Source organism: Pseudoruegeria sp. HB172150 (assembly GCF_013184805.1).
In the GTDB taxonomy this organism is placed as follows: domain Bacteria; phylum Pseudomonadota; class Alphaproteobacteria; order Rhodobacterales; family Rhodobacteraceae; genus Psychromarinibacter.
On sequence record NZ_JAATNG010000008.1, the window covers coordinates 55288 to 111262 of the forward strand.

The following is a 55975-nucleotide window of genomic DNA, read 5'->3' on the forward strand; positions in this document are numbered from 1 at the left end:
CAAATCTTCCGCTTCGCCGACCGCCTGCGCGAGGGCGCGGCAGAGGCGGTCGCCGCGCTTAAGGCGCAAGGCATGGACATGGTCCTGCTCTCCGGAGATGCCGAGGCGCCGGTGGCGGACCTGGCCGGTCGGCTGGGCATAGGCCGGTATGAGTCGGGCATCTTGCCGCATGAAAAAGCCGCACGAGTCGAGGCGCTGGCCGCCGAGGGCCGGCGTGTGCTGATGGTTGGCGACGGGCTGAACGACACCGGTGCAATGGCGGCGGCACATGCCTCGATCTCCCCGGCCTCGGCGCTGGAGGCGACGCGCGTGGTATCGGATATCGTGCTGCTTGGCGGCTCGCTGGCGCCACTTGGCGAGACACTGGAAACCGCACGCTCCGCCACACGCCGCATCCGCGAGAATTTCGGCATCGCCGCGGCCTACAACGCCGTGGCAATCCCGGTCGCCCTGCTCGGCTTTGCCACGCCGCTGGCGGCGGCGCTGGCAATGTCGGCATCATCAATATGCGTGTCGCTGAATGCGCTTAGGCTGCGCTGATGGACGTTCTCGTCTACCTTATCCCGATCTCTCTGATCCTCGGCGGACTGGGCCTTGGCGCTTTCGTCTGGACGCTGAAATCGCGGCAATACGAGGACCCTGAAGGCGACAGCCGCCGCATCCTGTCGGACGAGTACGACGACCATCCCAAGACCGATTGACGACTCGGGCAGGCAAGGTGTCTGATCCGCGCCATGCGGAGCTTTGCCGAGATCTACGATATCGCCGCCGAGCGGAAGGGCGGTCCGGAGGCGCTGGAAAAGCTGCTGGGCAAACCCACGCCAGCGGCCGAACTGGCGCAGATACCCGACGACCGCTGGCTGTCACGCTTCACTGAGATGATCTTCAAGTCCGGCTTCAACTGGAAAGTCGTAGAGGCGAAGTGGCCCGGTTTCGAAGAGGCGTTCCACGGGTTCGACGTGGGCCCCTGCGCGATGATGGACGACGAATGGCTCGACGCGCTGCTGCAGGACACGCGGATTGTGCGGAACGGTGCCAAGATCCAGTCCGTGCGCGACAACGCCGTCATGCTGCAGGATCTCGCGGCGAAATACGGCACTGCGGCGAAGTGCTTCGCCGAGTGGCCACGCGGGGATTTCATCGGGCTGGTGGAACTCCTGAAGACTCGTGGCAGCCGGCTGGGCGGCAATACCGGCGCCTATGCGCTGCGATTCATGGGTGTGGACAGCTTCATCCCGTCCCGCGACGTGACGGCGCGGCTCGTGGCCGAAGGCGTGGTCGACAAGGCGCCAACTTCGAAAGGCGCGATGAAGAAGGTGCAAGCGGCGTTCAACGAATGGTCCGCGGAATCCGGGCGTAGCCTGACGGAGATCAGCCGGGTTTTGGCCATGAGCATCGGGTAGTCAGGACGCCGGGATAACCTCTCGCAATTGAGGGAACTGTCCCAACACGCTCAGGCGGCGAAAACCTCCGTTCCGCCAACCCAGGTCCTTAGCACCTTGCCCTGCATCCGCGCTCCGTCGAATGGTGTGTTCTTCGACTTCGAGCGCAAGGTGAACCGGTCCAGAACAATCGGTGCGTCAGGGTCGAACAGGACAAGGTCCGCCGGCGCACCCTCGGCCAGCCGGCCCGTGGGCAGGCCAAGCCTTTCCGCCGGGTTCAGCGCCATCGCACGGAACAGCTGCGGTAGGCTTAGCTGCCCGGCGTGATACAGCCGCAGCGCTGCGGGCAGGAAGGTCTCTAGCGCGACCGCACCAGAAGCGGCCTCCTCAAAGGGCAGGCGCTTCGATTCTTCGTCCTGCGGCGTGTGCATGGAAGAGATGATGTCGATCAGGCCGGCCCCCACTGCCTCGACCATCGCCAGGCGGTCGTCCTCGTCCCGCAGAGGCGGCTTGATTTTGAAGAAGGTCCGGTAGTCGCCGATGTCGAGCACGTTCAGCGTCAGGTGGTGGATGTTGACCCCAGCGGTAACGTCGAGCCCCGCCTTCTTAGCACGCTCCAGAACCGGCAGCGCAACGGCGGTCGACAGGCTGTCTGCGTGGTACCGTGCGCCTGTCATCTCGACCAAAGTCATATCCCGTTCCAGCCCCAACCGCTCAGCCATCGGTGATACGGCGGGCAGGCCCTTAAGCGAGGCGAATTTGCCCGAAGTGGTTGCGGCGCCGGCGGACAGGATGGGTTCCTGTGGATGTGCCACGACCAGCGCGCCCAGTGATCGGGCATAGGTCAGGCAGCGAGTATAGACCTTGGTATCGGCCACCACGGCGTCGGCATCTGAAAAGGCGACCGCGCCCGCGTCCAGAAGGAACCCGATCTCCACCATCTCGCGCCCCTGCCGGCCCTTGGTCAGGGCCGCCATCGGGTGGATGCGGACCGGCGCAGCCTCGGCGGCGCGGCGGGACACGAATTCAAGCTGTTCCGGGCTGTCGATGGCGGGCAACGTGTCGGGCCGGGTGATCATCGTGGTGACACCGCCCGCTGCGGCGGCCCGTCCGGCAGAGCGGAAACTTTCCTTGTGTCGTTCGCCGGGCTCGCAGACCTTGACGCCCAGATCGACGATACCGGGCGCCAGGCACTTGCCGCTGCAATCGATCACCTGCAATCCGGTGGCCGGTGCCGCCTCCACACCAGTCAGGACCGCCGCGATCCTGCCGCCGGATATCTGCACCGCGCCCGCGACTTCGGTTCCGGCCTCGGGATCGATCAGCCGCGCGTTGGTCAGAAGCATATCGTTCATGTCGCGTCTTTCTTGATCTGCCCGATCTGCGGATCGTCTTTCGCCGCAACCTCGTAGGTCAGGTATTCGCTGCCGATGTCAACGCGGTCTTCACCTACCTGCGGTGTGAACCGTCCACCAGAGATCAAAAACCCCATCCTATACTGCCGTCACCCGAGCCCGCCAAAGGCGTAGGCCAGGACCAACAGCAGGACCGCCGCCGCCAACAGTCCGACCAGCGCCAGCGAGCGCGGCACGCGTGAAGGTGCCAACGGTTCCGGCTCCTGTGGTGACGCGACCGACGGTTCGTCGATGGAGTTGGGAAACGTGATTTCCGGCGGTTCGGCCTGGGCCAGTCGGTACGTGCCGAGGTGTCGCACAGGCCGTTCTGGCGTCAGCCTGGTTTCCTCGCCCCCGAACGCGGCGGAGTGAACCACGATCACGTATCCGTCCTCGTCGTCCAGCATGTTGGCGTCGGGCGCGATGTCGTCGGCAGAAATACCGATCCCCTCGACCAGGTAGCCCGACAGACCGATCCCCTTCAGATCTGAGGCGGGAAAGACCTCGACGTGATCGGTATCGACATGCAGGGTGCCGAGCGCCTGGGCCAGCCGTGTTTGCTGGCCATTCGCGGGCCGGTCGTCGATGAACGCCTCGGCCTTGGCAGCCGGAAGGTCGAGCGCGAAGACCCGGACCTTCTCGAATTCGTTGGCAGGAACATAAAGCGGATTTGTCATGCCGGGTTCCCTCCTGCGGCCCGCACTGCATTCCGGATCTGCCCGGCGGTTGCGTCTCGGTCGGCCTGGTATTTGATCAGGTACTTGTCGCCGGCTGCGGTGATGACCTGCACCGCGCTGGCCATGCGATTGATCTTCACGATCTCCGCCAGCCACGCCACGCGCCCGCCGGGTCCAAGCAGCCTCCGTTCGGACAGATCCCAGCGCACAGCAAGCTCCTCCGATCCTAGGTACCAGCCGCGCAGGGCGATGGCCGCCAGCCCGCCGACCGCACCGGTCCAGACATGCGGGTTGCCGATCAGCCACAGGATCGCCATGCCGGCGGCCATGGCTCCGGCAGAAAGCCAAGCCATGTCGCGCAGGTATGTGCGACGATCGGGACGAAAGGACTGCAGGATCTCCTCGCCGTCCTGAAGCGGCGCTGAAGGCGTGGGGTGTGCCCCGTCAGGCATCTTCCGGCACCTTTCGGGCAGCCTCCAGGTTCTTTGCCAGCAGTTCCATTGCTGCCATACGCACGGCAACGCCCATCTCCACCTGGTCCTGGATCACCGAGCGGTTGATGTCGTCGGCCAGCGTGCCATCGATCTCCACACCGCGGTTCATTGGGCCGGGATGCATGATGATGGCATCGGGTTTGGCATGTGCCAGTTTCTCGGCATCGAGGCCGTAGCGATGGTAATACTCCCGCTCCGACGGAATGAACCCGCCGTCCATCCGTTCCTTCTGAAGTCGCAGCATCATCACCACGTCGACGTCTTTCAGGCCCTCTTCCATGTCTTCGAACACCTCGACGCCGAACGCGCCGATCTCCGCGGGCATTAGCGTCGGCGGCCCGATAAGGCGCACGCGGTTCTCCATCTTGCCAAGCAGCAGGATATTCGAGCGCGCCACGCGGGAATGGGCGATGTCGCCGCAGATCGCGACCGACAACCTGTGCAGCCGGCCCTTGGCATAACGGATGGTCAAGGCATCCAGCAGCGCCTGCGTCGGGTGCTCATGCTTTCCGTCGCCTGCGTTCAGGACGGCACAGTTCACCTTTTCCGCCAGCAGGTTCACCGCGCCGGAATGCGGGTGCCGCACGACCAGCAGATCTGGATGCATCGCATTCAGGGTCAGTGCCGTGTCGATCAGGGTCTCGCCCTTTTTGATCGACGAGGCCTGCATCGCCATATTCATTACATCGGCGCCCAGGCGCTTGCCTGCGATCTCGAAACTCGATTGCGTCCGCGTCGAGTTTTCGAAGAACATGTTGATCTGGGTAAGGCCCTTCAGAACGTCGCCGTGCTTGTTGGCAGACCGGTTCAGGTCGACGTATTTTTCGGAAAGGTCGAGAACGGTGCGGATCTCGTCCGGATGCAGCCCTTCGATCCCGAGTAGATGTTTCTGCCGAAAGGTCATCTCCGCCCCGTCTGCGCCGTTAACCGCTTATAGAAACCAAGGCGCGGCGCAGCAAGCGTTGGCCGTTCAGGCCGCTGTTGGCTGGAAGATCTCCACCGGGTTGCCGGCAGGATCCTCGACCACGGCCTGACGGCCAGCCATACTCTCGGTTATCTCGCCGCAAATGCAGGCGCCAGACAAAATCAGCCTGGATACCAGACCGTCCAAATCATTTGTGCGAAGCTGCAACCTGTTCCATCCGCCGGGCTGAGCAGCCCGCCCCGCCCGGCCGGACGTCCCGAACCCGGGGACGCTCAGCATCAGTCGTATGCCGCCCCGCTTGAGCGAGGCGAAGCCATTGCTCAACTCAAGCTCCTCCTCGAAGTCGAGAAGGTCACGGTAGAAGTCGCAAGCGGCGGTCAGATCATCCACTATGTAGCGGATCGCTTTCACTTTGTTGCTCCGGTCTTTATGTCCGATGGGAACGAAACGGGCCGCCTACACCCAACGTTCCAAGGAAGAAAGTGCCTCGGCAGTATCTTGCGCAGCAGGCGTTTACCTTGCGCGGGACCACGCCTAGCATCGGCGCATGCAGGTGGAATCGCTGGATAGCAACGCGCTTCGCGCGCTTCTGGAGTGGCAGGTGGAACTCGGCGCTACCGAGGCCATCGGCGAGACGCCCGTGAACCGCTACGAGGTCCCCAGGGAAGCGCCCAAACCGAAACCGGCGCAGGTCGCGGAGCCCGTGCCGCATGTCACGGCGGAAGACCCGGTGGCCGCCGCCCGGGCCGCAGCCGTTGCAGCAGGCGACCTCGAGGCGCTGAATGAAGCGATCGCCGCCTACGAGTTCTGCGAGCTGAAACGTGGCGCCCGCACAACTGTCTTCTCCGACGGCAACCCGGCCGCCCGCCTGATGCTAATCGGCGAAGCTCCGGGCCGTGACGAGGATATTCAGGGCAAGCCCTTCGTCGGACGCGCCGGGCAACTGCTGGACCGGATGCTCGACGCGATAGGTCTGTCGCGCACCAGTCCCGACGCCGAAGCCGCCGTCTACATAACCAATATCCTGCCCTGGCGCCCGCCGCAGAACCGCGACCCCACGCCCGAGGAGATCGGGATGATGATGCCCTTCGTGGCCCGCCACGTGGAACTTGTGGACCCGGACGTGCTGGTGCTGATGGGCAACATCTCCTGCCTCGCGATGCTGGGCCGCAAGGGTATCACCCGCCTGCGTGGCAACTGGACAGAGGCGCTGGGCAAGCCGGTTCTGCCGATGTTTCACCCGGCCTACCTGCTGCGGAACCCGCACGCGAAACGCGAAGCGTGGCACGATCTGCTGATGCTGCAGGCGCGGCTGAGACGCAGCGCATGAGGCTGCTCGCCTTCTCCGATGTCCATTGCGACCTCGATGCTTGCGCCGCGCTGGTCGCTGCGGGGGCGGGGGCCGATCTCGTCATCGGCGCCGGCGATTTCGCGCAGCGGCACGAGGGCCTGGAGGAAACGATGGCCGCCCTTTCGCCCCTGGAGGACAAGGCCGTCTACATCCCTGGCAACAATGAGACGGCGGACGCCCTGCGCGCCGCCACATCGGCGATGGTTCTGCACGGCACAGCGGCCGAGGTCGTGGGGCTCCGGATCTTTGGCCTTGGCTGCGCGGTGCCACCGCTGCCGCCCCTGCCTTGGGGGTCCTTCGACATGGAAGAGGCCGAAGCGGCGACCCTTTTGCAGAAGGCCGAGGGTGCGGACATCCTTGTCTCACATTCGCCGCCAAAGGGCATCGCCGACGAAATGCAGGGACGCGGTTCCATCGGGTCCGAAGCTGTGCGCGCGGCGGCGATGGCCTTTCAGCCTCGGCTTCTCGTGTGCGGACACGTGCATGACTGCTGGGGCCAGACCGGCGAAATCGGGCTGACCCACGTCCGCAACCTCGGGCCGACGGTCAACTGGTTCGAGCTTTGATGCGCATTCTCGCCTTCTCGGACCTGCATCTCGGTCGCAGCCGCGCAGCGGCGCTGGTCGAGGCGAGTGCGGAGGCCGATCTGGTGATCGGCGCGGGCGATTTCTGCAACATGCGGCGCGGGCTGGAGGAGGCGATGGCGCTGCTGGGCAGGATCGCGGCGCCGATGGTGGTCGTTCCGGGGAATGCCGAAAGCGCGGAGGAACTTCGCACTGCCGCCCATGAAGGCACACGCGTCCTGCACGGCGACGGTTGCGAGATCGACGGGCTCAAACTCTTCGGCCTCGGCTACGGAGTGCCTGTGACGCCCTTCGGCGACTGGTCTTGCGACCTGAGCGAATTCGACGCGGCGACACTGCTGTCGCGATGTGACGCCGCCGACATTCTGATCACGCATTCGCCGCCCAAGGGCATTGCCGACCAGACTTCGGGCGGGCAATCTGTCGGCTCCACGGCGATCCGGGACGCGATAGAGCGGATGCAGCCGCAGCTTGCCGTCTGCGGCCATATCCATGACAGCTGGGGGCACGAGGGGGCGATCGGAAAGACCCGCGTCGTCAACCTCGGCCCCAGCCCGAACTGGTTCGAGGTGGAAACGTGATCGATCCAATCGTCCTTCTGGCCTTCATCCCAGCCGCACTGGCGCTGAATTTCACACCCGGGGCGGATATGATGTTCTGCCTCGGGCAGGGTCTGCGCCACGGCCCGCGCGCCGCCTGGGCGGCGAGCGCGGGGATCTCAACCGGCTCGATGATCCACGTCACGCTCGCCGGTCTCGGGCTCGGCGCGGTGGTGGCGCATTCACCCTGGCTGTTCGACGTGATCCGCTGGGCCGGTGTCGCCTACCTGTTGTGGCTGGCAGTGCAGGCGCTGCGCGCCGGGCCGATGAAGGCAAAGCCGCAGGGCTCCACCCATGCCTACCGCGAGGGGCTGATGGTCAACCTGACCAATCCCAAGGTGATCCTCTTCGTGCTGGCCTTCATCCCGCAATTCGTCGACCCGGCGCGCGCGGTGCTGCCGCAGTTCCTCGCCTACGGCGCCGTGCTGGCCACCGGCGGCTTTTTCATCAACGGTCTCGTCGGCCTGTTCGCCGGTGGTATCGGCAAGCGCCTCGCCTCCTCCCCCGGCTTCTCGAAGGGGCTTGGCTGGGTCAGCGCCGGCATCTTCTCAGCCCTCGCGGTGCGACTCGCGGTGATGGAGCGTGCGTCATGAGCCGGATCGACGAAAGCAAGGATTTCGTCCCGGTTCGCATCGCCGTGCTGACCGTGTCCGACACACGCTCGCTGGAAGAGGACCGCTCCGGGCAGGTGCTGGTCGACCGCATCGCCGATGCTGGTCACTTGCTCGCTTCCCGTGCCATCCTCCCCGACGAACGCACCCAGATCGCCGATCAGCTGCGCGCATGGTGCGCAGACCCCGACATTGATGCGGTTATCTCAACCGGTGGAACCGGCCTTACCGGGCGCGACGTGACAGTGGAGGCGCATCGCGACGTCTACGAAAAGGAAATCGACGCCTTCGGCACCGTCTTCACCATTGTTTCTATGCAGAAAATCGGTACCAGCGCGGTGCAAAGCCGCGCCACCGGCGGCGTTGCCAACGGGACCTACCTGTTCGCGCTGCCCGGCAGCCCCGGCGCCTGCAAGGACGCATGGGACGAGATCCTCAAAGCACAGTTCGACTATCGCCACCGGCCCTGCAATTTCGTGGAAATCATGCCGCGGCTCGACGAACATTTGCGCCGGAAATAGCGGCGCGGGCCACACTGCCCCGAAACCGTCTCAAAAAATGTGCATAATGTCGCAACGGAAACGGCGCGGGCATTCGTAACACGTATGTGGCTTGGCGCGTTTTCTGCGGCAGGCTATTCAAATGCCTGAAACTTTGAAGGCGATACCACTGCTCATGCGATTTCTGCGCCGATCCCTTGTAGGCCTTTTCCTGATGGCGGTGACGCTCGGCCTTCTGGCCTATGCCGGGCAGACCGTCTGGGGGGCACTGGAATCCGTCTGGAACCAGGAAAGCAACCCGCGCCCCGCGCGCGAACGGGTCTTCGCCGTCAATGTCGTGACGTATGAACCGGTTTCGGTAACGCCAGTCATGACTTCATTCGGAGAGGTGCGCAGCCGTCGAACGCTGGAAGTGCGGGCAACTGCCTCCGGCACCGTCGTCGAACTGGCCGAGGATTTCGAGGATGGCGGCTCTGTCCGGGCGGGCGACCTTCTGCTGCGGGTCGATCCCACCGATGCCGAAGAGGCGCTGGAAGTGGCCCGGACCGACCTTGCCGAGGCAGAGGCCGAACTGCGCGATGCGCGCCGTGCGCTCGAGATAGCGCAGGACGATGTCGCCCAGGCCGAAGCGCAGTCGGAACTGCGCAGCCAGGCGCTGGCCCGCGCCCGCAGCCTCGCCGAACGCGGCGTCGGCACAGAGGCTGCGGTGGAAGAGGCGGCGCTTGCCGAAGCCTCCGCCAAGCAGTCGGTCCTGTCAAAGCGGCAGGCGCTCGCCAATGCCGAGGCACGCGTTGATCAGGCGCAGAACGGAATGGCTCGGCAGAGGATCGCGCTGGCCGAGGCCCAGCGCGCGGTCGAGGATACCGCGATCCGCGCCGCCTTCTCTGGCACGCTCAGCGATGTCACGGTGGTGCAAGGCCGGCTGGTGCAAAACAACGAGCAGGTCGCCAATCTCGTGGACTCCGAATTGCTTGAGGTCGCGTTCCGCGTCTCCACCTCGGAATATGCCCGTCTGCTCGACGAGAACGGCGACCTGATCAAGGCAGAGGTCTTGGTCGCGCTAGACGTGCTGGGCACCGATCTGGAAACCAGTGGCATCATCAGCCGCGAGAGCGCCTCTGTCGGTGACGGCCAGTCCGGCCGCCAGATCTTTGCCCGCATCGAACAGCCGCGCGGCTTCCGTCCCGGCGATTTCGTCAGCGTCCATATCAACGAGCCGGAACTGCGCGGCGTGGCGTTGCTGCCCGCCTCGACGCTGGATGCTGCCGGCAATGTGTTGGTAGTGACCGAAGATGAACGGCTCAAGGCCGTACCGGTGGAATTGCTGCGGCGACAGGGCGACGACGTGATCGTTCGCGCTGCCGGGTTGTCCGGACAGCAGGTGGTTGCCGAACGCTCGCCGCTGCTGGGCGAGGGGATCAAGGTGCGCGCCATCGGTCCCGGCGCCGCCCCGGCGGAGGAACCGGAAGAACCTGCAATGGTCGAACTGACTGAGGAACGCCGCGCGCGCCTCGTCGCCTTTGTCGAGGCGAATACCTTCATGCCGCAGGACGCCAAGGAGCGTGTGCTGGCGCAGCTCGCCCAGCCGATGGTGCCCGTCCAGACCGTCGAGCGCATTGAAGCGCGGATGGGTGGCTGACACGATGCGCGGTGCCTCCGCCTCCGCGTTGAATGTACGCCGCCACGACGGCGCCGGAGGAACCCGGCATGGATGAACGCTTCCCCCGCGTCGGCGGCATCCTGTCCTATTTCACGCGTCACGCCACGGCGGCGAACCTGCTGCTGGTGCTGATGATCGCCGCCGGGCTGTTCGCCTTCCCCCGTATGCGGGCACAGTTCTTCCCCGATATCGTCGTCGACGAGATCGACGTTTCTGTCAGCTGGGACGGCGCCGGGGCCGAAGATGTGGACCGCGCCATCGTACAACTGCTCGAACCGGTCCTGCTGGCCGTCGAGGGTGTGGTGGCGTCCGAATCCGTCAGCCGCGAGGGGCGAGCCTCGATCGAACTGGAGTTCGAGCCGGGCTGGAACATGTCCCGCGCAGCCGATGACGTGGAATCCGCCGTCGACACGGTAAGCAACCTGCCCGAGGATGCCGACGAACCCACGATCCGGTGGGGCGGCTGGCGCGACCGCGTGACAGACGTGGTCATCACCGGTCCCGTGGGCGTCGATCAGCTTGGCCGCTTTGCAGACGAATTCGTCACCAGGCTTTTCGCCGAGGGTGTGACCCGAACCACCATCCGCGGCTTGGCCGATCCCGAGACCGTGGTCGAGGTGCCTTCGATCTCGCTGATCGAACATGATATCACCATGCAGGAGATCGCCGACGCCATCGCGGGCGAGGCAGAGGCCGACCCGGCAGGCGATGTCGACGGCGCCAATGCGCGCGTCCGTACCGGTGTGGCCAAAACCGGCGCCGACCAGATCGCCGCCATTTCGCTGCGCTCAAATTCCGACGGTTCGAAACTGACGATCGGCGATGTTGCCGATGTCATCGTCGGCGGCATCGACCGCGACCGCGCCTATTTCGTCGGCGAACACCCGGCGATCTCGGTCCGTGTCGACCGCTCCGACCGCGGTGACGCGATCAAGATCCAGCGGCAGGTCGAGGATGTCGCCGCCGAGATGGAACTCACCCTGCCCGAGGGCGTTCAGATCGACCTGATCCGCACCCGGGCAGAGGCGATCACCAACCGCCTGAACATATTGCTCGACAACGGCCTGATGGGGCTTGGCCTCGTCCTTGCGCTGCTGTTCCTGTTCCTGAACGCGCGCACCGCCTTCTGGGTCGCCGCAGGAATTCCCGTCGCGATGACCTCTGCCATCGCGCTGATGTATGTCGGGGGGTTCACGCTCAACATGATCTCGCTCTTTGCGCTGATCATCACGCTGGGCATCGTTGTGGACGACGCAATTGTTGTCGCGGAACACGCCGACCATCGTGCCCGCCGCCTGCCCGAAACGCCGGTGCAGGCCGCCGAGAACGCCGCGCGCAAGATGTTCCCCCCGGTCTTCTCCTCGACCGTGACTACTGTGATCGCCTTTTTTGGCCTGACCGTGATCAGCGGCCGCTTCGGAGAGATGATCGCCGACATCCCGTTCACTGTGATCGTGGTGCTTCTGGCGTCGCTGATTGAATGCTTCCTGATCCTGCCGAACCACATGTCGCACTCCATCGGCAACGCGGTGAAGGTTCGCTGGTACGACATGCCGTCGCGTTACGTGAATATCGGATTCCGCTGGTTCCGCGAGACCATATTCCGCAGGCTGATGAAGCTGGTGGTCTGGGCGCGTTACCCTGTGTTGGCCATGGCGCTCCTGCTTCTGGCGCTGCAGATCGGCGCCTTCATCCGCGGCGACCTGCAATGGCGGTTCTTCAACTCGCCGGAACAGGGATCGGTCTCGGGCAATATCGCGATGGCGCCGGGGGCCACACGCTCCGACACGATGGAAATGATGCGCGAACTGCAGCGCGCGACCGATGCCGTCGCCGAACGGCTGGAGGATGAACACGGGCTGAACCCGCTCGACTATGTCATCGCCGAGATCGGCGGCAACACCGGCCGTGCCCTGTCGGGCGTGGAAAACAAGGAGGACTACCAGCTCGGCTCCATCGCCATCGAATTGATCGACGCCGATCTGCGTCCCTATTCCAGCTTCCGCTTCGTCGAACTGCTGCAGGAAGAGGTCCGCCAGCACCCGATGGCAGAGATCGTCAGCTTCCGCGGCTGGCGCGGCGGCCCCGGAGGCGACGCGCTGGACGTGCAGCTTTTCGGCGCGTCCGGCGACATCCTGAAGGAAGCGGCGGAATCGCTGAAGGCGCAGGTCTCGCAGTTCCCCGAGGTCTCTGCGCTGGAGGACTCGCTGTCCTACGACAAAGAGGAACTGGTGCTGCAGCTGACACCGCAGGGCCAGGCGCTGGGCTTTACGATCAGCGACCTCGGCCGCGTACTGCGCCACCGGCTGAACGGGATCGAGGCTGCGACTTATCCCGACGGCCCCCGGACTGGCGCGATCCGGGTCGAGCTTCCGGCCGGCGAACTGACCGCCGACTTCCTCGATCGAACCCGCATGCGCACCTCTTCCGGCGACTATGTCGCGCTGGCCGATATCGTGACCGTCGAACGTGCCGCCGGGTTCTCCACCGTCCGGCGCGAGAACGGGTTGCGGCTGGTCTCGGTCACCGGCGACATTTCCGAAGACGACCCGGCGCGCGCCAACGAGATCATTGATGCGCTCGAGGAGACGATCCTGCCGGGACTGGAATCGACCTTTGGCGTCACCTGGCAGATGTCCGGCCTCGCCGAGCAGGAGAACGAATTCCTGAGCGACGCCAGGAACGGCTTCATCATGTGCCTTCTGGGCATTTACCTCGTGCTGGCCTGGATCTTCGGCTCCTGGACTCGGCCCATCGTGGTAATGGCAATCATTCCCTTCGGCCTCGTCGGCGCCTTCTGGGGTCACATCCACTGGGGTGTGCCGCTGTCGATGTTCTCGGTCGTCGGTCTGATCGGCATGACCGGCATCATCATCAACGACTCCATCGTGCTGGTGACAACGGTCGATGAGTATGCCGAGACGCGCGGCCTGATCCCGGCGATCATCGACGGCGCTGCAGACCGCCTGCGCGCGGTGATGCTGACGACCGCGACCACCGTCCTGGGCCTTGCGCCCCTGCTTTACGAGGGATCGCAGGACGCGCAGTTCCTGAAACCGACGGTGATCACACTGGTCTATGGGCTGGGCTTCGGCATGGTGCTGGTCCTGCTGGTGGTGCCGGCGTTGATGGCGATGCAGCAGGACGTGTCAAAGCAGGTCCGTGCGTTCAAGCGCGCGCTGCGCCCGTCTGGGCAGGGCAGCGGAGTGACCGCCGCCGTCGCCGTCACCGGCCTCGCGCTGCTGGCGCTCTTCGCCGCCACACTTGGCGCGGTCATTGTGACGGGCGCGCTGCCCTCACCGCTGCTGGCGCTATTGCCCGGCGCCTGGGCTACGTCGACCGGAGCGCCGATGCTCACGATCGCGCTGGTGCTGTTCCTGATCGGCACGGCCATCCTTGTTCTTGCTGCCTACCTGATCGCGGCGCTGGCGCTGACTCTCTTCGGCCGCCGCGGCACCGCCGCCTGACCGGCAGGCGCTGGCAGAAATAGCGCCCGCGCAAGTCTCAGTACTGGTCCCGCCGGCGCAGCCAGCCCATGCCCCGGCCCGGCGGCTCGTCCCGCCCCAGCGCGGTCATGTCCAGCAGCCGGTAGGCGCCGTTGATCTCCTCGATCCCGCGGCCGTAGGTGGAATAGGTGTGATACACCGCCTCCCCCTCCTTCGCGAAGAAAGACAGCCCCGGCATCTCGATCTGCGGCGGCGGTGTCATCGAGCCGTAATTGTATTCCGACTCCACCCGCTCCGCTTCCGGAAAGCTGACGCCGAAGTCCCGGCCGAAATCGATTCCATTCGAAGAGACCCAGCGCAGGGTCCAGCCCATCCGGCCCCGGTAAGCGTCGAGCTTTTCGAACGGCGCCGAGGACACCAGCACCAGGGTCGTATCCCGATGCGCCAGGTGGACGTCGATGCCGTTCATGTTGTCCGCCCAGAAGGAGCAGGACTTGCAGCCTTCCTCCCAGTCCGGCGCGAACATGAAGTGGTAGACGGCAAGCTGTGCCCGCCCGTCGAAGAGTTCGCCGAGCGTCTCGCCGCCCCTCTCCGAGGTGAACCTGTACGAAGCATCGATCAGAACCCGCGGCAGCGCGCGCCGCGCCGCCGCCAGTTCGTCATGCGCCCGCATATGGGCCTTCTCGTGGGCGAGAAGGCCGATACGCGCCCGGGTCCAGTCGTCCCGTGACACGGCAGCGGTCATGCCGTCGTCCCCAGCACGTCCGCGAGCGTGCCAAGGATCCCGGTCCACCCTTTTTCGTGCCCGTCGCGCGAGCCCTCCGAGGGGAATTTCTCGTGAAAGAGCGTCACCAGCGTCCCTGCGCCTTCCGGCTCGAAGGTCAGCGTCACCAGGCTGTCCGGCGCCGCATGCGGCGAGTTCCAGGTAAAGATTAGCCGGTTCGGGCGGTCGATTTCGCGATATTCGCCCCAATGCGGGATCTCTCCCATGTCGTTGGTCATCACGATGTCATAGCGGCCGCCGACGCGCGGGTCGTTGGTTGCCGATTTCACGCCGGTTCCCGGACCGGTCAGCATGAAACGCCGGATCATCTCCGGGTCCAGCCAGGCGTCGAACACACGCTCGGGCTTGGCGGGAACGGATTGGGTCACGCGCAGCGAAAGGTCAGTCGTCATCGTCGTTCTCCTCGGAAAAGATCGCGGCCAGGTGTTCCAGCCGCATGTCCCAGCTGCTCCTCAACTCGGCGAACCATGCGTCGATCAGGCGGAGCGGTTCCATTTCCGGCGCGATCAGATGTTCGCGCCATTCGGTCTTGCGGCTGACGAGGCCCGCCTTCTCCAGCGCCTTGATATGCTTGGAGACGGAATTGAGGCTCATGTCGAAACGCCCGGCGAGGTCGGTCACCCGCAGCGGGCCCTCCTGCACCAGGATCGTCAGGATCCTGCGGCGGTTCGGGTCCGATGCTGCTTTCAGCACCTCGGTCAGCCGGTCGCTGTCTTCTCGTTCAACCATATGGATGAATTAAAGCGAGTTGCTCGATCAGTCAACCCGAAAGGTGAATGACTGCTACTTGCCCCCGCCCCGGCGGCCCGGTAGGTCTTGGTCAAAACGGGAGAGACCGCATGTCCAGCCAACCCGAGTTGAATTCCGTAAACGGTGACCCGATCTCGAAATTCTGCTTCGGCACGATGCAGTTCGGCGGCCGTGCCGACGAGGCACAGTCAAAGGAGATGTTCGACGCCTGCCGCAGCGCCGGGATCAATTTCTTCGATACCGCTTACGGTTACACCGACGGGCAGTCGGAAACGCTGCTTGGCAAATTCGCCGCGCCGGAACGGGAGAAGCTGTTCCTGGCGACCAAATGCGCGCATCCTGCCCCCAGCACCGCGGCGAACATCACGGCGCAGTTCGAGGAAAGCCTGAAACGGCTCGACATGGGATATGTCGACCTTCTTTACCTGCATCGCTGGGACGACGACACGCCGGTCGAAGAAACCTTCGAGACGCTGGCCAAACTGGTCGAGGCCGGGCAGGTCCGGCATATCGGGATCTCCAACTTCTCGGCCTGGCAGACGATGAAGGCAGTGCGGGTCGCGCATGATTTCGCGCTGACAATCGATGTGCTGCAGCCGATGTACAACCTCGTGAAGCGGCAGGTGGAGGTGGAGATCCTGCCGATGGCCCTGTCCGAAGGCTTCGCGGTTTGCCCCTATTCGCCGTTGGGCGGCGGGCTGTTGACCGGGAAGTATGCCAAAGGCGGCGAGGGGCGGCTGGTCGACAACGAAATGTACAAGAAACGTTACGCGCAGGACTGGATGCACGAAGCCGCCGTGGAGCTGAGCGAGGTGGCCGAAGATCTGGAAGTGTCGCCGATCACACTGGCCGTCGCCTGGGTGGCACACAATCCGGCGATCACCGCCCCGATCATCAGCGCCCGGACGCTGGAACAACTACAGCCATCGCTGGCAGCGATAACGCACACGCTCGACCAGCGCACCTATGACATGCTGACCTCGCTCACGCCGACCCCGGCACCCGCCACGGACCGGCTGGAGGAGGCATGAACGACTTTCTGATCGTCGGCGGCGGGATCGCCGGCGTCTCTGTCGCGGCGCGGCTGTCGCATCTCGGCACGGTTTGCGTGCTCGAGGCAGAGGAAGGACTGGGCTACCACGCCTCCGGCCGCTCGGCGGCGCTCTACGAGGCGACATACGGCAAGGATTCGGTGGTCGCTCTGAACCTCGCCAGCCGTGACTATCTGACAGATGCGAATGGCGGCGTGCTGTCGCCGCGCGGGATCATGCTGCTCTGTACCAAGGGCGACGAAGCCGCTTTCGCCGCCGACATGAAGACGCTGAAACTGAATCCATTGAACTTCGCCGAAGCGCAGTCGCACATCCCGATCCTGAACCCGGAGACGGTGACGGCGGCAGGTCTCCGCTGGGACACGTGGGACATCGACACCGACCGGCTGATCCAGAACTTCGCGCGGGAGGCGCGCGCCAATGGCAGCGTGAACCTTAAGGCGCGGGTCACGGGGATCTCGCGCCAGGAAGGCGGCTGGGTGGTCGAAACGGCGCAAGGCAGCTTCGAGGGCCGCATTCTGGTGAACGCAGCCGGCGCCTGGGTCGACGAAGTCGCGAGAATGGCAGGCGTCGCGCCGCTGGGCTTCCAGCCCTACCGCCGCTCCATCGCCCGCATCCCGGCGCCGGGCGGTCACGACGTCTCCAAATGGCCGATGATGTTCGGCCCGGGAGAGACATGGTACGCCAAACCGGACGCCGGCAAGCTGCTCGTCTCCCCGGCCGAGGAACATCCGATGGACCCGCACGACGCCTGGGCCGACGACATGGTGCTGGCCGAGGGTCTGGCGCGCTACGAGAACGCGGTTACCGAACCGGTGACCCGGATGGACAGCAACTGGGCCGGCCTGCGCACCTTCGCGCCGGACCGGACATTGGTCATCGGTTTCGCCAGCGACGCGCCGGACTTCTTCTGGCATGCCGGGCAGGGCGGCTACGGTTTCCAGACCTCGCCCGCGGCATCGCGGCTGGCCGCCGACGTGATCGGCGGCACACCCCCGGAATTGGAACCGGCTATCGTCGCGGCGCTCTCCCCATTCCGGTTTGCCGCATGAATGTGCAGTCTGATCGTGCACTGGTTGTGTACGATTGCTGTACGCCCGGCGTACAGTTGCGCCGGAACCACCACGCATAATTCAGCATATCCAGTGGGTTGCCGCATGGCGGCGAATCCGGCAATCCTTGCGCGGATTATTGCCGACCCGGCGCCTGCCAGCCGACCGGGCCAGAACTGGAGAATTTGATGCGCGCGACTGCTGCCACAGCGCTCGCCTTTGCCGCCATGGTATCCGGGATTTCCCCGGGGCATGCCGGCACCGGCGCTTCCACAACTTACCTTAACGTCCGCGCCGCTGCCGGAGGCGGCAATGCAGTTGTTGGCGGACTGGCCCCTGGGGATGTCGTGGAAATCCTGCGCTGCGACGCGGATGGCTGGTGCCTTGTCGCCGGCGCCGGGCAGGAAGGCTGGGTCGCTTCGCGTTACCTGACCGCTGGCCCGGAATATCCGCAGGCCAACCCGGCCTGCAGTTGGAATTTGAACGTCGCGCTGCCCGAGCCGCGCTTCGAGGCGACCTGTCCCCCCGGCGTCGAACCCCCGCCGCCTCCGCCACCGCCCGGCGACATTGCTTGTTTCTTCACCGAGCCGAGCTTTGGCGGTGACCGCACCTGCCTCGATGTCGGCGACTACGCTCGGCTCGACGCTTCCGAACAGGACGTTTTCAGCTCCGTCCAGCTCTCCGGCGAGGCTCGCGTGCGGCTCTGCACAGAGCCCGATCTCGGCGGCATCTGCATGGACTGGCTGGCCAGCGCCACTGAACTGGACCGCCGCCTCGACGACGCGGCGTCCTCGGTAAAGGTCTATGTCGGTTACCTCCCGCCGCCGCCGCCGCCGCCGCCCGTGATCCATTCCGAAGGTACCCTCTCCGTCACCCGGAACGGCCGCGTCAACCTCGACGCCGGAACGGCCAGTGCCGCGGGCGCCGACCTGTGGTGGCGCGCGGTCGATGGCGGCGCGCAGGTTCTGCAAGTGGTCAACGGCGCGCAGCTGTCGCTCGGCGACGGCTCGGACCGAAGCCTGCAGGCCTGCAGCAGCGAATCCTACGATGAAACGCCGTTGCGCTTGTCGGATCTGGAAGGCGGCTCGGTGGTTTGCATAAAAACCAACCTCGGCCGCGTCGGTCGCGTACAGGTAACCGAGACCGGCGGCGGGATCGAGATCGCCTATGTCACATGGGGCGAGGAATAGGGCAGGTGCGCAAGCGGTATTAGGCTTGGGATCGCGTTGCCAGAAGCAACAGCGCGCCCAGCGTGGGCCATGGTATCAGGCCGACTTGTCCAGCGCTTGTCTGAGACCTGCGAGCACAGACTCAGCGGCGGCAATGTCGAGGTGACGCAGGGGGTCGGCAAGACCTTCCGTCCACGGCGCGCGGCGCGCTTCGGCCTGCTGCAGAATGTCCTTTCCGCTTTCGGTCACCACGACCAGCTTCGCGCGTTTGTGGGCGGGGTTATCCTCCAGCCTCACAAAGCCATCGGCGGCAAGTTCGTTGACCAGGCGCTGTACGGACTGACGGGCGAGCCCGAGGCGCCGTGCGATGTCGGACACCGTAGGTGAACGTTTCGCGAAATCCGCCGTGGCGAGGACCTGCCAGCGAGCGCTGGTGAGGCCGATATCGCCAACCAGCGCGTCGCCGGCAGCAGCTAGGCGGCCCGACAGGCGGAGGATCTCGAAAATGACGCGGCCGGTGGCGGCGCCCTTGTGGCTGAGTTGCGTGGTCATGCGGGAAGTCTGCACATTGACAGCAAACTGTCAAACACGATATGACAACACCCTGTCATAATGGAGAGTCGTATGGCTTCGCACTCATTTCGCATCGACAAGTTCACCGTGCCGGAGGCGGCACGCGCGGAATTCCTGGCACGGGTGGCCGAAACCCACGAGGTCCTGCGCGGCTGCCAGGGCTTCGTGCGCGACGTGGTCTACGAGCAATATGCCGGACCCGGAGCGTTCAACCTGATCACCCTGGTGGAATGGGCGGATCAGGCGGCAATCGACGGCGCGGTGAAGCGGGTGAAGGCAGCGCAGGACGCAAGCGGCTTCGATCCGCGCGAGACGATGGCCCGGCTGGGCATAACCGGGGACATCGCGTTCTACAGGGAACTGACCGTCTGAGCAGCCCGTTCAGTCCTGCGGCAGCGCCCGCAGGTAGCCGAGGAGAAGGCGTACGACATTCTCTTCGAACATGGTCTCGGGCATCTCCTTAAGCTCGCCTACCAGGCGGGCTCGCGCCGGCGCCATCAGCGCGATGTGAAAGAAGCTGACCGCAGTATCTATGTCCGCGATCCGAACATCACGCGCCGAAGCAAGCATCGCGGCGAGGCAGCCGCGGATGCGCAGCCGCGCCTGCTCCATCTGTTGATTGCCGCCATAGGTCTCCGCTACCGCGTAAAGGCTGCGGGATTCCTCGGCATTCTCGAACTTGGCGGCGAGGAAAGCGTGAACCAGACCGGTGACCATCTCTTCAAGCGTCTTACCGTGCCAGGTGGCGCAGGCCTCCTCGACCGCGCCCGATATCCGCTTCATGTGCCGCTCCAGCGCCGCCGCCAGCATCGCCTCGCGCTGGGCGTAGTACTGGTACAGCGTTCCCACCGACACACCGGCGCGCTCGGCCACCCGTGTCGTCGTGCAACGGGCGATCCCTTCGCGCGCCAGAACCTGAATCGTGGCGACGTGAATCGCGTCGACGGTCAGGCGTGACCGGTCCTGGACCGGTTGTTTTCTTGGGCGAAGCGGGGATGCGGCGGTGCTCATGGAATGCGAATTCAGAACCTGAAGGTTTCTTCATATATCATCTCCAGACGCAGTCAAGGAGAGTGTCATGACAGAGAACGGACAGATCGCGCTGGTCACCGGCGGCACGCGCGGAATCGGGCGGCAGGTGGTCGCGGACCTTGCGGCAAAGGGTTACACGGTGTTCCTCGGGTGCCGGTCATTGGAGGCCGGAATATCCGCAGCGGCGGAGCTGGCGGACCAGCCGGGCGAGGTCGTGCCCATAGTGATCGACGTGACCGATGACGCGGGCATCGCCGCCGCGGCGGAGACAGTGCGCGAAAAGGCCGGGCGGCTGGACGTGCTGGTGAACAACGCCGGCATCTCCGGCGACTGGCAGAAGCCGGCGGAGGCAACGCGAGACACGATGCGGCAGGTCTACGAGACCAACGTCTACGGGCCCATCGCGGTGACGCGGGCGATGATGCCGCTGCTGCGCGAAAGCGCGTCGAAGACGGTGGTGAACGTGACCAGCGAATTGGGATCGCTGGGCGAGCACTCGAACCCGGACTTCGCCTATGGCTGGGTGGATTCGCTGCCCTATTGCTCGTCCAAGGCAGCGCTGAATGCCTTTACCGTCCTGCTGGCAAAGCAGCTTCGGCAGGAAGGGTTCCGTGTGAACTCGGTCAACCCCGGCTTCACCGCGACGGAGTTCAACGACTATCGCGGCACCCGCAAGGTGGAACAGGCCTCCGCCGTGGTGGTGCATTATGCGACGCTGGGCGAGAGCGGACCGACCGGCGGGTTCTTCACCGATGGCGGCATGCTGCCCTGGTAGCGTGCAGGTACGAAAAAGGGCCCGGCACTGCCGGGCCCTTCCAATTGTCAGTCCGGTGCCGGATCAGCTCGGGATATCGCCCTTCAGCCCTTCGACGTAGAAGTTGAGACCGGCCAGCGTGCCGTCGTCGGCCACTTCGCCTTCGGCGAGCCATGCAGAACCGTCCTGCTTGTTCAGCGGGCCGGTGAATGGGTGATACTCGCCCGACGCGATGGAATCACGCAGCGCCTCGGCCTCGGTCTTGATGTCATCCGGCACAGCCGAAGAGATCTCGCCGATGCCAACCATCCCGGCGCCGATGCCGTCCCAGGTGTTGTCGCTTTCCCAGGTGCCGTCCAGAACCGCCTGCACACGTTCGATGTAATACGGCGCCCAGACGTCGATGATCGACGAGATCCGCGGCATCGGCGCGTATTCCGCCATGTCCGCGGCCTGGCCAAAGGTGTAGACATCGCCCGCCTTCTGCGCGGCGGCCTGCGGCGCGGTAGAGTCGGTGTGCTGCAGCACCACGTCGCAGCCCTGCTCGATCAGCGCCTGAGCTGCGTCGGATTCCTTGGCCGGATCAAACCAGGTGAAGGCCCAGATAACCGCGAATTCCACGTCCGGGTTCACCTGCTTGGCGTGGATGTAGGCAGAGTTGATGCCACGGATGACCTCGGGGATCGGGAAAGAGGCAATGTAGCCGATCTTGTTGGTCTTGGTCATCTTGCCGGCCAGGAAACCCTGCACCGCGCGTCCTTCGTAGAAACGGGCTGAGTAGACGCCGACATTGTCGGCTGTCTTGTAACCGGTGCAATGCTCGAACTTCACATCCGGAAACTTCGCGGCGACGTTGATCGTCGGGTCCATGAAGCCGAAGGATGTGGTAAAGATGATGTCGGCACCGCCCAGCGCCATTTGGGTCATCGCACGTTCGGAGTCGGCGCCTTCCGGCACGCTTTCCTGGATCACCAGTTCGACCTTGTCGCCGAAATGTTCGGCCATCTCCAGCGCCGCCTCGTGATGGTGCTGCGACCAGCCGCCGTCGTTCTTGGGCCCGACATAGATGAAGCCGGCCTTGACGGTTTCCTGTTGCGCCCAGGCAGCGCGGGTCATGCCCAGCGCCGCGGCGGCGGCACCGCCGGCAAGGACTGTTCTGCGTTTCATGGTGTTACTCCCCTGACTTGTGCGGGCCTTTGGCAGCCCGCCGGAAATGCGCCTCTAGCTCGAGGCATGGAAACTGCGCCCCAGCGAGGCCGGCGCGTTCAGTGCCGCGCGGCCTCGTCCCGAGGACATGATGACAAGCACCAGAATGGTTATCAGATACGGTGACATCGACAAGTATTCGACCGGCACCGCCAGCCCGGCAGCCTGCAGGTTCAGTTGCAGAACCGTAACCCCGCCGAAAAGATAGGCGCCGATCAGCACGCGCCACGGTTTCCAGCTGCCGAAGACCACGATTGCCAGCGCGATCCATCCTGCGCCGGCCGTCATACCCTCGGTCCATTGCGGCACACGGACAAGGCTGAGATAGGCGCCGCCCAGCCCGGCACAGGCGCCGCCAAATGCGATGGCCATCAGGCGGACCCAGACAACCTTGTAGCCCAGCGCATGCGCGGCGTCGTGGCTCTCGCCGACCGCGCGAAGGATCAGCCCGGCGCGGGTGTATTTCAGGAAGGCCCAGACGGCAGCGACCAGCAGAAGCGAAAAGTAGACCATCGCATCATGCTGGAACAGAACGCGGCCGATGAAGGGAAGGTCGGCCAGAGGACCAAGGTTGATATCGCCAACCGGCGGTGGCTTGATCCCGACATAGCCCTGGCCCAGCAGGGCCGACAGACCGAGGCCGAACAGCGTCAGCGCAAGGCCGGTCGCCACCTGGTTCGACAGGAAGAACTGAGTCAGAACACCGAACGTCATTGACAGCAGCGCACCACCTGCCGCCGCGCCAACGAAGCCCAATGCAGGAGACCCGGTCTGCACCGCGATGGCAAAGCCACAGATCGCGCCGGTGATCATCATCCCCTCGACGCCGAGGTTCAGCACGCCGGATTTCTCGACGATCAGTTCGCCTATCGCGGCAAGCAGGATCGGCGTCGAGGCGACCATCAGCGAGGCCAGCAGGACAGCGGGATTGATTGCGGAAAGATCCATCAGGCGGCCTCCGTCCGGCGCAGGCGAATGCGATAGTTGGTCAGCACGTCCACCGCCAGCAGGAAGAACAGCAGCATCCCCTGGAACGCCTGGATCGCCGCGGCGGGCAGGCCGAGGTTGGCCTGCGCCGCCTCGCCGCCGATATAGGTGAGCGCCAGCAGCAGGCCGGCAAGCAGGATGCCCACCGGATGCAGCCGCCCGAGGAAGGCGACGATGATCGCGGTGAAGCCGTAGCCCGAGTTGAAGTCGATGGAGATCTGGCCAGCCGGACCGGCGACCTCGAACAGCCCGGCGAGGCCCGCCAGTGCTCCGGAAATACCCATGCAGAAGATGATCAGCAGGTTCGGCCGGACGCCCGCAAAGCGCGCCGCGCGCGGGCTCTCGCCGGTCAGCCGGATCTGGTAGCCCAGCATGTGCCGTTTCAGCAGGACATAGGCGGCAATCACTGCGATGAAGGCGGCGACCACGCCCCAGTGCATCCCCGTTCCTGCGATCAGTTCCGTGTTCGCCGCCGCCGGGTATTGCTGCAAGTTGCGACTTCCAGGAAAGCCGGACCCTTCCGGGTTGCGCAGCGCGCCCAGCGCCATCGACGCCAGGAACTGTTCCGCGACATAGACCAGCAGCAGAGAAACCAGGATCTCGTTGGTGTTGAACCGCGTCTTCAGGATCGCCGGGATCATCGCCCAAAGGAACCCACCCAGCGCCCCGGCAATCACCATCAGCGGAAAGATCAGCCAGCGCGCCTCCATCGGGTAAAAGGCAAGGCCCACCGCGGCGCCAAAGATCGCGCCCATGATGTACTGTCCCTCGGCGCCGATGTTCCAGATCCCGGCGCGAAAGCCGAGCGACAGGCCGATGGCAATCAAGATCAGCGGCCCCGCCTTCACCAGCAGCTGACCGCGATAGTACCAGGCGAACTCGCCGAGCAGCGGATCGTAGAAGATTGTCTTGATCGCAAGGAACGGGTCCTTGCCGAGGAAAGCGAACAGGATGCCGCCCGCGATCATGGTGATCACCACCGCCAGCACCGGGGTCGCATAGCTCCACGCCCGCGACGGCTGCGGCCTTTTCTCCAACCGTATCACCCGCGTCCCCTTCCCCTGTTCTCCCCACCGACCACTAATGGTGCGGCCATCGGATCCACCCGAAACGGCGACCGAGCTGTTGCTCCGGCTTCCGGAATCGACTCAATGAGCCGGGCCCGGTCATGCATCGACATGGGCCACCTCCATGTCATGCGCGCCGCCCATCATCAGGCCGATCTCGTCCACCGTCAGTCCCTTCGCCGGCCGGGTCGGCGACAGCCGCCCCTCGTTCAGCGCGGCGAACCGGTCCGAGATCTCCATCAGCTCGTCGAGATCCTGCGAGATCACGACCAAGGCCGCGCCTTCAGCCGCAAGGTCCAGCAGAGCCTGACGGATCGCCGCCGCCGCGCTGGCGTCGACGCCCCAGGTCGGCTGGTTGACGACAAGACAGATCGGCCGCTGCAGGATCTCCCGGCCGACAACGAACTTCTGCAGGTTGCCGCCCGACAGCGAGCGCGCGGCGTTGGCCGGCCCCGGCGTGCGGACGTCGAAACGCTCGATGATCTTTTCGGCAAAGCTCTTCGCCGCCGGCCATTTCAGGAACCCGTTTGACACCAGCTCCTCTCGGATCGCGCCCGTCAGCAGTGCGTTCTCGGTCAGCGACATGTCCGGAGCGGCAGCGTGGCCAAGCCGTTCCTCCGGTGCCGCCAGCAGCCCCAGACGCCGCCGTGCGTTGGGGCCAAGCTGGCCCACCGGCTGCCCGTTGAGCTTAACCGCTTCCGCCGGTGACAGGGCCTCGCCCGACAGCGCGGCCAGCAATTCGTCCTGCCCGTTCCCCGCGACGCCGCCGATGCCCAGCACTTCGCCGGCATGCACCTGCAGGTCGATCTCCTTCAGCGAGGTCCCGAAAGGGTTCGCCGAGCGGAGCGACAGCGCAGTCAGGTCCAGGACAACGTCGCCCAGGGGCTTCTCCTCGCGCGACGGCGTGTGCAATGTCTGGCCCACCATCATCTCTGCCATCTCGCGGGCCGAGCTTTCCTTTGGATCGCAGGTCCCCACGACCTTGCCCAGCCGCAGGATCGTCGCCCCGTCGCACAGCGTGCGGATCTCTTCCAGCTTGTGCGAGATATAGAGGATAGAGGTGCCTTCGGCCTGCAGCTTCCTCAGCGTCTCGAACAGGATGTCGACCTCCTGCGGCGTCAGGACAGAGGTCGGCTCGTCCATGATCAGAAGCTTCGGGTCCTGCAGCAGGCAGCGGATGATCTCCACCCGCTGGCGTTCGCCCGCCGACAGGTCGCCGACCAGCCGGCCAGGATCGAGCGGCAGTCCATAGGTCTCGCTGACCTCCCGGATCCGCGCCGCCAATTCGCGCTGCTTTGGCGGATCCTCCATGCCCAGCGCGACGTTCTCCGCCACGTTCAGCGCCTCGAAAAGCGAGAAATGCTGGAACACCATCGCCACGCCCGCGGCCCGCGCCGCATGCGGTGTCGCGGGCTCGTAGGGCTGTCCCTTCATCAGCATCCGTCCGGAATCCGGCCGCACCAGCCCATAGATCATCTTCACCAGCGTAGACTTTCCGGCGCCGTTCTCGCCCAGCAGCGCATGCACCTCACCCGGCGCGATGGAGAAGGACACGTCGTCATTCGCCACCACGCCCGGATAGGCCTTGCGCAGCCCCTCTATGCTCAGAAGCGTCTCCGCCATTCTCAGCCCCCCTGTCCCTGCACCGCCGCCTGTTCCCCCGGCTTCGCCAGCATCTCCGCCGCGACACCCAGCGCGATGGCCTGCGGATGCTTGCCCAGCGCCGGGTCGCCAATCGGACAACGGATGCGCGCGATCTGCGCCTCGCTGTGGCCCAGCGCCTTCAGCCGCGACCGGAACCGCGCCCACTTCGTTTTCGACCCGATCAGCCCCGCCTGCCGGAAACCGTGCCCAAGCAGCCGGTGGCACAGCTCAAGGTCCAGCGTGTGGGAATACGTCAGAACCAGATGCTCCGCCTCCACTGGCGCATAACGCACCACGTCCGCCGGGTTCGCCGCGACAAGCTGCGTGATGCCGTCGGGAAGCGTTTCGGGGAACCGGTCGGCGCCGGTATCCACCCAGGTAATCGCGAAGTCCGGAAGTGGCGCCGTGACCGAGACGATGGCGCGCCCCACATGTCCCGCCCCGAAGACCCAGAGCGGGCGCGTCGCCTTCGCGACCGGCTCCAGCAGCCAGCCCGCCTGGAACAGCGTTTCCACCGGCGCCCCCGCGTTCCGCGCCTGTGCCGCCGCGCGCTTCAGCGCCAGCGCCATCTCCGACGCACCCTCAACCCTGCGCAGCACCACCGGCCCGTCCAGCGCCCCGACCCGCGCGGCATCGTAGCATTCGCAGACCAGCACCACCGCCCCGCCGCAGCATTGCGCCAGCGCCGGGCCGAGCGGCTTGCGCATCACCCGGTCACGGCCCTCCAACAGCGCCGCCCGTGCCTCCGCCGCAGCCTCGTACTCCAGCGCGCCGCCGCCGATCGTGCCCGACTGCCCGCCATCCCAGACCAGCATCGCCGTACCCGGCTCACGCGGGGCCGAGCCCTCGACGCCCGCCACCACGACACGCGCCACCGCCCCGTGCGCCGCCACGGCTGACTTGAGAGAGGCGATATCGAAGCTCACGCCGACCGCACCCGCTCGACCGCCGCCAGGATGCGTTCCGGCGTCGCGGGTGCATCCAGTGCCGGGTAAACATCCCCGCAGGCCGCCACAGCGTCCGACAGCGCCATGAACGCCGCGACACCCAGCATGAATGGCGGCTCGCCCACCGCCTTCGACCGATAGATCGTGTCCTCCCGGTTCCGCCCGGCGCTCCACAGATCGACGTTGAACACCGCGGGCCGGTCGGAACAGGCGGGGATCTTGTAGGTCGACGGCGCGTGGGTCGTCAGCCGCCCCTTCGCGTCCCAGACCAGCTCCTCCATCGTAAGCCAGCCCGCGCCCTGCACGTAACCGCCCTCGATCTGGCCGATATCCAGCGCCGGGTTCAGCGACGTGCCCACGTCATGCAGGATATCGCAGCGCAGGATTCGGTTCTCCCCGGTCAGGGTATCGATGACCACCTCCGTCACCGCCGCGCCATGGGCGAAATAGAAGAACGGCCGCCCGGTGCCCTTCACCCGGTCCCAGTTCAGCTTCGGCGTCTTGTAGAACCCCGTGGCCGACAGGCTGACGCGCCCGGCATAGCATTTCGCCGCCGCTTCCCCGAACGAGTACTCTGCGCCAGCCACAGCGACGCGGCCATCGGCGAAACTCACAGCCTCCGGCTCGGACTGATGCTCCGCCGCCAGGAACTCCGCCATCCGACCGCGGATCTCGTCGCAGGCCGCCTTCACTGCCATGCCGTTCAGGTCCGATCCGCTCGACGCGGCCGTCGCCGAGGTATTCGGCACCTTGCCGGTATCTGTCGCGGTGATCTTCACCATCTCCAGCGGCACGCCGAACCGCGCCGCCGCCACCTGCGCCACCTTCTGGAATAGCCCCTGTCCCATCTCGGTGCCGCCGTGGTTCATGTGGATCGAACCGTCCTGGTAGACATGCACCAGCGCGCCGGCCTGGTTCAGGTGGGTCAGCGTAAAGGAAATGCCGAACTTCACCGGGGTCAGCGCGATGCCCTTCTTCAGCACCGGGTTGGCGGCATTCCAAGCCGCCACCTCGGCCCGCCGCGCCGCGTAGCCCGAGCTATCCAGCAACTCTTCCAGCATCTCGTGCAGCACGAAATCCTCGACCGCCATGTGATAGGGCGTCGTCTGAACGCCGGGCGCATCCTCGGCTACCGCGCCACCCGGCGCCTCGTCCACCGCGCCAACCGAGCCGCGCGAGGCCAGATCGCGATGCGACCCGTCGACAGGCTCCGCCAGCTTCTTCTGGTCGGAAATATCCCGGGGGGTCTGGGGGGCTGGCCCCCCAGCGTCTTCCATCCCGCGATAGAAATTGATCCTCCGCACCTCCAGAGAATCCTTGCCCAGCGCGTGGGCGACGTGATCGACCACCCGCTCGATCCCCACCACGCCCTGCGGCCCGCCGAACCCGCGATAGGCGGTGGCGGACTGGGTATGGGTCTTCAGCCGATGCGACTCGATCCGGGCCGCCGGCAGGAAATATGCGTTGTCGGCATGCAGCATCGCGCGGTCGGCCACCGGCAGCGACAGGTCCATCGACCAGCCGCAGCGGCAGTACTGCACGAAATCAACGCCCGACAGACGGCCATCATCGTCGAACCCGACCCTGTAGGTGATCCGGAAGTCATGCCGCTTGCCGGTGATCGTCATGTCGTCGTCGCGATCATAGCGCATCTTGCAGGGCCGCCCGGTCAGCCGCGCCGCGACGGCGCAGGAACAGGCCAGTGCATTGCCCTGGCTTTCCTTGCCGCCGAAACCGCCGCCCATCCGCCGGGTCTCGACCCGCACCGAATGCATCGGCACGCCCAGCGCCTCGGCCACCTTGTGCTGGATTTCGGTCGGATGCTGGGTGGAGGAATGCACCACCATGTCGCCGCCTTCCTGCGGCAGGGCCAGCGCGGCCTGGCCTTCGAGGTAGAAATGCTCCTGCCCGCCCATCTCGATAGCGCCCTCGATCACGTGCGGCGCGGCGGCCAGCGCCGCGGCCACGTCGCCCTTGGACCAGATCACCGGGCCGTTCTCGAACCGGCTGTTGGCGGCCAGCGCATCGTCGATGGTCAACAGAGCAGGCAGTTCCTCGTACTCCACCTTCCCCAGCCGCGCCGCCTTGCGCGCGGCAAGGTGGGTTTCGGCGATGACGAGGAACAGCGGCTGGCCGAGGTAAAAAACCTCGCCCTCCGCCAGCATCGGCTCATCATGGGCCGAGGGTGAAACGTCGTTGGAGGCCGGCAGATCCCCGGCGGTCAGGACCGCGACGACACCCGGCGCGGCGCGCACCGCCGACAGGTCCATCGACACGATATTCCCGCGCGCGATGGTGCTGAGACCGAAAGCCAGCGAGAGCGTCCCGGCGGGAACCGGGATATCGTCGATATACCGGGCGCGGCCGGTGACGTGCAGCGCGGCGGCATCGTGCGGCAGGGCGGTGGCGACGCTCATGGCTGCACCTCCAGCACCCGGGGCAACGCGCCGGTATCCTCAAGGAAATAGCGCATCAGCATGTTGCGCGCGGCCTTCAGCCGGTACTCGGCAGAGGCACGCATGTCCGACAGCGGCGAGAAATCCTGCGCCCAGGCCTCGGCGGCGGCCTCGACCGTGTCCTGCAGCCAGGGCTTGCCGGTGATCGCCGCCTCGACATGGCCCGCGCGCTTCGGCACGCCGGCCATGCCGCCAAAGGCGATCCGCGCATCGGCGACCTTGCCGTCCTCGACGATGATGTTGAAACAGCCGCAGACGGCCGAAATATCCTGGTCGAACCGTTTCGACAGCTTGTAACAGCGCAGGCGGTCGGGCTGGCGCGGGAAGCTGACAGCTTCCACGAATTCGCCTTTCGCGCGGTCCTGCTTGCCGTAGTCGATAAAGAACTCTTCCAAAGGCAGCTCTCGCCGCGCGTCGCCCTTCCGCAGATGCAACGTCGCGCCCAGCGCGATCAGCGCCGGGGGGCTGTCACCGATGGGCGAACCGTTCGCGATATTGCCGCCGATGGTCGCCGCGTTGCGCACCTGGACCGAGCCATAGCGGCGGATCATCTCGGCGAAGCTCGGGTGCAGCCCGGCCATCGCCGTGCCGACATCGGTGACCGGCGTGACCGCACCAATGGTCACGCGGTCGTCGCCGGTACGGATGTATTTCAGGTCCTCGACCCCGCCAAGGAACGCGACCTCCGGCAGGTCCCGCAGCGCCTTGGTCACCCAGAGCCCCACATCGGTCGCACCGCCGACAAGCACCGCGTCGGGATGCTCCGCGTACCACGCCGCCAGCTCGTCCGACGATTTCGGCAGGGCAAAATCGTTCTTCTCACCACCGAGACCGTCGAGCTTCGACAGATCCTCGGTCATCCAGCCCGGCACCGGCTCCGCCGCGGCCGCCTCCGCCGCGCGCACGATCGGCGCGTAGCCGGTGCAGCGGCACAGGTTCCCCGCCAGCACGTCGTCAAAATCGGTGCGCCCGTTCAGGTGCCCGCAGGCCATCGACACGACGAATCCCGGCGTGCAGAAGCCGCATTGCGATCCGTGGTGGTCCACCATCGCCTGCTGCACCGGGTGCAGCTGTCCCTCAGGTCCCGACACACCCTCGACCGTGCGCACCGCCTTGCCGTGAAGCTGCGGCAGGAAGAGGATGCAGGCGTTCACCGATCTCGCGCCCTTCGCGTCGGTCACCATCACCGTGCAGGTGCCGCAGTCGCCCTCGTTGCAGCCTTCCTTGGTGCCGGTCAGCCCGCGACTCTCGCGCAGCCAGTCCAGCAGGGTCGTGGTGGGGGAAATATCGCTCAGAACGATCGGGTCGCCGTTTAGCAGAAACGCGATTTGGCCCATTCAAATTCCGGTGCCGCTGTCTGTTCATGCGGTTGTCCGCTTGCGCCCGGCCCGATGCGGCGGAAAGCCGGGCGCCCCCTGTCGAGAGCCAAGCAAAGCCGGTGTCTGCTCAATTGGCAAGCATTTCGGTCAGTGAAATCCGGCGCATCAACGCGGAAACTGGCAAAAAATGATGCAAGTGGCGCGGAATTGCGCAGGGTTGGGAGCCTGCGGAAAGTGACTGGAACCTGAACCCGGTCTGCGTGATAAGGTGCAGAAGCGGCATGCGCCTCTACCGATAGGTGCATAGCAAATGGGCGGAGTATGCAGATGCGGAGAGCACCGGGAACTTGGGACCTGCCCTGATCGTGATCGCCTGCCTGGCCGGCGTTCCGCTCGTTCTCATGGTGATACGGACCGCCGGCTTCGCTGCGCTGGTGCGCGGGCTGGAAGCGCGCCTAGAGGGTGCTACGCCGCAGGATGTCAGTGCGCGCCTGCCGCAGGAGGTCCGCGATTTCGCCCTGCGCAGCGATGCCACGCCGTCCGACATCGCATCCCGCGTGGAACTGACCCAGGTCGCCGAGCTGCAGCAATCGGCGGACGATCCCTGGCGGCTGCTCGAGGCCCGGCAGACCATCGTGACCGGCACGCCCGGTTTCGTCTGGGAAGCCTGGCGCGACATGGGGCCGCTGCCCAAGCTGCGGGTGGTCGACAGCTTCGTCGGCGGCAAGGGTCGCCTGCGGATCCAGCTTTTCGGCCTGTTCGTGCCCGTCGACGCGACCGGCCCGGATTTCGACCGTGGCGAGGCGCTTCGATACCTCGCCGAACTGCCCTGGACGCCCGACGCGATTCTCGGCAATGCGCAGCTTCGCTGGCGGATGACCGATACCGGATGGGCCGAGGTCTCGCTGGCCGTCTCCGGCAGGCCAGCCACCCTGCAATTCCGCTTCAAGGGCGGCGACATCGTCGAGTTCCGGGCCGAGAACCGGCCCGCGCTGAATGCCGAGGGCAAACTGGAACTGCGCGAATGGCGCGGCTACTTCCGCAACTACCGCATGATCGGCACACGCCGCGTGCCGTCCGAGGGCGAGGTCGGCTATGTCCGCAAAGGCAGTTACCGGCCGTATTTCCAAGGGCGGATCACCGGCTACGACACTGTGCACTAGCTGACACCTTGTTCAGCGGAGCGCCTGCGGCGCATTCTTTCTGGCACTTCGTGCGAATTGGGGGCTCTGCCCCCGTCGCTGCGCGACTCCCCCGGGATATTTTCGACCAGAAGAAGCATCAGGCGATTTTCCGGATTCCGTTCCGCGGGGCAGGCGGCTAGGCTGGCGCCATGACCACCCCCTCCTTCGTTCACCTGCGCCTTCACACTGAGTATTCCCTGCTGGAAGGCGCGGTTCCGGTGAAGAAACTGCCCGGCATGTGCGCCGCCGCCGGAATGCCCGCTGTCGCCGTGACCGACACCAACAACATGTTCTGCGCGCTGGAATTCTCGGTGATGGCCAGTGGGGCGGGGATCCAGCCGATCATCGGCTGCCAGATGGACGTGGATTACGATCCCGCCCAGCCCGGCGACAAGCCGCGGCCACCGGCGCCGGTGGTCCTGCTGGCGCAGAACGAGGCGGGCTACATGAACCTCATGAAGCTCAATTCCTGCGCCTATCTCGATGCGGGCGGCGCGCTGCCGGTGATCACGGTGGAGGAACTGTGCAGTCATGCCGAGGGCGTCATCTGCCTGACCGGCGGGCCGGACGGTCCGCTGGGCCGCCTGATCCGCGACGGGCAGCAGCCGAAACTGGAGATGCTGGCGGACCGGCTGGCGCGGGCGTTTCCCGGACGGCTCTATGTCGAACTGCAGCGGCATCCGGGACCGAACGGAGAGATCGGCGCGCAGGCCCGCACCGTCGAGCGCGGACATGTGGAACTGGCCTATGCCAAAGGCCTGCCGCTGGTCGCGACCAACGACGTCTATTTCCCGAAATCGGCCATGTATGAGGCGCATGACGCGCTGATCTGCATTGCCGACGGCGCCTATGTCGACCAGCAGGAGCCGCGCAGGCGGCTGACGGCGCAGCATTACTTCAAGACGCCGCAGGAGATGGCGGCGCTGTTCGCCGACCTGCCGGAGGCGCTGGAAAACACCGTGGAGATCGCGCGGCGCTGCGCCTTCAAGGCGGAAAAGCGCGACCCGATCCTGCCGCGTTTCGCCGATGACGAGGTGGAGGAACTGCGCCGGCAGGCGAACGAGGGTCTGAAGGAACGCCTCGCGGTGATCCCGCATGCGGCGACGCCGGAGGAATACCAGGCCCGGCTCGATTTCGAGCTTGGTATCATCGAGGGCATGGGTTTTCCCGGCTACTTCCTAATCGTGGCCGACTTCATCAAATGGGGGAAGGAGCACGATATCCCGGTGGGACCGGGCCGGGGCTCGGGCGCGGGCTCTCTCGTGGCCTACGCGCTGACCATCACCGACCTCGATCCCCTGCGCTATTCGCTGCTGTTCGAGCGGTTCCTGAACCCGGAACGCGTGTCGATGCCGGACTTCGACATCGACTTCTGCATGGACCGGCGCGAGGAGGTGATCGAATACGTCCAGCGCAAGTACGGGCGCGAGAAGGTGGCGCAGATCATCACCTTCGGCGCGCTCCTGTCCAAGGCCGCGGTGCGCGACGTCGGCCGGGTGCTGCAGATGCCCTACGGCCAGGTCGACAGGCTGTCCAAGATGATCCCCGTCGAGGGCGTGAAACCGGTCTCCATCGACAAGGCGCTGGCCGACGAGCCGCGCCTGCAGGACGAGATCCGCGAGACGGAACAGGACCGGCGCGACGGCAAGGTGAACCCGGCGCGGAGGCTGTTCGACTACGCGCAGAAGATCGAGGGGCTGCTCCGGAACGCCTCGACCCACGCGGCGGGCGTGGTGATCGGCGACCGTCCGCTGGATGAACTGGTGCCGCTCTATCAGGATCCGCGCTCGGACATGCCCGCGACCCAGTTCAACATGAAATGGGTGGAACCGGCGGGTCTGGTGAAGTTCGACTTCCTCGGGCTGAAGACGCTGACCGTGATCCAGAACGCGATGCAGCAGATCCACGGCCAGGGCCGCGATCTGCACATCGCGCCGGACGGCTCGCAGCTATACGAACCGGCTGCGGGCGCCGAGAACCAGATCAACGCGATCCCTCTGGACGACCAGAAGACCTACGACCTTTACGCCAGTGCCAAGACTGTGGCGGTGTTCCAGGTGGAAAGCTCGGGCATGATGGATGCGCTCCGCCGCATGAAGCCCACCTGCATCGAGGATATCGTGGCGCTGGTCGCGCTCTATCGTCCCGGCCCGATGGAGAACATTCCGAAATACTGCGAGGTCAAGAACGGGCTGTCCGAACGCGACCGGCTGCACCCCTCGATCGACCATATCCTGGACGAGACCCAGGGCATCATCGTCTACCAGGAACAGGTGATGCAGATCGCGCAGGAGATGGCGGGCTACACGCTGGGCGGCGCCGACCTGCTGCGCCGCGCGATGGGCAAGAAGATCCAGGAGGCGATGGACGCCGAGCGGCCGAAATTCATCGCCGGCGCCAAGGAGAACGGCGTCGACGACAAGAAGGCGCTCGAAGTCTGGAACCTGCTCGACAAGTTCGCGAACTACGGCTTCAACAAGTCCCACGCCGCCGCCTATGCCGTGGTCAGCTACCAGACCGCCTGGCTGAAGGCGAACCATCCGGTGGAGTTCATGTCGGGCGTCATGAACTGCGACATCCACCTGACCGACAAGCTGGCCGTCTATGCCGAGGAGATCCGCCGCAACCTGAAGATCGGAATCGTGCCGCCCTGCGTGAACCGGTCGCTGGCGACGTTCAGCGTGAAGGACGGCAAGGTCGTCTACGCGCTCGGCGCGCTGAAGAACGTGGGCGTCGAGGCGATGAACCTGATCGTCGAGGCGCGCGGTGAGAAAGCCTTCGTCAACCTCTACGACGTCGCCCGCCGGGTCGACCTGAAGCGGATCGGCAAGCGACCGATGGAAATGCTGGCGCGCGCCGGGGCCTTCGATCAGCTCGACCCGAACCGCCGCCGCGTCTTCGAGTCGCTCGACGCGCTGGTCGCTTATTCCGCAGCGATCCACGAGCAGAAGAACTCGAACCAGGTGTCGCTCTTCGGCGATGCGGGCGAGGACCTGCCCGAACCGCGCCTGTCGCCGGTCGAGGACTGGCTTCCGAACGAGCGGCTGCGCGAGGAGCATACCGCGATCGGCTTCTACCTGTCCGGGCATCCGCTGGACGATTACATGGGGCCTCTGAAGCGGCAGGACGTGAAGACGCTGGCCGAGGTCACGCAGCTGGCCGAACGCGGCGCGCTGGTGGCGAAGATGGCCGGCGCCGTGTCGGGCCGGCAGGAGCGGAAATCGGCGAAGGGCAACCGCTTCGCCTTCGCGCAGCTCTCCGATCCGTCGGGGCTGTACGAGGTGACGATCTTCTCCGACGTGCTGGAGGCATCGCGCGATTACCTCGAGACCGGCCAGAACGTGGTGCTGACGGTCGAGGCGACGATGGAATCGGATCAGCTGAAGCTGTTGGCGCGGGGGATCCAGCCGATCGACGCGGTGGCGGTGGATGCGGCGGGCATGGGCCTGAAGGTGTTCGTCGACCAGCTGGACGCGGTGCAGTCGGTGGCGGCCCTGCTGGAACGCGCCACCGCAGAGGCGAAAAGCCGGGCACGCGGGCCGGTGCAGTTCTGCCTGATGGCGCCGGACCTGCCGGGCGAGGTGGAGATCGACCTCGGCAAGGAGTTCCACATCAACCCGCAGATCAAGGGCGCGCTGAAGTCGCTGGGCGGGGTGGTGACGGTGGAGGACGCCTAGGGCGTTTCGGTTTTTTTGGAGAGCGCCGGGGGCTCTGCCCGTCGTCCATCGTGCTTGCACCGATGGCGCACAACGGACGACCCCCGGGATACTTATAGCCAGAAGAAGCAGGCGGGCCGTTAGTCTTACCAGTGCGGCGGTTTCTGATCGGCCAGCGGGATGGTGTTGGACGCTTCAGCCTCGCGCTCGGCCTCTTTTTCCATCAGCATGCCGAGGCGGCGTTTCAGCAGGGTGATCTCGCGCGCCTGCGACGCGACCTCGTCGGACAGGTCGTCCGCGACCCGCTGCAGATGCGCGAGCTTTTCTTCCAGGGCGGCGACTCGATCCTCGTCCATGGCGCTTCCCTACAACCCGGCGGCACCGCCGTCGAGCCGGGCATTCTTGCCCCCATCCCGGCCTTCGGATAGACCGCGCCGCGAAACGCACACCCAACGGAACCCGACCCATGGCCAAGCAGAAGAAACAGCCGCGCCCCAAGGCAGAGACGCCCAAAGGATTTCGCGACTATTTCGGCCATGAAGTGGCCGAGCGGCAGGAGATGCTGTCGAAGATCGCCGAGGTGTATCAGCGCTACGGCTACGACGCGCTGGAATCCTCCGCCGTCGAGACGGTCGAGGCGCTGGGCAAATTCCTTCCCGATGTCGACCGCCCGAACGAGGGCGTCTTTGCCTGGCAGGAGGACGACGACCAGACCTGGCTGGCGCTGCGCTACGATCTGACTGCACCGCTGGCTCGGGTCTACGCGCAGCACCGGAACGATCTGCCCACGCCTTACCGCCGCTACGCGATGGGGCCGGTCTGGCGCAACGAAAAGCCGGGGCCGGGCCGGTTCCGGCAGTTCTATCAGTGCGATGCCGATACGGTGGGCACCGCCTCTATGGCCGCCGATGCCGAAATCTGCGCGATGCTGGCCGACACGCTGGAAACCGTCGGCATTCCGCGCGGGGACTACATTGTGCGGGTGAACAACCGGAAGGTCCTGAACGGGGTGCTGGAGTCGATGAAGATCGACGAAGCCGGAACCCGCGATGCCGTCCTTCGCACCATCGACAAGTTCGACAAGGTCGGCGAGGCCGGGGTGCGCGAACTGCTGGGCAAGGGGCGGCTTGACGCTTCGGGCGCCTATATCGACGGTGTCGGCCTGTCCGATGCGCAGGCGGAGCCGGTGCTGAAGTTCCTGACCTCGCGTGCAGGGACGGTCGAGGAAACGCTCGCCAATCTGCGCGAGGCGGTGGGAGACAGCAACATGGGCGCAGAGGGCATTGCCGAACTGGTCGAGATCGCCGCGCTTCTCGACGCCCAAGGCTACGGCGAGGACCGCATCACCATCGACCCCTCCGTCGTCCGCGGCCTCGGCTACTATACCGGCCCCGTCTTCGAGGCGGAGCTGACCTTCGAGATCACCGACGAAAAAGGCCGTCCGCGCCAGTTCGGCTCAGTCGCCGGTGGCGGGCGCTATGACGACCTCGTCAAGCGCTTCACCGGGCAGGAGGTTCCGGCCACCGGCATCTCCATCGGTGTCGACCGCCTGCTCGCCGCGCTGCGCGCCAAGGGCCGGATCGGTGGCACGGCGCGGGGGCCGGTTCTTGTCACAGTAATGGACCGCGACCGCATGGCCGACTACCAGACCATGGCGGCGGAACTGCGCAATGCTGGCATCCGGGCAGAGGTCTATCTCGGCAACCCGAAGAATTTCGGCAACCAGCTGAAATACGCGGACCGGCGCGACAGCCCGCTTGCGATCATCGAAGGCGGCGACGAAAAGGACCGCGGCGTCGTCACGGTGAAGGACCTTGTGCTGGGCAAGGCGCTGGCCGAGAACATCCAGTCCAACGAGGAATGGAAGGAACAGCCCGCGCAGGAGGAAATCCAGCGCGGCGATCTGGTCTCCTACGTCGCCAAGAAGCTGGGGCAATGAGCGGCAATCAGGCGCTCGACGCCGAGATCGCGCGCCTGACGGCGGCGTTCCAGGCCGCCGGGGCGCAGCTTGTCGACCTGCCGGTTCTGCAGCCGGCCGAAACCCTGCTGGACCTCTACGGCGAGGATATCCGCGCGCGCGCCTACACAACCCGCGACCCGCTCGCGGGCGAGTTGATGCTGCGCCCGGACTTCACCGTCCCGGTGGTGCAGATGCACATGGCGGGCGGCGCGGACCCGGCGCGCTATGCCTATGCCGGCAAGGTCTTCCGCACCCAGGAACTCGACAGCGACCGTCCGCCGGAACATGACCAGGTGGGCTACGAGCTGTTCGACGGCGCCAACCCGATCTGGGCCGATGCCGAGGTTTTCGCGCTGTTCTCCGACACGCTGTCGGGCCTGCACCTCCGCGCCGCAACCGGCGATATCGGCGTGCTCGTCGCCGCGGTGAAAGGGCTTTCGGCACCCGACAGCCGCAAGGCCGCGCTCCTGCGCCACATCTGGCGGCCCCGCCGGTTCCGCTCGCTGCTCGACCGCTATTCGGGCCGCAGTCAGGTGCCGCAGGCGCGCGCCGCCCTGCTGGCCCGGCAGGCGCTGGGCGAGGATGTGGTGGCTGCTGCCGGCCCGCTGATCGGCCTGCGCAGCGCCGAGGAAATCGCGGAGCGTGTCGCGCTGCTGGCGGCGGACGCAAAGGAACCACCCCTTTCAGCCGCAGAGACCGACCTGCTCGACCAGATCGTCACCCTGCGAGAGACGGCTCCGATGGCGCTGGAACACCTGCGCGACATCGCGGTGGACCTGCCCGCGATCAGCCCCGCCGTCACCCGGCTGGAAAAGCGGCTGAACGCGCTGGCGAAACGTGGGATCGACGTCGCCGCGCTGGATTTCGAGGGCGGCTATGGCCGGACCTCGATGGAATATTACGACGGCTTCGTCTTCGGCTTCTACGCGGCCGGCCGGCCCGACCTGCCCCCTGTTGCCACCGGCGGCCGATACGACGCGCTGACCCGTGCGCTCGGCGGCGGCAAGGCAATCCCCGCGGTCGGCGGCGTGATCCGCCCGTCGCTGGTACTGCAGCTCAGGGGGGCGGTCTGATGGCGCTGAAGCTGGGGCTGCCGTCCAAGGGCCGCCTGATGGAAAAGACTTTCGACTGGTTCGGCGCGCATGGCGTGACGCTGACAAAGACCGGCTCGGACCGCGAGTATTCCGCGCGGGTCGACGGGGTGAAGGGCCTCGAACTGGTACTGCTCTCGGCAGGAGAGATCCCGCGAGAGCTGGAGACCGGGCGCATCCACCTCGGCGTCACCGGCACCGATCTCGTGCGCGAGAAACTGGCCCACTGGGACCAGAGCGTCGAAGAGCTGACGCCGCTGGGGTTCGGCCATGCCGACCTCGTGCTGGCGGTGCCGAAGGCCTGGGTGGATGTCGACAGCCTCGACGACCTCGACGCGGTGGCCGCCGCCTTCCGCAGGCGGCACGGCCACCGGATGCGCATCGCGACCAAGTATCACCGGCTGGTGCGGGACTTCCTGCGCGAGCATGGCGTCGCGGATTACCTGCTGGTGGACAGCCAGGGCGCGACCGAGGGCACGGTGAAGAATCTGACAGCCGAGGCGATCGCCGATATCACCTCTACCGGGGAAACCCTGCGGGCGAACCACCTGAAGATGCTCTCGGATGGCGTGATCCATCAGAGCCAGGCAACGCTGTTCCGGTCCCGCAAAGCGGTGCGGGACGAGGCCGAGATGGCGGCGTACCGGGCATTGTCCGACCGGCTGCGGTTGGGATAGCGCGCTCTCCTGGGGCCGAAGCGCTCAGCGCACCCCGATTTCCGCCAGCGCCGCGCTCAGTTCCGGCGGCAGGCTGTCCTCGCCGGTCTTCCCGCCGCGCAGGTCCGGCGGCGCCTCGTTCGGGGACAGATAGCGCCAGCCCTGAAACGGCCGTTTCGGCGCGGCGGCGGTGCGGTGCAGCTCCGGATCCAGAACGATGGCGCAGCGCCGGATACCGTCCTGCCGCACCACCTCGTCCAGCCGCAGCACCCGCTGGCGGCACTGCACGACGCCCTTGATCACCCAGTAGATACTGCCGCCGTTCAGGATCTCCGCCTCGCGCTTCGGCCACATCCGCGTGACATGCCGCGGCAGCCCGTCCGCCGTCTGCGCCCGCGGCAGGGCCTGCCACTGCGCCAGATCGTCGACAGACTCCGTCCCGACCGACAGCTTGATCAGGTGCGTGAATTTATCCACAGATTCGTCCCCAGTGGCCCCAGATATCGTAGCGCCCTGATGGGCAGCTGCAACTGCTTGTGGAAAACCAGCTGTTGATGGTCTATGTTGGAGCCTCCCGCCGACCGAGTCGAGGAATCACCGAATGACCCGCTTCGCCGCCCCGATCGCCGAGCAGATCTGGGACATGAAATACCGCCTGAAACAGGCAGACGGCACCGCCATCGACCAGACGGTCGAGGATAGCTGGCGCCGGATCGCCCGTGCCACGGCAGCGGTGGAGCAGGACCCGGCCGCGTGGGAGGACAGGTTCTATGCCGCGCTGGAAGATTTCCGCTTCCTCCCCGCGGGCCGCATCACCGCCGGTGCCGGCACCGACCGCTCCGTCACCCTGTTCAACTGCTTCGTCATGGGCACGATCCCGGACACGATGGGCGGCATCTTCGACGCCCTGAAAGAGGCCGCGCTGACCATGCAGCAGGGTGGCGGCATCGGCTATGACTTCTCGACCATCCGGCCCAAGGGCGCCGATGTGAAAGGTGTCGCCGCCGACGCTTCCGGCCCGCTCTCCTTCATGGACGTCTGGGACGCGATGTGCCGCACCATCATGTCCGCCGGATCGCGCCGCGGCGCGATGATGGCGACCATGCGCTGCGACCACCCCGACATCGAACAGTTCATCTCGGCCAAGTCCGACGCCGCGCGCCTGCGCAACTTCAACGTCTCGGTGCTGGTGACCGATGCGTTCATGGAGGCGGTGAAAGCCGACGGCTCGTGGGACCTCAAGTTCGGCGACAAGGTCTATCACACCGTCGAGGCGCGCGATCTGTGGAACCGGATCATGCGCGCCACCTACGACTATGCCGAACCGGGCGTGATCTTCATCGACCGCATCAACCAGCTCAACAACCTGAACTATGTCGAGACCATCGCCGCGACCAATCCCTGCGGCGAACAGCCCCTGCCACCCTACGGCGCATGCCTGCTGGGCTCGATCAACCTTGCCCGGCTGATCGACCGGCCCTTCGAGGACGGCGCGGACATCAACGCGGATGAACTGGACGACCTCGTCGCCACCGCGATCCGGATGATGGATAACGTGGTCGACGCCTCGCGCTTCCCGCTGCCGCAGCAGCGCGACGAGGCGCAGGCCAAGCGCCGCATCGGGCTTGGCGTTACCGGCCTCGCCGACGCACTGCTGATGATGGGCCTCCGCTACGGCTCCGAAGAAGCCGCGCAGCAGACCGAGGACTGGCTGCACCGCATCGCGCGCGCCGCCTATCTCGCCTCCGCGCACCTCGCCGCAGAGAAGGGCGCCTTCCCGCTCTACGACGCCGACAAATACCTCGCCAGCGAGTCGCTGAAACACATGGACGAGGACGTCCGCGCCGCGATCCGCGAGAATGGCATCCGCAACGCGCTGCTTACCTCCATCGCGCCCACCGGCACGATCAGTCTCTACGCGGGCAATGTCTCCTCCGGGATCGAGCCCGTCTTCGCCTATGCCTACACCCGCAAGGTGCTGCAAAAGGATGGCACAAAGACCGAGGAAGAAGTCGTCGACTACGCCGTCCAGATGTGGCGCGACAGGTTCGGCGACGCCGACCTGCCGGACCATTTCGTCAACGCCCAGACGCTGGCGCCGCTGGATCACGTCCGCATGCAGGCCGCCGCGCAGAAATGGGTCGACAGCTCGATCTCCAAGACGATCAACTGCCCCGAGGACATCTCCTTCGAGGCGTTCAAGCACGTCTATATGGAGGCCTACGAAACCGGCTGCAAAGGCTGCACCACCTATCGCCCGAACGAGGTGACGGGGTCCGTGCTGACCGTGTCCGAGACCAAGGACGACGCGCCCGAGGTCATCTCGCTGACCGGTGCCGAACCGCAGACGCCCCATGGCGATGTCGTCTACATCTCCGAACCGCTCGACCGGCCGCAACAGCTCGAGGGCCAGACCTACAAGCTGAAATGGCCGGACAGCGAGCACGCGATCTACGTCACGATCAACGACATCATCCTGAACGGCCACCGCCGCCCCTTCGAGATCTTCATCAACTCGAAGAACATGGAGCATTTCGCCTGGACGGTCGCGCTGACCCGCATGATCTCGGCCGTGTTCCGGCGCGGCGGTGACGTGTCCTTCGTTGTCGAGGAACTGAAGGCCGTCTTCGACCCGCGCGGCGGCGCATGGGTGCAGGGCAAGTACATCCCCTCGATCCTCGCCGCCATCGGCGGCGTCATCGAGCGTCACCTGATCGCCATCGGCTTCCTCGAGGGCGAGGGTCTGGGCCTGAAATCCGACCCGCAGGCGGACGTGGTGAACCTGAACGGCGGCCGCGGCAAATCCTGCTCCTCCTGCGGCTCCTACGACATGCGGATGGTCGAAGGCTGCATGACCTGTATGAACTGCGGCTATTCGAAGTGCGGGTGATGGCAGTTCGGGTGCATTGAGCACACGACTTCGGCTCACCAATTGTGATGCGAATTCCGCTCCCCGAATGATCGGCGACCAATTAACCTGGCCTTTGTACGAGCGGTTACCGGACCGCCGCCGGCGTCCGTAGCTGCATCGCGGAATTCAGTTGCTGCAGGTGCAGCACTGACACATAGTCGTGGGATGGACGAGTTGCTGTCGATCATTGTCGTCGAGCCGGATCGCGACCGCGCAATGCTGATCGTCGACAGCCTGCGGGGGGCAGGCGATTTCGACATCCACGTGATTTCCGAGGTCACCGGTCTTGCGCGCCATATCAAAAGCCACAACCCCGATGTCGTCCTGATCGACATCGAGAACCCGTCCCGCGACATGCTGGAGGAGCTGACGCTTGCCTCCGGTCCGCTGGAACGCCCGGTGGCCATGTTCGTGGACCGCTCCGCCGACGGGCTGACCGACGCGGCCATCGAGGCCGGCGTGTCCGCCTACGTGGTCGACGGGCTGAAACCAGACCGGGTGAAGCCCGTGCTCGACGCCGCCATCGCCCGGTTCCGGATGTTCCAGCGCATGCGCACCGAACTGGCCGAGACCAAGCGCGCGCTGGAAGAACGCAAGGTGATCGACCGCGCCAAGGGCATGCTGATGAAGGCCAAGGGCCTGAACGAGGAAGAGGCCTACGCGCTCCTGCGCAAGACCGCGATGGATCAGGGGCGCAGGGTTGCCGACGTGGCGCAGGCGCTGGTGACGGCGGCGGGGCTTCTGTCGTGACACCGACGCGGTTATCGGTCGGGTTCATCCCGCTTATCGATGCGGTGCCGCTGATCGCGGCGCAGGAGATGGGTTTTGCCGGCGAAGAGGGCATCACCCTCGACCTCGTCGCCGCGCCGTCATGGTCCTCGCTGCGCGACATGCTGGTCTTCGGACGGGTGCAGGCGGCGCATATGCTCGCCCCGGTTCCGGTGGCGGCGGCGCTGGGACTTGGCGGAACCGGTTCCGCGATTTCGGCGGTGTCGGTCCTGTCGGTCAACGGCAACACCATCGGTGTCAGCCGCGAGCTTGCGGCGCGGCTGCGCGGCGCGGGCCACGATTTCGGGTTCCACGATGCCACGGCGGCGGGCAGGGCGCTGATCGCGGCCGCGCCCGCACCGCTACGGATCGGCGTGCCGTTCCCGTTCTCGATGCATGCCGAGCTTCTGTACTACTGGCTGTCCGCACTGGGCCTGCCGGCGCCGCAGGGCGTCGACATCAAGACGGTGCCGCCGCCGCTGATGGCGGATGCCATAGCGGCGGGTGAAATCGACGCGTTCTGCGTCGGCGCTCCATGGGGCTCCATCGCGGTGGAACAGGGCGTGGGGGAGCTGCTGTTGCCGACCTCTGCGATCTGGAGCTTCGCGCCCGAGAAGGTGCTTGCCGTGCGAACCGACTGGGCCACCGCCGAAGAGGCGCTGCTTGGCCGGCTGATCCGCGCGGTCTGGCGCGCCGGGCGCTGGCTGGACGAACCGGGAACCCGCAGCCTTGCCGCCGAGATCCTGTCGCGCCCGGAATACCTCAACGTCGATGCCGAGATACTCGACCGGGGGTTGACCGGGAGCCTCACGATCAGCCCCGCCGGCGACATGCGCGAGGTCCCGGGCTTCATGGAGTTCCACCGGGGCGCCGCCGGGTTCCCGTGGCGCAGCCAGGCGGAATGGATCGCGTTGCAGCTTGCCGCGCGTACCGGGCTCGACCGCACCACCGCCGGGCGGGCAGGACGCACCACGTTCCGGTCCGATATCTACCGGGCGGCGCTGGGCGGCACCAAGGCAGATCTGCCCGGCGCATCCTCGAAACTGGAGGGCGCGCTGGAGGCGGAAACCGCCGTCGCGTCGGAAAGCGGGCGCCTGTTTCTGCGTCCGAACTTGTTCTTCGACCGCCGCATTTTTGATCCCGACGCGCCGGTCTGACCGGAAATTGTGCAGCCGCAGCAGCCAGTCGCGGCCGTTTTCCAAATATGAACGCGAATCGGAGCTTTTTATTGATTCGCGAAACGAATCGCCGCATGAGACAGGTGTCGACAGGCAACGGCGCCGTCGAACGAAATTCTCCCAAAGATCGGGTGTACTGAGCGCAGCTGCTCGACGTCTCGCTATGAACGCGAGGTTCGTCAGCGGCTTTTTTCGTTTGCCCGTCGGGACTTGAAGGACTCACGGGCGCAGACCTTAGGGAAACCGACCCATGAAGAACCTGCTACTTTCGTTCGCCGTTTCGTCCGTTGTGGCGACTGCGGCCTCCGCCCAGATGCTGGAACTGGAAAAGGACGAGCTGACCTTCGGCTTCATCAAGCTGACAGACATGGCGCCACTCGCGGTGGCCTATGAACAGGGCTATTTCCTCGACGAAGGGCTCTTCGTCACGCTGGAAGCCCAAGCCAACTGGAAGGTGCTGCTGGACGGCGTGATCGACGGTCAGCTTGACGGCGCGCATATGCTGGCGGGTCAGCCTCTGGCTGCCACCATCGGCTTCGGCACCGAGGCACATATCATCACCCCCTTCTCGATGGACCTGAACGGCAACGGCATTACCGTGTCGAACGAAATCTGGGAGCAGATGAAACCGAACATCCCGACCAATGCGGATGGCCTGCCGCAGCATCCGATCAGCGCCGCCGCGCTGGCCCCGGTGGTCGAGGACTACAAGTCCCAGGGCAAGCCCTTCAACATGGGCATGGTCTTCCCGGTTTCTACGCACAACTATGAGCTGCGTTACTGGCTGGCCGCCGGCGGGCTGCACCCGGGCTTTTACAGCCCCGAGAACATCACCGGCCAGATCAACGCTGACGTGCTGCTCTCCGTTACCCCGCCGCCGCAGATGCCGGCGACGCTCGAAGCCGGAACGATCTATGGCTACTGCGTCGGCGAGCCGTGGAACCAGCAGGCTGTGTTCAAGGGCATCGGCGTGCCGGTGATCACCGACTACGAGCTGTGGAAGAACAACCCCGAGAAGGTGTTTGGCATTACCGCCGAATTCGCCGAGCAGTATCCGAACACGACGCTGGCCGTAACCAAGGCTCTGATCCGCGCCGCGATCTGGCTGGACGAGAACGACAACGCCAACCGCATGGCCGCCGTCGAGATCCTGTCGCAGCCTGAATACGTGGGCGCCGACGCCGAGGTGATCGCCAACTCCATGACCGGCACCTTCGAATACGAAAAGGGCGACAAGCGCGAGGTTCCGGACTTCAACGTCTTCTTCCGCTACAACGCGACCTATCCCTTCTATTCCGACGCGGTCTGGTACCTGACCCAGATGCGCCGCTGGGGCCAGATCGCCGAGGCGAAGGACGACACCTGGTACGACGAGGTCGCCAGGAATGTTTACCGCCCCGACATCTACCTCGACGCCGCCCGCCTGCTGGTGGACGAGGGTCTGGCCGATGAAGCCGACTTCCCCTGGGACAGCGACGGCTACAAGGAAGCGACCCCGGCCGAGGATATCATCGACGGTATCCCCTATGACGGCCGCTCGCCGAACGCCTATCTCGACAGCCTGCCGATCGGCCTGAAAGGCGAAGAGAAGATCGTCGGCAACGAGGTTCAGGGCTGAGCCCTCGCGGGGCGCTCCCGATCCCGGCGAGCGCCCCGGCACACCGCACATAGCCAACCCGAGACTTCCGAGCTGAGGACCAGCCAATGACCGCCATTGACCCCACCGGGCTGAATGCCGCTGCCGACCGCGAGGCGCGCCGGGCCCGGACATTCACCCGCATCAACAAGGCCGACAAATGGTTCCAGGTCCTCGGGCTTGCCTGGATCACCCCGGTCCTGAAAGCCGCCGCCGGCGACAACCCGAAAGCCCAGATGAAGGAAATCTGGCGCCTGCTGCTGGTGCCGATCCTGTCGATCCTCGCGTTTCTGGTGCTCTGGGGCACGCTTGCCCCGCAGGTCCAGACATCCCTTGGTGCCGTCCCCGGGCCGGCTCAGGTCTGGGAAGAGGCGGTGAACCTGCACCACGATGCGCAGGCCAAGGCCGCCAAGCGCGAGAAATTCGAGGACATGGTCGCGCAGCGAAACGAAAAGCTGATCGCCGCTGGTCGCGCCGACGAGGTCAAGACCGTCGCCTATACCGGGGCGCCGAGCTACTACGAACAGATCTGGACCTCGATCAAGACCGTATTCTTCGGCTTCCTGATCGCCACCGCCGTCGCCGTGCCGCTGGGCATCCTCTCGGGCCTGTCGCCCATCGCGAATTCTGCGCTGAACCCGCTGATCCAGATCTTCAAGCCGGTCTCGCCGCTGGCCTGGCTGCCAATCGTGACGATGGTCGTCTCGGCCCTTTACACCACCGATGACGGCCTCTTCGCGAAATCCTTCCTCGTCTCGGCGATCACCGTGACGCTCTGCTCGCTCTGGCCGACGCTGATCAACACCTCGCTCGGCGTGGCGTCCATCGACAAGGATCTCGTCAACGTCTCCAAGGTCCTGAAGATGGGCACCTGGACCAAGATCACCAAGCTGGTCCTGCCCTCCGCCCTGCCGCTGATCTTCACCGGTCTGCGCCTGTCGCTCGGTGTCGGCTGGATGGTCCTGATCGCCGCGGAAATGCTCGCCCAGAACCCGGGCCTCGGCAAGTTTGTCTGGGACGAGTTCCAGAACGGCAGCTCCAGCTCGCTCGCCAAGATCATGGTCGCCGTCTTCACCATCGGCATCATCGGCTTCCTGCTGGACCGCGTGATGTACGCCCTCCAGTCCCTCTTCACCTTCTCGAACAACCGCTGAGCGGCGCTCAGGCAGCGAAGCGACAGCGCGAAAGGAAATGCAGATGAGCATCCTCAGGTTCGACAACGTCTCGAAGAGCTTCGGCGAAGGCACCTCGCGCGCCGAGGTCCTGAAGAACATCGACCTCGACGTCCGCGAAGGCGAGTTCCTGGTCCTGCTGGGCTTCTCGGGCACCGGCAAGACCACCCTGATCAACCTGATGGCGGGGCTGGAAAAGCCCACCACCGGCAGCGTGACCTTCAAGGGCAAGCCCGTCGACGGCCCGGGCCGCGAGCGTGGCGTGATCTTCCAGAACTACTCGCTGATGCCGTGGCTGACGGTGAACGGCAATGTGGGTCTGGCGGTCGACACGGTCTTTCCCGGACTGTCCAGGGCGGAGCGCGCCGAGAAGGTCGCCCAGTACGTCAGAATGGTCGGCCTGTCCCATGCCACCACCCGCCGCCCTGCGGAACTCTCCGGCGGCATGCGCCAGCGCGTGAACGTCGCGCGGGCGCTGGCGATGAGCCCCGAGATGCTGCTGCTGGACGAGCCGCTTTCCGCGCTGGACGCGCTGACGCGCGCGAACCTCGCCGACGAGATCGAGCATATCTGGGAGCAGGACAAGAAGACCTGCGTCCTGATCACCAACGACGTGGACGAGGCGATTATCCTCGCCGACCGCATCATCGCCCTGAACCCCGACGGAACGCTGGGAGAGACCTTCGAGGTCGACATCCCGCGCCCGCGCGACCGGGGCGAGATGAACCACCACGACGGCTTCAAGACGCTGCGCGCCGACGTCACCACCTACCTGATGGATGTGGGGATCAAGGCGAAGGTCGAAGGCAGCAAGCTCCTGCCCAACGTAACGCCGATCCACGGCCTGCCAAGCGCTGTCGTCAAGGCGACCGAAGGCATGGTCGAGGAACGCTTCCTCGACTTCAGCCAGCTGCACAAGATCTATCCGACACCCAAGGGGCCGCTGACCGTGGTCGAGGACTTCAACCTGAAAATGAACAAGGGAGAGTTCGTCTCGCTGATCGGCCATTCGGGCTGCGGCAAGTCCACGGTCCTGACGATGGCGGCCGGGCTCAACGGCATTTCCAAAGGCGCGATCAAACTGGATGGCCGCCATGTGGAAGGCGCCGACCCCGAACGCGCGGTGGTGTTCCAGTCGCCGTCGCTGTTCCCGTGGCTCACCGCAAAGGAGAACGTCAGTGTCGGCGTCGACCGTGTCTATCCCAAGGCCACCCAGGCCGAGCGCCAGGATGTGGTTGAGTATTACCTTGAGAGGGTCGGTCTCGCTGACTCTATGGATAAGCCCGCCAGCGATCTCTCGAACGGGATGAAACAGCGTGTGGGCATCGCACGCGCCTTCGCCCTGTCGCCCAAGCTTCTGCTGCTCGACGAGCCCTTCGGCATGCTCGACAGTCTGACGCGCTGGGAACTGCAGGAAGTCCTGATGGAAGTCTGGTCGCGCACCAAGGTGACCGCGATCTGCGTCACCCATGACGTGGACGAGGCGATCCTGCTGGCCGATCGGGTGGTCATGATGACCAACGGTCCGCAGGCGACCATCGGCAAGATCGTGAATGTCGACCTGCCGCGCCCGCGCACCCGCAAGGCGCTGCTGGAGCACCCCGATTACTACCTCTACCGCGAGCAGGTCCTGAACTTCCTCGAGGAATACGAGCACGGCGCCAAGGGCAAGTCCGCCGAAACGAAACCGGCGGAACAGTCCGCGAAGAAGAAGGCAGCCTGATCCATGCAGGATACCCAGATTACCCTTGTCCAGCAGAGCTTTGCCAAGGTCGTTCCGATCCGGGACGCCGCGGCGGAGATCTTCTATGCCGATCTCTTCGAAACCGCGCCGGAGGTCCGGCCATACTTCGGCAACGCCGACATGACAAAGCAGGGCGCCAAGCTGATGGCGACGCTCGGCGCCGTGGTGAACGGCCTGCGCAACCTGACCGCCATCGTGCCGGTCGCGCAGCAGCTTGCCATCCGCCACCTCGACTACGGCGTCCAGCCTGAAGACTACGCCAAGGTCGGCGCGTCGCTTCTTCGCACACTCGAAAAGGGGCTGGGAGAGGACTTCACCCCGGCGGTCCGCGACGCATGGACCGCCGCATACGCAACCCTGTCATCGGTGATGATCGAGGCCGCCTACCCGGACTCGTCCGCCGCCGCTCAGTGACAGACAACCGGGTCGCAACGCAGATGACTGGACCCATCGCAGAGGAAGCCGCACCCATGGAAGTGGCAATCGACACCCCCGTTAAGACGTTCATCGAGGTTACCGAGGTCTGGGTGCCCGAAGGCGAAAAGCTCGTCCTGGCCGAAGGCAATTACGGCGCGCTGGATGGCTTCGAGGAAGCCTCGCGCCGCGAAAGCTTTGCCCGGGACGAGGGCCTGCCCGGCAAGGCCTGGGCAGAGGCGCGGCCGGTCGTGCTGAAGCAGTTCGACGGCTCTTATTTCAAACGGACGGAGGCCGCGAAGGCCGCTGGGCTGACCAGCGCGGTCGCCATCCCGGTTTTCGATGGCGACACTCTGAAGGCCGTCCTTGTGGTGCTTTGCGGTGACGACAGCGAACGCACCGGCGCCATTGAGGTCTGGGCAGAGACCGACGGTCTGCTGATGCTGGATGACGGCTATTACGGCGCCGCGAAGCATTTCGAATGGGTGTCGCAGCACACACATTTCCCGGCTGGGCAGGGTCTTCCCGGCGGCGTCTGGTCGTCGAAAACCCCGATCCTGATGCGTGACCTCGGCTCCGGCTACCGGTTCATCCGGGCCGACAGCGCTGGCAAGGCGGGGCTGACGACCGGGCTGGGCCTGCCGGTGCCGGTTCCCGGCAAGCGCGGCTACATCCTGACCCTGCTCTCCGCGCGTGGCACGCCCATCGCGCGCCGGTTCGAGATCTGGGATGCCCGGTCCGCAAAGGTCGGCAAGGCCAACGACGCCATCCTGATCGACGGCATCTGCGCCCGCGAAGGTGCGCTCTGGGACGAGGACAATCCGCGCCGCGTCACCGCCTGGCAGGGTGCCATCGGCCGCGTCCTGGGCACCGGCATTCCGCTGGTCGAGGGCGGCAAGCCCGGACTTGCAGCAGGCTACGACTCGATGGTCGCGCTGCCGATCCACCAGGGTGGCGAGCTGTCGCACATCGTCGCCTGGTATCTCTGAGAGGAGTGGAAGCCATGCAGAAACTCGTCGTCATCGGTGCCGGCATGGCCTCTGGCCGCCTGCTGGAGCACCTGACCGAAACCGACCCCGGCGCCTACGAGGTGACGCTGTTCAACGCCGAGCCTCGGGGCAACTACAACCGTATCATGCTGTCGCCGGTGCTTTCGGGCGAAAAGAGCTACGAGGAAATCGTCACCCACGACGACGACTGGTACGCAGCCCGCAACGTGACCTGCCGTTTCGGCGAAAAGGTCACCGCCGTCGACCGTGCCCGCAAGGTGGTAATCGGCGAAAACGGCGAGGTTCCATACGACAAGCTGGTCTTCGGCACCGGGTCCTCCGCGTTCATCATTCCATGTCCCGGTCATGACCTCCCCGGCGTCGTCGCCTTCCGCGACCTCGAGGACACCGCTGCCATGACCGAGGCGTCCGGCACCCCCGGCGCCCGCGCCGTGGTGATCGGCGGCGGCCTTCTGGGGCTGGAGGCCGCCGCCGCCCTGCGCCTGCGCGGCATGGACGTCACCGTCCTGCACCTCTCGGGCCACCTGATGGAGCGGCAGCTGGACGAGGCCGCCGGGTACCTTCTGCAGAAGGATCTCGAAAAGCGCGGCATCACCGTGATGACCCGCGCCTCCACCAAGGAGATCCGGGGCAACGGCAAGGTCGAAAGCGTCCTGCTGGAGGACGGCACCGTCCTGCCCGCCGATATCGTCGTGATGGCCGTCGGCATCCGTCCGCAGGTGCAGCTGGCAAAGGACGCGGGCCTCGACATGGGCCGCGCCATCAAGGTCGACGCCCGGATGCGTACCAGCGATCCGGATGTCTTCGCCGTCGGCGAATGCGTGGAGTTCGAAGGCAACCTCTTCGGCCTCGTAGCGCCGCTCTACGACCAGGCCAAGGTACTGGCCAGGACATTGCTGGCCGAGGAGGACGCCTTCAAGGTCAAGCAGCTCTCCACCAAGCTCAAGGTCACCGGGTGCGACCTCTTCTCCGCCGGCGATTTCGCGGAAGGAGACGGCCGCGAGGACATCGTTTTCCGCGACCCCGCGCGCGGCATCTACAAGCGCCTCGTCATCGAGAACGACCGGCTGATCGGCGCCGTCATGTACGGCGACACCGCCGACAGCAACTGGTTCTTCGGACTGATCAGGGACGGCGAAGACATCGCCGACATGCGCGAAAGCCTGATCTTCGGCCCCGGCTTTCAGGGAGGTGCCGCCGCGGACCCTCTCTCAGCCGTTGCAGCCTTGCCGCCTGAGGCGGAAATCTGCGGCTGCAACGGCGTCTGCAAGGGCCGGATCACCCAGGCCATCGAGGGTGGCGCCACCGACCTCGGCGCGGTCCGCGCCACCACCAAGGCCAGCGCCTCCTGCGGGACCTGCACCGGCCTGGTGGAACAGCTTCTCGCCGTCACCCTCGGCGACGGCTACGCCACCCCGGCCGCCCAGCCGATGTGCGGCTGCACCGACCTCACGCACGAGGACGTGCGCCGCCTGATCAAGTCGCAGGAGCTGAAATCCCAACCCGCCGTCTGGCAGGAACTGGGCTGGACCACTCCCAACGGCTGCCACGTCTGCCGCCCTGCGGTGAACTTCTACCTGCTCGCCGACTGGCCGCTGGACTATCAGGACGACCCGCAAAGCCGTTTCGTCAACGAACGCAACCACGCCAACATCCAGAAGGACGGCACCTATTCCGTCATGCCCCGCATGTTCGGCGGCATGACCGACGCCAGCGAACTGCGCGCCATCGCCGATGCCGCCGACAAGTACGGCGCCGTCGTCAAGGTGACCGGCGGTCAGCGCATCGACCTCCTGGGCGTGAAGAAGGAAGACCTGCCCGGCATCTGGGAAGACCTGAACAACGCCGGCATGGTCTCGGGCCACGCCTATTCCAAGGGCCTCCGCACGGTGAAGACCTGCGTCGGCTCCGACTGGTGCCGCTTCGGCACGCAGGATTCCACCGGCCTCGGCATTAAACTGGAAAAGCGTCTCTGGGGATCCTGGACGCCGCACAAGGTCAAGCTCGCCGTCTCCGGCTGCCCAAGGAACTGCGCCGAGGCGACCTGCAAGGACATCGGCATCGTCTGCGTCGACAGCGGCTACCAGATCGGCGTCGGCGGCGCGGCCGGGATGGACGTGAAGGAGGTCGAGCGCCTGACCGAGGTCGCGACCGAGGAAGAGGCGATCGACATGACCGTCGCCTTCGTCCAGCTCTACCGTGAGAACGCCAAATACCTCGACCGCCCCTACAAGTGGATCGCCAAGGTCGGCCTCGACTGGGTCAGGGAACAGGTCGTCGACCCCGCCACCCGCGCCGGCCTGATCGAGCGCTTCGATATCTCGCAGACCGTCTACCAGAAAGACCCCTGGGCCGAACACGTCGCGGAACGCCGCGCGCGCTACGCCCCTCTCGCAGATCTCACCCTGGAGGCCGCGGAATGAGCTGGATCGATCTTGGACCCATCGACGAAATCCCCGTGCGCGGCGCGCGGCTGGTGAAGACCCATGTCGGCTGCATCGGCCTGTTCCGGACAGCCGAGGCAGAGGTCTTCGCCGCCGCCAACAAATGCCCCCACAAGGGCGGCCCGCTCAGCGAGGGGATCATTCACGGACAGAAAGTGACCTGCCCGCTGCACAACTGGGTGTTCGACCTGAACACCGGCGAAGCGCAGGGCGCGGATCAAGGCCGCATCGAGACCTACCCGGTGCGGCTGGAAGACGGACGGGTGCTGCTCGACGCGGAAAGCGTGTCGCGGCGGTCGGCAGCGTGACTGCAGGGGCCGCTTTCCAGCCTGCGGCGTCGGTTACGGCGCCCGGTCGCGGCCGAGTAACCAGTATCCGGGAGTACGAGTGATGGACGGTGGAGCACACAACAAACGGTCCGATACGGCGCCGGTGCGCTCCACCTGTCCTTTCTGCGGTGTGGGTTGTGGGATCCTGCTGTCACCGGACGGACAGGGCGGGATCGCTGTAAAGGGCGATCCGGACCACCCGGCCAATCGCGGGCGCCTCTGTTCCAAGGGCCTCGCCGTGGGCGAGACCATCGGTCTCGATGACCGCCTGCTTGCGCCGCGCATCGGTGGCGAAGATACCGACTGGGACACCGCGCTCGATCTCGTCGCGGACCGGTTCCGGGAAACCATCGCACAGCACGGCCCCGACAGCGTGGCCTTCTACGTCTCGGGCCAGATGCTGACCGAGGATTATTATGTCGCCAACAAGCTGATGAAAGGTTTCATCGGCTCGGGCAACATCGACACCAATTCCCGCCTCTGCATGGCCTCGACCGTCGCAGGCCATCGCCGCGCCTTCGGCACCGACACAGTGCCGGGCACTTATGAAGATCTGGAAGAGGCCGACCTGATCGTCCTCGTCGGGTCCAACCTCGCATGGTGCCACCCGGTGCTGTACCAGCGCATCCTCGCGGCTCGCAAGAAACGCGGCACGAAGATCGTCGTCGTCGACCCGCGGCGCACCGCGTCCTGCGACAGCGCCGACATGCATCTGCAGCTCGAACCCGGCAGCGACGTCGCGCTGTTCAACCGCCTGCTCGTGGCGATCTACGAGGGCGGTGCGCTGGACAAGGGCTATCTCGCGCAGGTCGACGGGTTCGACGATGCGCTCCGCGCTGCCTTCAGCGACAGGGCCGACGTCACCGGACTTGACCCCGAGCAGATCGAGGATTTCTGCCGTCTCTGGCTGCGCACCGAGAAGGTGGTGACGATCTTCAGTCAGGGCGTGAACCAGTCCTCCGCGGGGGCGGACAAGGTCAACGCGATCCTGAACTGCCACCTCGCATCCGGCCGCATCGGCAAGCCCGGCATGGGGCCGTTTTCCGTGACCGGCCAGCCCAACGCGATGGGCGGGCGCGAGGTTGGCGGGCTTGCGAACATGCTGGCCTGCCATCTGGACATAGAGAATGCCGACCACCGCCGCGCGGTCCGTGATTTCTGGAATGCGCCCGCGATGGCGACCAGGCCGGGACTGAAGGCGGTCGACCTGTTCCATGCGGTAAAGGACGGACGGATCAAGGCGCTCTGGATCATTCATTCCAATCCCGCCGTCACGCTTCCCGACGCCGACACGATCCGCGACACGATCCGCGACTGCGCCTTTGCCGTCGTCTCCGACATCACGGCCCAGACCGATACCGCCCGCCTTGCCGACGTGCTGCTGCCCGCCACGGCGTGGGGCGAAAAGGATGGCACCGTCACCAATTCGGATCGCACGATCTCGCGCCAGCGTGCCGTTCTTCCGGCGCCCGGCATGGCGCGGCCGGACTGGGACATCATCGCTGACGTCGCTCGCCGCATGGGGTGGCGGCACGATTTCGACTATGCGTCGCCAGTGGAAATCTACCGCGAGTATGCGGGCCTATCGAGCCTCGGGGGGCATTTCGGTCGCGACTTCGACATCTCGGCTCATGCCACGATCCGCGACATCGACTATGCCGTGCTGGATCCGTTCCAGTGGCCGCTGACAAAGGAACGGCAGGGCGGACGTTTCTTTGCAGACGGGCAATTCTTCACTGAAACCGGGCGCGCGCAGATGCTGCCGCTCCGGTTCCGTCCGCCGGAATCGAAGAAAGCGCCGCGCTACCCGTTCCGGCTGAACACCGGTCGCACCCGCGACCAGTGGCACACGATGACGCGCACGGCGAAATCGGCGCGTCTGGCCGCGCATCTGCCGGAACCGTTCTGCGAGATCCATCCCGAGGATGCCGCGCAGCTCGGTGTGTCCGCGGCCGGTCTCGTGGAACTGACCAGCCCGCAGGGCCGTGCCGTGCTGCGCGCCCTGATCACCGACCGCGTCCGCCCCGGCGACCTGTTCGCGCCGATGCACTGGACCGGAGAGACCGCGCCCTCCGCCCGCATCGACGCGCTTGTCGCGCCGGTCACCGACCCCGTCTCCGGCCAGCCGGAAAGCAAGGCCTCCGTCTGCGCCGTAAAACCGTTCGATGCCGCCTGGTACGGCTTCGCCGTCTCCGCCATGCCGATGCACCCGCAATCCACCTACTGGGCCCGCAGCCGCACCCGCACCGGCTGGCGCGCCGAGCTTGCCGGGCTGGACACCCCCGCCGACTGGGAAGCCTACGCCCGTGACCTGTTCCAGCTCCCCGACTCCGCCGTGCAGGCCGTCAACGACCCCCGCCGCGGCCATCACCGCTTCGCCTTCCACGCCGATGACCGCCTTCAGGCCGCGCTGTTCATCGCACCCGAGCCGGTCCTCGCGATGCGCGACTACCTCGCCACGCTGCCCGGCACCGAGGCGCCCGACGCAATCTCGGGCCGCGCCCCCGCCGACCGGCCCGATCCGGGGCCGGTCTTGTGCTCCTGCTTCAACGTCGGCGTGAACACGATCATGACCGCGATCGAGTCGCAGGGCCTCGTCACTGTCGACGCCATCGGCGCCGCGCTTCAGGCCGGCACCAACTGCGGCTCCTGCCGGCCCGAGATCGCGGCCCTGATCGCCCGCGCCGCAACCCCGAGGGCCGCCGAATGACCCTCGCCCCCTACGTCCGCATCCTCGGCCGCGGTCCCGGCCGCTCCCGCTCGCTGACCCGCGACGAGGCGCGCGAGGCGCTGACCGTCATCCTGAAGGGCGACGCCGCGCCCGAAGCCACCGGCGCCCTCCTCATGCTCCTGCGAATGAAGGGGGAGACCCCCGACGAAATCGCGGGCTTCGCCGAGGCCGCCCGCGCAACGCTCCCGCCGCTGCCTCGCCCAGATCTCGACTGGCCCAGCTACGCCGCCGGCCGCACCCGCGGCCTGCCGTGGTTCCTGCTCTCCGCCCGCCTCGTCGCCTCCGCCGGATACAGCGTGCTGCTGCACGGCTGGAACTCGCACCAGCAGGTCCACGCCTCGGTCCGCTCGGCACTCCCCCACGCCGGGATCCCGACCGCCCTCAACACACAGGATGTCGCGCGCCACCTCGCCAACGGCAACATCGCCTACCTCCCGCTCGAAACCCTGTCCCAACCGCTCCTCGACCTCCTGCAACTCCGCGACCACCTCGGCCTCCGCTCCTGCATCAACACCGTGCTCCGCGTGCTAAACCCGGGCGCGGCCAACGCCTCCGTCCAGGGCGTCTTCCACCCGCCCTACCTGACGCTGCAGGCCGACGCGGGCCACCTCCTCGGTCTCCCCTCCCTGACCGTCATCAAAGGCGGCGGCGGTGAGTTCGAACGGAACCCGGCGAA

At 65.8% G+C, this 55975-nt stretch carries 52 protein-coding genes (2 of these 52 running past the window's edge); 32 read left to right on the forward strand and 20 right to left on the reverse strand.

Annotated elements, in window-relative coordinates; translation table 11 throughout:
- The 3 genes in view from HCO70_RS23615 to HCO70_RS23625 are tightly spaced (at most 33 nt apart) and all read left to right on the forward strand, a layout consistent with a single transcriptional unit that may run on beyond the window.
- Window positions 1-540, forward strand: the final stretch of a protein-coding gene (locus HCO70_RS23615; RefSeq protein WP_172300372.1) for a heavy metal translocating P-type ATPase. 1644 nt of this gene lie to the left of the window's left edge; only the last 540 of its 2184 coding nucleotides appear in the window; its start codon lies off the left edge, out of view; the stop codon is at window positions 538-540.
- Window positions 540-701, forward strand: a complete 162-nt coding sequence (gene ccoS / locus HCO70_RS23620; RefSeq protein ID WP_172300373.1) for a cbb3-type cytochrome oxidase assembly protein CcoS — start codon at window positions 540-542, stop codon at window positions 699-701. The genes HCO70_RS23615 and ccoS overlap by 1 nt, the downstream gene beginning before the upstream one ends.
- A gap of 33 nt (window positions 702-734) precedes the next feature.
- Entirely contained in the window at window positions 735-1403 is a 669-nt protein-coding gene (locus HCO70_RS23625; protein ID WP_172300374.1) for a DNA-3-methyladenine glycosylase I, read from the forward strand.
- A 50-nt stretch (window positions 1404-1453) separates the two neighbouring features.
- Here HCO70_RS23625 and pyrC read toward each other — a convergent pair whose 3' ends face one another.
- From pyrC to HCO70_RS23655, 6 genes are all read right to left on the reverse strand, one after another.
- Window positions 1454-2737 carry a dihydroorotase gene (gene pyrC, locus HCO70_RS23630; protein WP_172300375.1) on the reverse strand — a complete coding sequence of 428 codons (1284 nt, stop codon included), beginning with the start codon at window positions 2735-2737 and terminating at the stop codon, window positions 1454-1456.
- Window positions 2734-2874, reverse strand: a complete 141-nt coding sequence (locus HCO70_RS23635; RefSeq protein WP_172300376.1) for a hypothetical protein — start codon at window positions 2872-2874, stop codon at window positions 2734-2736. The genes pyrC and HCO70_RS23635 overlap by 4 nt, the downstream gene beginning before the upstream one ends.
- A 12-nt stretch (window positions 2875-2886) precedes the next feature.
- The gene (locus tag HCO70_RS23640; RefSeq protein WP_172300377.1) at window positions 2887-3453 is read right to left on the reverse strand and encodes a hypothetical protein; all 567 of its coding nucleotides are present in this window, start codon (window positions 3451-3453) and stop codon (window positions 2887-2889) included.
- Window positions 3450-3905, reverse strand: a complete 456-nt coding sequence (locus tag HCO70_RS23645) for a hypothetical protein (protein ID WP_172300378.1) — start codon at window positions 3903-3905, stop codon at window positions 3450-3452. The genes HCO70_RS23640 and HCO70_RS23645 overlap by 4 nt, the downstream gene beginning before the upstream one ends.
- Window positions 3898-4851, reverse strand: a complete 954-nt coding sequence (locus HCO70_RS23650; protein WP_172300379.1) for an aspartate carbamoyltransferase catalytic subunit — start codon at window positions 4849-4851, stop codon at window positions 3898-3900. The genes HCO70_RS23645 and HCO70_RS23650 overlap by 8 nt, the downstream gene beginning before the upstream one ends.
- Before the next feature lie 66 nt (window positions 4852-4917).
- Window positions 4918-5283 carry a VOC family protein gene (locus HCO70_RS23655; RefSeq protein ID WP_172300380.1) on the reverse strand — a complete coding sequence of 122 codons (366 nt, stop codon included), beginning with the start codon at window positions 5281-5283 and terminating at the stop codon, window positions 4918-4920.
- Between the two features lie 142 nt (window positions 5284-5425).
- On the opposite strand from HCO70_RS23655, the gene HCO70_RS23660 reads away from it, so the two are divergent.
- The 7 genes from HCO70_RS23660 (at window position 5426) to HCO70_RS23690 (ending at window position 13644) form a co-directional block, all read left to right on the forward strand.
- A complete protein-coding gene (locus HCO70_RS23660; RefSeq protein WP_172300476.1) occupies window positions 5426-6202 on the forward strand; it encodes a uracil-DNA glycosylase in 777 nt (258 codons plus the stop codon).
- A complete protein-coding gene (locus HCO70_RS23665; RefSeq protein ID WP_172300381.1) occupies window positions 6199-6789 on the forward strand; it encodes a metallophosphoesterase in 591 nt (196 codons plus the stop codon). Before HCO70_RS23660 ends, HCO70_RS23665 begins: the two co-directional genes overlap by 4 nt.
- Window positions 6789-7388, forward strand: a complete 600-nt coding sequence (locus HCO70_RS23670) for a metallophosphoesterase family protein (protein WP_172300382.1) — start codon at window positions 6789-6791, stop codon at window positions 7386-7388. The genes HCO70_RS23665 and HCO70_RS23670 overlap by 1 nt, the downstream gene beginning before the upstream one ends.
- Entirely contained in the window at window positions 7385-7999 is a 615-nt protein-coding gene (locus HCO70_RS23675) for a LysE family transporter (protein ID WP_172300383.1), read from the forward strand. The genes HCO70_RS23670 and HCO70_RS23675 overlap by 4 nt, the downstream gene beginning before the upstream one ends.
- A complete protein-coding gene (gene moaB / locus HCO70_RS23680) occupies window positions 7996-8538 on the forward strand; it encodes a molybdenum cofactor biosynthesis protein B (protein WP_172300384.1) in 543 nt (180 codons plus the stop codon). The genes HCO70_RS23675 and moaB overlap by 4 nt, the downstream gene beginning before the upstream one ends.
- Before the next feature lie 154 nt (window positions 8539-8692).
- Window positions 8693-10156: an efflux RND transporter periplasmic adaptor subunit gene (locus HCO70_RS23685; protein WP_172300477.1), complete on the forward strand. Its 1464-nt coding sequence runs from the start codon at window positions 8693-8695 to the stop codon at window positions 10154-10156.
- 68 nt (window positions 10157-10224) lie between these two features.
- Window positions 10225-13644: an efflux RND transporter permease subunit gene (locus tag HCO70_RS23690; protein WP_172300385.1), complete on the forward strand. Its 3420-nt coding sequence runs from the start codon at window positions 10225-10227 to the stop codon at window positions 13642-13644.
- Between the two features lie 37 nt (window positions 13645-13681).
- On the opposite strand, the gene HCO70_RS23695 is transcribed toward HCO70_RS23690, so the two are convergent.
- From HCO70_RS23695 to HCO70_RS23705, 3 genes are read right to left on the reverse strand one after another with little or no spacing between them, the layout of a single operon-like run.
- Window positions 13682-14368: a DUF899 domain-containing protein gene (locus HCO70_RS23695; RefSeq protein WP_172300386.1), complete on the reverse strand. Its 687-nt coding sequence runs from the start codon at window positions 14366-14368 to the stop codon at window positions 13682-13684.
- On the reverse strand, window positions 14365-14799 hold the full coding sequence (locus HCO70_RS23700) for an SRPBCC domain-containing protein (protein ID WP_172300387.1): 435 nt from the start codon (window positions 14797-14799) through the stop codon (window positions 14365-14367). The genes HCO70_RS23695 and HCO70_RS23700 overlap by 4 nt, the downstream gene beginning before the upstream one ends.
- Window positions 14789-15136: a helix-turn-helix transcriptional regulator gene (locus HCO70_RS23705; protein WP_172300388.1), complete on the reverse strand. Its 348-nt coding sequence runs from the start codon at window positions 15134-15136 to the stop codon at window positions 14789-14791. The genes HCO70_RS23700 and HCO70_RS23705 overlap by 11 nt, the downstream gene beginning before the upstream one ends.
- A 110-nt stretch (window positions 15137-15246) precedes the next feature.
- On the opposite strand from HCO70_RS23705, the gene HCO70_RS23710 reads away from it, so the two are divergent.
- From HCO70_RS23710 to HCO70_RS23720, 3 genes are all read left to right on the forward strand, one after another.
- Window positions 15247-16188: an aldo/keto reductase gene (locus HCO70_RS23710; protein ID WP_172300389.1), complete on the forward strand. Its 942-nt coding sequence runs from the start codon at window positions 15247-15249 to the stop codon at window positions 16186-16188.
- Window positions 16185-17261, forward strand: a complete 1077-nt coding sequence (locus HCO70_RS23715; RefSeq protein ID WP_172300390.1) for an FAD-binding oxidoreductase — start codon at window positions 16185-16187, stop codon at window positions 17259-17261. The genes HCO70_RS23710 and HCO70_RS23715 overlap by 4 nt, the downstream gene beginning before the upstream one ends.
- Before the next feature lie 188 nt (window positions 17262-17449).
- Window positions 17450-18451 (forward strand): SH3 domain-containing protein, encoded by a 1002-nt coding sequence (locus tag HCO70_RS23720; RefSeq protein WP_172300391.1) that lies wholly within the window; start codon window positions 17450-17452, stop codon window positions 18449-18451.
- 75 nt (window positions 18452-18526) lie between these two features.
- Here HCO70_RS23720 and HCO70_RS23725 read toward each other — a convergent pair whose 3' ends face one another.
- On the reverse strand, window positions 18527-18982 hold the full coding sequence (locus HCO70_RS23725; protein WP_172300392.1) for a MarR family winged helix-turn-helix transcriptional regulator: 456 nt from the start codon (window positions 18980-18982) through the stop codon (window positions 18527-18529).
- A 72-nt stretch (window positions 18983-19054) separates the two neighbouring features.
- Between HCO70_RS23725 and HCO70_RS23730 the strand changes: the two genes are divergently transcribed.
- The gene (locus HCO70_RS23730) at window positions 19055-19375 is read left to right on the forward strand and encodes an antibiotic biosynthesis monooxygenase (RefSeq protein WP_172300393.1); all 321 of its coding nucleotides are present in this window, start codon (window positions 19055-19057) and stop codon (window positions 19373-19375) included.
- Between the two features lie 9 nt (window positions 19376-19384).
- On the opposite strand, the gene HCO70_RS23735 is transcribed toward HCO70_RS23730, so the two are convergent.
- Window positions 19385-20014, reverse strand: coding sequence for a TetR/AcrR family transcriptional regulator (locus HCO70_RS23735; protein ID WP_172300394.1), 630 nt, complete (start codon window positions 20012-20014; stop codon window positions 19385-19387).
- A gap of 67 nt (window positions 20015-20081) precedes the next feature.
- On the opposite strand from HCO70_RS23735, the gene HCO70_RS23740 reads away from it, so the two are divergent.
- Complete coding sequence (locus HCO70_RS23740) at window positions 20082-20810, forward strand: SDR family NAD(P)-dependent oxidoreductase (protein ID WP_172300395.1); 729 nt, start codon at window positions 20082-20084, stop codon at window positions 20808-20810.
- Between the two features lie 63 nt (window positions 20811-20873).
- Here HCO70_RS23740 and HCO70_RS23745 read toward each other — a convergent pair whose 3' ends face one another.
- The 7 genes from HCO70_RS23745 to xdhA form a co-directional block, all read right to left on the reverse strand.
- Window positions 20874-21956: a BMP family ABC transporter substrate-binding protein gene (locus tag HCO70_RS23745; RefSeq protein ID WP_172300396.1), complete on the reverse strand. Its 1083-nt coding sequence runs from the start codon at window positions 21954-21956 to the stop codon at window positions 20874-20876.
- Window positions 21957-22010: 54 nt separating this feature from the next.
- Window positions 22011-22943: an ABC transporter permease gene (locus tag HCO70_RS23750; protein ID WP_172300397.1), complete on the reverse strand. Its 933-nt coding sequence runs from the start codon at window positions 22941-22943 to the stop codon at window positions 22011-22013.
- Entirely contained in the window at window positions 22943-24028 is a 1086-nt protein-coding gene (locus tag HCO70_RS23755) for an ABC transporter permease (protein WP_172300398.1), read from the reverse strand. The genes HCO70_RS23750 and HCO70_RS23755 overlap by 1 nt, the downstream gene beginning before the upstream one ends.
- A 120-nt stretch (window positions 24029-24148) precedes the next feature.
- A complete protein-coding gene (locus HCO70_RS23760) occupies window positions 24149-25672 on the reverse strand; it encodes an ABC transporter ATP-binding protein (RefSeq protein ID WP_172300399.1) in 1524 nt (507 codons plus the stop codon).
- A gap of 2 nt (window positions 25673-25674) precedes the next feature.
- Window positions 25675-26619 (reverse strand): xanthine dehydrogenase accessory protein XdhC, encoded by a 945-nt coding sequence (gene xdhC, locus HCO70_RS23765; protein WP_172300400.1) that lies wholly within the window; start codon window positions 26617-26619, stop codon window positions 25675-25677.
- Window positions 26616-29057 carry a xanthine dehydrogenase molybdopterin binding subunit gene (gene xdhB, locus HCO70_RS23770; RefSeq protein ID WP_172300401.1) on the reverse strand — a complete coding sequence of 814 codons (2442 nt, stop codon included), beginning with the start codon at window positions 29055-29057 and terminating at the stop codon, window positions 26616-26618. Before xdhB ends, xdhC begins: the two co-directional genes overlap by 4 nt.
- A complete protein-coding gene (gene xdhA / locus HCO70_RS23775) occupies window positions 29054-30433 on the reverse strand; it encodes a xanthine dehydrogenase small subunit (RefSeq protein ID WP_172300402.1) in 1380 nt (459 codons plus the stop codon). Before xdhA ends, xdhB begins: the two co-directional genes overlap by 4 nt.
- Window positions 30434-30762: 329 nt before the next feature.
- Between xdhA and HCO70_RS23780 the strand changes: the two genes are divergently transcribed.
- Both HCO70_RS23780 and dnaE read left to right on the forward strand, forming a co-directional pair.
- A complete protein-coding gene (locus HCO70_RS23780) occupies window positions 30763-31578 on the forward strand; it encodes a DUF6544 family protein (protein WP_172300403.1) in 816 nt (271 codons plus the stop codon).
- Window positions 31579-31748: 170 nt separating this feature from the next.
- The gene (dnaE, locus tag HCO70_RS23785) at window positions 31749-35276 is read left to right on the forward strand and encodes a DNA polymerase III subunit alpha (protein ID WP_172300404.1); all 3528 of its coding nucleotides are present in this window, start codon (window positions 31749-31751) and stop codon (window positions 35274-35276) included.
- Between the two features lie 125 nt (window positions 35277-35401).
- On the opposite strand, the gene HCO70_RS23790 is transcribed toward dnaE, so the two are convergent.
- Window positions 35402-35611, reverse strand: coding sequence for a SlyX family protein (locus HCO70_RS23790; protein ID WP_172300405.1), 210 nt, complete (start codon window positions 35609-35611; stop codon window positions 35402-35404).
- A 110-nt stretch (window positions 35612-35721) separates the two neighbouring features.
- Here HCO70_RS23790 and hisS point away from each other — a divergent pair, with 110 nt between their 5' ends.
- From hisS to hisG, 3 genes are read left to right on the forward strand one after another with little or no spacing between them, the layout of a single operon-like run.
- The gene (hisS, locus tag HCO70_RS23795; protein ID WP_172300406.1) at window positions 35722-37194 is read left to right on the forward strand and encodes a histidine--tRNA ligase; all 1473 of its coding nucleotides are present in this window, start codon (window positions 35722-35724) and stop codon (window positions 37192-37194) included.
- The gene (locus tag HCO70_RS23800) at window positions 37191-38288 is read left to right on the forward strand and encodes an ATP phosphoribosyltransferase regulatory subunit (protein ID WP_172300407.1); all 1098 of its coding nucleotides are present in this window, start codon (window positions 37191-37193) and stop codon (window positions 38286-38288) included. The genes hisS and HCO70_RS23800 overlap by 4 nt, the downstream gene beginning before the upstream one ends.
- Window positions 38288-38983: an ATP phosphoribosyltransferase gene (gene hisG / locus HCO70_RS23805; RefSeq protein WP_172300408.1), complete on the forward strand. Its 696-nt coding sequence runs from the start codon at window positions 38288-38290 to the stop codon at window positions 38981-38983. Before HCO70_RS23800 ends, hisG begins: the two co-directional genes overlap by 1 nt.
- A gap of 24 nt (window positions 38984-39007) precedes the next feature.
- Here hisG and HCO70_RS23810 read toward each other — a convergent pair whose 3' ends face one another.
- A complete protein-coding gene (locus HCO70_RS23810; protein WP_172300409.1) occupies window positions 39008-39439 on the reverse strand; it encodes a DUF1489 family protein in 432 nt (143 codons plus the stop codon).
- 124 nt (window positions 39440-39563) lie between these two features.
- On the opposite strand from HCO70_RS23810, the gene HCO70_RS23815 reads away from it, so the two are divergent.
- The 12 genes from HCO70_RS23815 to HCO70_RS23870 all read left to right on the forward strand — a co-directional run.
- Complete coding sequence (locus tag HCO70_RS23815; protein WP_172300410.1) at window positions 39564-41852, forward strand: adenosylcobalamin-dependent ribonucleoside-diphosphate reductase; 2289 nt, start codon at window positions 39564-39566, stop codon at window positions 41850-41852.
- A gap of 186 nt (window positions 41853-42038) precedes the next feature.
- A complete protein-coding gene (locus HCO70_RS23820) occupies window positions 42039-42623 on the forward strand; it encodes an ANTAR domain-containing response regulator (protein ID WP_172300411.1) in 585 nt (194 codons plus the stop codon).
- Entirely contained in the window at window positions 42620-43798 is a 1179-nt protein-coding gene (locus tag HCO70_RS23825) for an ABC transporter substrate-binding protein (protein ID WP_172300412.1), read from the forward strand. Before HCO70_RS23820 ends, HCO70_RS23825 begins: the two co-directional genes overlap by 4 nt.
- A 271-nt stretch (window positions 43799-44069) precedes the next feature.
- Window positions 44070-45437 (forward strand): CmpA/NrtA family ABC transporter substrate-binding protein, encoded by a 1368-nt coding sequence (locus tag HCO70_RS23830; RefSeq protein WP_172300413.1) that lies wholly within the window; start codon window positions 44070-44072, stop codon window positions 45435-45437.
- An 86-nt stretch (window positions 45438-45523) separates the two neighbouring features.
- Window positions 45524-46609 carry an ABC transporter permease gene (locus HCO70_RS23835; protein ID WP_172300414.1) on the forward strand — a complete coding sequence of 362 codons (1086 nt, stop codon included), beginning with the start codon at window positions 45524-45526 and terminating at the stop codon, window positions 46607-46609.
- Window positions 46610-46652: 43 nt separating this feature from the next.
- On the forward strand, window positions 46653-48350 hold the full coding sequence (locus HCO70_RS23840; RefSeq protein ID WP_172300415.1) for an ABC transporter ATP-binding protein: 1698 nt from the start codon (window positions 46653-46655) through the stop codon (window positions 48348-48350).
- A gap of 3 nt (window positions 48351-48353) precedes the next feature.
- Window positions 48354-48785 (forward strand): globin family protein, encoded by a 432-nt coding sequence (locus tag HCO70_RS23845; protein WP_172300416.1) that lies wholly within the window; start codon window positions 48354-48356, stop codon window positions 48783-48785.
- A 23-nt stretch (window positions 48786-48808) separates the two neighbouring features.
- Window positions 48809-49774, forward strand: coding sequence for a GAF domain-containing protein (locus tag HCO70_RS23850; RefSeq protein WP_253913461.1), 966 nt, complete (start codon window positions 48809-48811; stop codon window positions 49772-49774).
- Window positions 49775-49788: 14 nt separating this feature from the next.
- On the forward strand, window positions 49789-52218 hold the full coding sequence (gene nirB, locus HCO70_RS23855) for a nitrite reductase large subunit NirB (protein WP_172300417.1): 2430 nt from the start codon (window positions 49789-49791) through the stop codon (window positions 52216-52218).
- The gene (gene nirD, locus HCO70_RS23860) at window positions 52215-52547 is read left to right on the forward strand and encodes a nitrite reductase small subunit NirD (RefSeq protein ID WP_172300418.1); all 333 of its coding nucleotides are present in this window, start codon (window positions 52215-52217) and stop codon (window positions 52545-52547) included. Before nirB ends, nirD begins: the two co-directional genes overlap by 4 nt.
- Before the next feature lie 82 nt (window positions 52548-52629).
- Window positions 52630-55278 (forward strand): nitrate reductase, encoded by a 2649-nt coding sequence (locus HCO70_RS23865; RefSeq protein WP_172300419.1) that lies wholly within the window; start codon window positions 52630-52632, stop codon window positions 55276-55278.
- Window positions 55275-55975 carry the 5' portion of a glycosyl transferase family protein gene (locus HCO70_RS23870; protein WP_172300420.1) on the forward strand. It continues 262 nt past the right edge of the window, so the window shows 701 of its 963 coding nt (coding positions 1-701); it begins with the start codon at window positions 55275-55277; the stop codon falls past the right edge of the window. Before HCO70_RS23865 ends, HCO70_RS23870 begins: the two co-directional genes overlap by 4 nt.

What these genes read in the sequence shown, in the direction of transcription:
- nirD (WP_172300418.1), top strand. Translation starts at nt 52,215, where the DNA reads ATGAGCTGGATCGATCTTGGACCCATCGACGAAATCCCCGTGCGCGGC.
- HCO70_RS23625 (WP_172300374.1), top strand. Translation starts at nt 735, where the DNA reads ATGCGGAGCTTTGCCGAGATCTACGATATCGCCGCCGAGCGGAAGGGC.
- hisG (WP_172300408.1), top strand. Translation starts at nt 38,288, where the DNA reads ATGGCGCTGAAGCTGGGGCTGCCGTCCAAGGGCCGCCTGATGGAAAAG.
- HCO70_RS23640 (WP_172300377.1), bottom strand. Translation starts at nt 3,453, where the DNA reads ATGACAAATCCGCTTTATGTTCCTGCCAACGAATTCGAGAAGGTCCGG.
- HCO70_RS23790 (WP_172300405.1), bottom strand. Translation starts at nt 35,611, where the DNA reads ATGGACGAGGATCGAGTCGCCGCCCTGGAAGAAAAGCTCGCGCATCTG.
- HCO70_RS23700 (WP_172300387.1), bottom strand. Translation starts at nt 14,799, where the DNA reads ATGACGACTGACCTTTCGCTGCGCGTGACCCAATCCGTTCCCGCCAAG.
- HCO70_RS23645 (WP_172300378.1), bottom strand. Translation starts at nt 3,905, where the DNA reads ATGCCTGACGGGGCACACCCCACGCCTTCAGCGCCGCTTCAGGACGGC.
- nirB (WP_172300417.1), top strand. Translation starts at nt 49,789, where the DNA reads ATGCAGAAACTCGTCGTCATCGGTGCCGGCATGGCCTCTGGCCGCCTG.
- HCO70_RS23750 (WP_172300397.1), bottom strand. Translation starts at nt 22,943, where the DNA reads ATGGATCTTTCCGCAATCAATCCCGCTGTCCTGCTGGCCTCGCTGATG.
- HCO70_RS23715 (WP_172300390.1), top strand. Translation starts at nt 16,185, where the DNA reads ATGAACGACTTTCTGATCGTCGGCGGCGGGATCGCCGGCGTCTCTGTC.
- HCO70_RS23850 (WP_253913461.1), top strand. Translation starts at nt 48,809, where the DNA reads ATGACTGGACCCATCGCAGAGGAAGCCGCACCCATGGAAGTGGCAATC.
- moaB (WP_172300384.1), top strand. Translation starts at nt 7,996, where the DNA reads ATGAGCCGGATCGACGAAAGCAAGGATTTCGTCCCGGTTCGCATCGCC.
- dnaE (WP_172300404.1), top strand. Translation starts at nt 31,749, where the DNA reads ATGACCACCCCCTCCTTCGTTCACCTGCGCCTTCACACTGAGTATTCC.
- HCO70_RS23760 (WP_172300399.1), bottom strand. Translation starts at nt 25,672, where the DNA reads ATGGCGGAGACGCTTCTGAGCATAGAGGGGCTGCGCAAGGCCTATCCG.
- HCO70_RS23740 (WP_172300395.1), top strand. Translation starts at nt 20,082, where the DNA reads ATGACAGAGAACGGACAGATCGCGCTGGTCACCGGCGGCACGCGCGGA.
- pyrC (WP_172300375.1), bottom strand. Translation starts at nt 2,737, where the DNA reads ATGAACGATATGCTTCTGACCAACGCGCGGCTGATCGATCCCGAGGCC.
- HCO70_RS23635 (WP_172300376.1), bottom strand. Translation starts at nt 2,874, where the DNA reads ATGGGGTTTTTGATCTCTGGTGGACGGTTCACACCGCAGGTAGGTGAA.
- HCO70_RS23685 (WP_172300477.1), top strand. Translation starts at nt 8,693, where the DNA reads ATGCGATTTCTGCGCCGATCCCTTGTAGGCCTTTTCCTGATGGCGGTG.
- HCO70_RS23835 (WP_172300414.1), top strand. Translation starts at nt 45,524, where the DNA reads ATGACCGCCATTGACCCCACCGGGCTGAATGCCGCTGCCGACCGCGAG.
- xdhB (WP_172300401.1), bottom strand. Translation starts at nt 29,057, where the DNA reads ATGAGCGTCGCCACCGCCCTGCCGCACGATGCCGCCGCGCTGCACGTC.
- HCO70_RS23705 (WP_172300388.1), bottom strand. Translation starts at nt 15,136, where the DNA reads ATGGTTGAACGAGAAGACAGCGACCGGCTGACCGAGGTGCTGAAAGCA.
- HCO70_RS23665 (WP_172300381.1), top strand. Translation starts at nt 6,199, where the DNA reads ATGAGGCTGCTCGCCTTCTCCGATGTCCATTGCGACCTCGATGCTTGC.
- HCO70_RS23845 (WP_172300416.1), top strand. Translation starts at nt 48,354, where the DNA reads ATGCAGGATACCCAGATTACCCTTGTCCAGCAGAGCTTTGCCAAGGTC.
- HCO70_RS23820 (WP_172300411.1), top strand. Translation starts at nt 42,039, where the DNA reads ATGGACGAGTTGCTGTCGATCATTGTCGTCGAGCCGGATCGCGACCGC.
- ccoS (WP_172300373.1), top strand. Translation starts at nt 540, where the DNA reads ATGGACGTTCTCGTCTACCTTATCCCGATCTCTCTGATCCTCGGCGGA.
- HCO70_RS23730 (WP_172300393.1), top strand. Translation starts at nt 19,055, where the DNA reads ATGGCTTCGCACTCATTTCGCATCGACAAGTTCACCGTGCCGGAGGCG.
- HCO70_RS23840 (WP_172300415.1), top strand. Translation starts at nt 46,653, where the DNA reads ATGAGCATCCTCAGGTTCGACAACGTCTCGAAGAGCTTCGGCGAAGGC.
- HCO70_RS23745 (WP_172300396.1), bottom strand. Translation starts at nt 21,956, where the DNA reads ATGAAACGCAGAACAGTCCTTGCCGGCGGTGCCGCCGCCGCGGCGCTG.
- HCO70_RS23695 (WP_172300386.1), bottom strand. Translation starts at nt 14,368, where the DNA reads ATGACCGCTGCCGTGTCACGGGACGACTGGACCCGGGCGCGTATCGGC.
- HCO70_RS23690 (WP_172300385.1), top strand. Translation starts at nt 10,225, where the DNA reads ATGGATGAACGCTTCCCCCGCGTCGGCGGCATCCTGTCCTATTTCACG.
- HCO70_RS23720 (WP_172300391.1), top strand. Translation starts at nt 17,450, where the DNA reads ATGCGCGCGACTGCTGCCACAGCGCTCGCCTTTGCCGCCATGGTATCC.
- hisS (WP_172300406.1), top strand. Translation starts at nt 35,722, where the DNA reads ATGGCCAAGCAGAAGAAACAGCCGCGCCCCAAGGCAGAGACGCCCAAA.
- HCO70_RS23725 (WP_172300392.1), bottom strand. Translation starts at nt 18,982, where the DNA reads ATGACCACGCAACTCAGCCACAAGGGCGCCGCCACCGGCCGCGTCATT.
- HCO70_RS23865 (WP_172300419.1), top strand. Translation starts at nt 52,630, where the DNA reads ATGGACGGTGGAGCACACAACAAACGGTCCGATACGGCGCCGGTGCGC.
- HCO70_RS23815 (WP_172300410.1), top strand. Translation starts at nt 39,564, where the DNA reads ATGACCCGCTTCGCCGCCCCGATCGCCGAGCAGATCTGGGACATGAAA.
- HCO70_RS23800 (WP_172300407.1), top strand. Translation starts at nt 37,191, where the DNA reads ATGAGCGGCAATCAGGCGCTCGACGCCGAGATCGCGCGCCTGACGGCG.
- xdhA (WP_172300402.1), bottom strand. Translation starts at nt 30,433, where the DNA reads ATGGGCCAAATCGCGTTTCTGCTAAACGGCGACCCGATCGTTCTGAGC.
- HCO70_RS23670 (WP_172300382.1), top strand. Translation starts at nt 6,789, where the DNA reads ATGCGCATTCTCGCCTTCTCGGACCTGCATCTCGGTCGCAGCCGCGCA.
- HCO70_RS23830 (WP_172300413.1), top strand. Translation starts at nt 44,070, where the DNA reads ATGAAGAACCTGCTACTTTCGTTCGCCGTTTCGTCCGTTGTGGCGACT.
- HCO70_RS23735 (WP_172300394.1), bottom strand. Translation starts at nt 20,014, where the DNA reads ATGAGCACCGCCGCATCCCCGCTTCGCCCAAGAAAACAACCGGTCCAG.
- HCO70_RS23650 (WP_172300379.1), bottom strand. Translation starts at nt 4,851, where the DNA reads ATGACCTTTCGGCAGAAACATCTACTCGGGATCGAAGGGCTGCATCCG.
- HCO70_RS23710 (WP_172300389.1), top strand. Translation starts at nt 15,247, where the DNA reads ATGTCCAGCCAACCCGAGTTGAATTCCGTAAACGGTGACCCGATCTCG.